This window comes from Aromatoleum evansii (assembly GCF_045689615.1).
In the GTDB taxonomy this organism is placed as follows: Bacteria; Pseudomonadota; Gammaproteobacteria; order Burkholderiales; family Rhodocyclaceae; genus Aromatoleum; species Aromatoleum evansii.
Genome location: NZ_CP141259.1, coordinates 1,252,760 through 1,308,674, shown reverse-complemented (window position 1 = coordinate 1,308,674; position 55,915 = coordinate 1,252,760). Strand labels below are relative to the sequence as shown.

The following is a 55,915-nucleotide window of genomic DNA, read 5'->3' as shown; positions in this document are numbered from 1 at the left end:
CCGCATCGGCCCCCAGCCCACCAGCCGACGCCGCAGCAGCATCGCCGGCGTCCATCGCTGCGGCTCCGGATGCCAGTGAGGTCGCCTCGAGGTTCAGGTCGATTCCTGCTAGATCGAGCGCCGGCGGCGTCGCCGCCGCCTGGTTCGCCCCGCCGTCGAGGTTGAAGTCGAAATCCAGCAGGCTGCTGTCGAAAGACGTCTTTTCGAGATCCTCTGCTGTCCCCGAGCCACCCGCCGCTGGCGCCCCTTCCGGAGAGATCATGGTCTGATCAAGGCTGACTTCGCCAACCGCCGGCGCCGCAGCAACATCCAACTCCGAAGCCAGATCGAATTCGAGCGCCTGGTCCGCGGCAGCAAAATCCATCCCCTGACCGATCACGGTGGCAAGCATCGGATCGGCCACAGGCGTCGCGACCGGCTCATGTTTGGAAACCTGCTCGGCAACGCCCCCTACGTCAAGATCGAAGGAAGGAGCCTCCTCGCGCATTTGCGCAGCCTCGACGGACGGAACGGCATCGATCTGAGGCATCGGCGTCTCTGCAGTCGCGGCGTCACTACCGAAATCGAGCCCGGCATCGAGATCGAAGTCGAGCGCACCCGCATCCACTTCCGGCAAGGCTTCGATACCGGCATCACCCGGCATCTCGGTCGGCACGGGCTCGCGAGTGGGCGAGGCGGGCGTCTCGAACGATGCAGCAGGAGCGGAGCCTGAATCGCCTCCATGGACGCCTGCAGTCGCAAGGCTGGCGACGGCAGCGGCACCTGCGACGAGCCCGGCGGTCGGGATCCCCCCGCCAGCCGTAGCACGATAAAGGGGATTCTCGGGATCGAGGCGGCGTCCCATCTCGGCGGCCTTGTCCCAATCCCCCCCTTCGCCGCCGGTCCGTGAGTAGAGATCAGTCGCAGTGTTTTCGAACGCCTTGAGGTTCTTGCGCTGGGCGTAGATCTCCAGCAGCTTGACGTAGATCGCCATCCTCGAGGCATCGGTCTTCAGGGCGTCGAGCAGGATCTCTTCAGCCTGCGCGTCGCGCCCGTAGGCCATATACACATCGGCTTCGGCGACAGGATCGACGCCCTCATCGGTGTCGATGGCCGACAGCCCGGACTGACTGAAATCGGTATGCAGTACGCTGCTCTCGCCGGTATTGACGCTCTGCCCACCGGTTGCCCCGAAAACCGAATTGGTCGGCGGCGGGAATTCGCTCGCAATGGATTCGACCGCGTGCCCCGCATCCTGCTTGCGGCGCTGACGCGCCTTGATGCCGGCATAGGCCAGAAGCAGCGCGAGAATCCCCCCGCCTCCAGCCAATACGGCCGGATCGCCGAGCAGCCCCTGGACGAAGCCGGGCTCCTCGACCGGCTCGGGCGCGGGCTTCGGTGCAGGCGCCGGCTTGGGAGTCGCCACGGGAGCGGGCGCTTCCTCCTTGGCCGGCGCGGCCTGCTGCGGCTCGGCGGCCAACGGCTGTTGCGAGGGCGCCGCCGGCGCGGCGGCAGGCTCCTGCGCCGGTGCCGAGCTTGCCTGCTGCTGCAACTGCGCCATGCTTTCGCTGCGCAGGTTCAGCAACTCCTGCATCTGTTTGACACTGGCCTCCAGGGCGGCGACTCGCTCGTTCGCCTCCTGCAGCGCCTTGTCGCGCGCAACGAGCTCTTCCTCAAGCGCCTGCAGCCGGGCGAGACGGGCGCTGTCGGCGCCCTTCGCTGCACCTTGCTCGGCTGGTGCACCGGAAACCTTGACCTGATCACCGGCGGCCGGTCGCGCGGGTTCGTCGACCTTCGGCACGATCGTGCCGGCATCGCTGCGCGACGGAGCCGACTCCGGGGCGGCCGGCCGCGCGGCGACGGCTCCGGCGAGCTTCCTGCGATAGGCGGCAAAATCGGCGGACTGCGCCTGAACTTCACGACGCGCCTGGACGGGATCGATCTCGCGAACGCGCGCATCGGACGGAACCGTCACAATCGAACCGGTGCGCAGGCGGTTGATGTTATTTCCTTCAAATGCGTCGGGGTTTTCGCGAAACAGGGCGATCAGCATCTGATCGAGGCTCGCGCCCTCAGGTCGGTTCGCCTCGGCGATGCGGTGCAGCGTATCGCCCTTCTTGATCTCATGACGCTCGCCACCGGCCGTCTGGGCGACCGCCGGCGCTGGGCTCACCGCCGGCGTCTTGCGCTGGGCTGACGTTGCCGGAGCCCCAAGCGGCGCAGCAACCGGAGCTGCCCCACGCCCGACGGCAGGCGCGGCAGGCCCCGCTGGCACGGGGTCGAGCAGGAAGGTGTATTCGCGCACCAACCGACCGGAGGCCCAGTTCAGTTCGATGAGGAGATCGACGAACGGATCGTTGAACGGCCGGTCGCTGGTAATCTTGACAACGGAGCGGCTGCCCCTGCGCTCGACCGCGAAGCGAAGCCCGGAAATTGCAACGGTATATTGAAGGCTGGCCTGACGGAAGGCTTCGGGGGGAGCGACGCGCGCCGAAAGCGACTGCAGCTCCTCATTGCTCGCGTTCAGCTCCACCTCTGCCCTGAGCGGCTGTCCGATACCGCTGAAAACATGGATCGAACCGAGTCCTGCGGCATTGCTGCCAAAGGGGAGCATGGCGATCGCCGTCGCGATCAGGGAGGCCTTGATCGATGTTTTCATCATTGTCTTATCATCCGCACCCTAGTCTGGGTACCAAACTGCGTGGAATATGGACGTCGCGGACGCAGCCGGGCATCCGTCATGCCCCGGCAATCTAACATTTTGTTTAAGTCTTGGCAGCAATTCTTTAATTGCGCAGACTATTTTCCACGGCATGAACGCCGCCATCCTGCCTCGAGGACCGCGGCATAGGACATCGGAAACGGCGGAACGACCGCCGTTTCCTCATGTCATGGCGATCAACGATCGAGAAGGATGCGCAGCATGCGACGCAGCGGTTCGGCGGCCCCCCACAGCAGCTGGTCGCCGACGGTGAAGGCGCCGAGGTACTCCGGCCCCATCGCCATCTTGTGCAGACGCCCGACCGGAACGGCAAGGGTGCCGGTGACGGCCGCCGGGGTCAGTTCGCGCTCGGTAATCTCGCGCTCGTTCGGCACGACCTTCACCCAGTCGTTTGCCTTCGCGATGATGTCGCTAACCTCGTCGAGTGGCACGTCCTTGCGCAGCTTGATCGTGAGCCCCTGCGAGTGGCAGCGCATCGCGCCGATGCGCACGCACAGCCCGTCGATGGGGATGCTGCCGGGGCTGCGGAATGCCGGGCGGCCCAGGATTTTGTTGCACTCGGCGCCACCCTTCCATTCTTCCTTCGACTGTCCGTTATCGACGGGCACGTCGATCCACGGGATCAGGCTGCCCGCCAGTGCGGCGCCGCGGAAGTTTTTCACCGGAAAATCGGCGGAGCGCATGGTCGCAGCGACCTTGCGGTCGATGTCGAGGATCGCCGACGCGGGATCTGCGAGTTCCGCCTTCACGGCGTCGTGCAGGGCGCCCATCTGGGCGAGCAGCTCGCGCATGTTCTGTGCGCCAGCGCCGGAGGCGGCCTGGTAGGTCATCGCCGAGACCCACTCGACGAGGTCGTGCCTGAACAGGCCACCGAGGCCCATCAGCATCAGGGAGACGGTGCAGTTACCGCCAATCCAGTCACGACCGCCCTTCACGAGCGAATCCTTGATCACGTTCATGTTGACCGGATCCAGGATGATCACCGCACTGTCTTCCATGCGCAGCGCGCTCGCGGCGTCAATCCAGTGTCCCTTCCAGCCCGCTGCGCGCAGCTGCGGATAGACGGCCTTGGTGTAGTCGCCGCCCTGGCAGGTAATAACGATGTCCATCTGCTTGAGCATGTCGATGTTCGACGCATCCTGCAGCGGCAGCGCGGCTTCCTTGCCACCGAAGGCAGGCGCCTTGCCGCCCGCGGCGGACGTCGAGAAATACACCGGCTCGATGTGGGCGAAGTCGCCCTCCTCGACCATGCGCTGCATCAGCACGGAACCGACCATGCCACGCCAACCGACCAGACCAACCTTGTTCATTTGCTATACCTCGAATTGCCAAAAATCTCAGAGCGCAGCCAGAACTGCATCGCCCATCTGCTTCGTGCCCACCTTCGTCGTACCCGGCTCATAGATGTCGCCGGTGCGATACCCCTGAGCGAGCACCTTCTTCACGGCCGTCTCGACGCGGGCAGCGGCGGCCTCGTTATTGAACGTATAGCGCAGCATCATCGCCGCCGAAAGGATGGTCGCGAGCGGGTTCGCGACGCCCTTGCCGGCGATGTCGGGGGCGGAGCCGTGCGACGGCTCGTAGAGGCCCTTGTTGTTCGCGTCGAGCGAGGCCGACGGCAACATCCCGATCGAGCCGGTCAGCATCGAGGCCTCATCCGACAGGATGTCCCCGAACATGTTGCCCGTGACCATCACGTCGAACTGCTTGGGTGCACGGACGAGCTGCATCGCGGCGTTGTCGACCAGCATGTGGGTGAGCTCGACATCCGGATATTCCGGCGCGAGTTCGGTCATCACGTCGCGCCACAGCTGCGTCGTTTCCAGCACGTTCATCTTGTCGACCGAGCACAGGCGCTTGTTGCGCTTGCGGGCGGCCTCGAAGGCGACGCGGCCGATGCGACGGATCTCGGACTCGGTGTAGTGCATTGTGTTGAAGCCGTAGCGCTCGCCGTCACGATTCTCGATGCCGCGCGGCTGGCCGAAATAGATATCGCCGGTCAGTTCGCGCACAATCAGGATGTCCAGGCCGGACACGACCTCGGGTTTGAGCGTGGAGGCGTTCGCGAGCTCGGGGTAGAGGATCGCCGGACGCAGGTTGGCAAACAGCCCGAGATCCTTGCGGATCCCCAGCAGGCCACGCTCCGGACGCTGTTCGCGCAGCAGGCCGTCCCACTTCGGACCACCGACCGCGCCAAGCAGCACCGCATCGGCTTCGCGCGCGAGCTTGCGCGTCGCTTCCGGATACGGGTCGCCGGTTGCATCGACCGCGGCGCCGCCCAGCAGTCCCTCTTCGAGTTCGAACTTCAGGTCCAGCGCCTGAATCACGCGAACGGCTTCAGCCATGATTTCCGGACCGATCCCGTCGCCCGGCAGAACGCAAATCTTCATCAACAGTTTTCTCCTGGTGCCCTCGCAGCGCTGCTCAGGCGAAATAATAGGGGTGATCGGCGCGGCGCTTTTCCTCGAAAGCGCGGATCTTGTCGGCGTGGCGCAGCGTCAGGCCGATGTCGTCCCAGCCGTTGAGCAGGCATTCCTTGCGGAACGGATCCACATCGAAGCTGATGCGGGCTCCGTCCGGACGGGTGATCGTCTGCGCCGCCAGATCGACGACCAGGCGATATCCCTCGGCCGCCTCGCATTGACGGAAGAGCTCGTCAACCTGCGCCGACGGTAACACAATGGGCAGCACGCCGTTCTTGAAGCAGTTGTTGAAGAAGATGTCGGCGAAGCTCGTGCCGATCAGCACGCGAAAGCCGTAATCCTCCAGCGCCCACGGCGCATGTTCGCGCGAACTGCCGCAGCCGAAGTTGTCACGGGTGAGCAGGATCTGCGCGCCCTGGTAGCGCGCCTTGTTCAGCACGAAGTCCGGATTCTGCGGACGGCCGCTGCAATCCTGCCCCGGTTCGCCGTGATCGAGGTAACGCCATTCGTCGAAGAGGTTCGGGCCGAAGCCGCTGCGCTTGATCGACTTCAGGAACTGCTTGGGGATGATCGCGTCGGTGTCGACATTCGCACGATCGAGCGGCACGGCCAGCGCGTCGAGTGTGGTAAACGGTTTCATTCTTTCACTACCCTCTGGATGGCTCGGCCATCCCTGTCAATATCGGTCGTCGGCGCATCGTCGCGCCAGCTGCGTTCAGGCCAGTTCGCGGACATCCACGAAGCGTCCGGTGACGGCCGCAGCAGCGGCCATCGCGGGACTGACGAGATGGGTGCGTCCGCCCGCCCCCTGCCGCCCCTCGAAATTGCGGTTCGAGGTCGAGGCGCAGTGCTCGCCGGGCTCGAGACGGTCGGCGTTCATCGCGAGACACATCGAGCATCCCGGCTCACGCCACTCGAAGCCGGCGTCGATGAAGACCTTGTCGAGGCCTTCCGCCTCGGCCTCGCGCTTCACCAGCCCCGATCCGGGAACGACCAGCACACGCTTGACGCTCGCCGCCTTCTTGCGGCCCTTGGCGACCGCGGCGGCTTCGCGCAGGTCTTCGATGCGCGAGTTGGTGCACGAGCCGATGAACACCTGATCCACGGGAATTTCGCTGATCGGCGTGTTCGGGGCGAGCCCCATGTACTTGAGGGCGCGCTCGACGCCTTCGCGCTTGACCGGATCGGCGATCTTCGCCGGATCGGGCACGCGGCCGGCCACCGTCTCGACCATCTCGGGAGAGGTCCCCCAGGTGACCTGCGGCAGGATCTCGGCAGCGTCGAGTTCGACGACGCGATCGAAACGCGCCCCCTCATCTGACTTGAGGGTGCGCCAATACGCCACGGCCTTGTCCCACAGTTCGCCCTTGGGCGCGAAGGGCTTGTCACGCAGGTAGGTGATGGTGTTGTCGTCGACGCCGACCAGGCCCGCACGCGCACCCGCCTCGATCGCCATGTTGCACAGGGTCATGCGCCCTTCCATCGTCAGCGCGCGGATCGCGCTGCCGCCGAACTCGATCGCGTACCCCGTACCGCCGGCCGTGCCGATACGGCCGATCACGGCAAGAGCGATGTCCTTGGCGTACACCCCACGCCCGAGTTGCCCCTCGACCTTCACGAGCATGGTCTTGGACTTCTTCTGCAGCAGGCACTGCGTGGCCATTACGTGCTCGACCTCGGAGGTGCCGATGCCGTGCGCCAGACAGGCGAACGCGCCATGCGTGGAGGTATGCGAGTCGCCACAAACCACCGTCATGCCGGGCAACGTGACGCCGTTTTCCGGTCCGATCACGTGCACGATGCCCTGGCGCGCGTCCTTGAACGGGAAATAGGCCAGCGCGCCGACTTCGCGGATGTTGGCATCCAGTGTCTCGACCTGTTGGCGCGAGACCGGATCCACGATACCCCGCTCCCAGTGATCGGTCGGCGTATTGTGATCGGCGGTCGCGACGATCGAGCTCACGCGCCACGGCTTGCGCCCGGCGAGCTTGAGCCCTTCGAAAGCCTGCGGGCTGGTTACCTCGTGTACCAGGTGGCGGTCGATGTAAATCAGTGCAGTGCCGTCGGCCTCTTCATGGATGACGTGACTGGACCACAACTTTTCGTACAGCGTCTGGGCTTCCATCCGATATATCCCGAGGAAAGACAAGGAAAAGGTTTTGATTATTTCACACGCGCCGCCGACTGGATAGGCAGCGCCCCGCTCAGCGGCGTGCCTGCTCATAGAGCGGCATGACCCGCTGGGCGTACTCGCCGAGATCCCTGCGCCGGCTGTCGTGGCCAGGGTGGGTCGAAAGCCACTGAGGCGGACCGCCGTTCGAGCGCGCCCCCATCTTGTCCCAGAGGCTGATGGCCGCTCGCGGGTCGTAGCCTGCGCGCGCCGCAAGCTCGACGCCGATGCGATCGGCCTCGGTCTCGTGCAGGCGCGAATTCGGCAATTCGAAGGTCACCTTGCCGACCATGCCCATGAGATCCGTACCGAGCTGACCGACTCCCAGGATCGCGCCAGCAACCGAAGCCCCGACACTCGTCACCATGGCCTTGGAAATCTGCTCGCGCGAATGCTCCCGCAGGGCGTGCGCAATCTCATGCCCCATCACCGCGGCAAGCTCGTCATCAGTGAGTTTCAGCTGATCGATGAGCCCCGAGTAGACCGCCATCTTCCCTCCCGCCATGCACCAGGCGTTGAGCTCGTCGGAGCGGATCACGTTGACCTCCCACTGCCATCGCGCAGCATCGCGCCGGAATGCCACGGTCTGCGGGATCAGGCGATTCGAGATCGCGCGCACGCGCGCGAGCTGCGCCGGGTCGCGATTGAGCACGCCTTTCTGGCGCGCCTCGCCGATCAACTGCTGGTACTGCTTGCCGGATGCCTGCTCGACCTCGGCCGCCGATACCATCATCATCTGGTCGCGATCGACGCCCACCGCACCACCCCCGGTCGTCTGCACCGTCTGGCAGCCGGACACGAGCCACGCCACCACCGCAACCCCGACCATCGTCGCAAATCGACTCGTCATCCAATCCCTCCTTCCGCCTTCGATTCCGCTCCGCTGCGCCAGCCCAGCACCAGCCAGACGAGGCCTGCAAGCGCGAACAGCGACCCCAAAGTATAGGTCCACGCCGGCCCCACGGATTCCCACGTATATCCGCTCACGAGCCCCCCGAGCATCCCGCCGGCACCGAACGAAATACTGCCGTAGAGGGCCTGCCCGCGCGACTGCAGCCTGCCGCGGAACCATTGATTCACTGCCGCGATCGCCGCCGAATGGTAAGCCCCGAACGTTGCTCCATGCAGCAGCTGGGCAAACACCAGTACGGCAAACGAGCCCACACCCCAGCCAATCGCTAGGAAACGCGCGACCGCGCACGCAAACGCAAAGATCAGGATCGCGCGCATCGAGTGCCGGCGCAGCAATCGCGGCATGAACATGAAGACAAGGATTTCCGCGATCACGCCAATCGACCACATCCAGCCGACGATCGATTTGTCGTAGCCGTGATCGACGAGGAAAATCGAATAGAACACGTACAACGCGCCGTGCGCGGCCGACATCAGGAAGCAGGCCACCAGGAGCGCCCGCACCTCCGGACGCCGCAGCGTCTCACGCAGGCTCGCGCTTTCCCGATGGGCAAGCGGTCGTGCCGCCTCGGGCAGCGCCGCCGCGCTCAGGGCGATCGCCGCGAGGATCGCCGCGGTAATCCACAACACCGAATCGAGCGGCAGGAAATCGAGCAGATAACCCAACCCGAGCACCGCCGCGATGAACCCGACTGACCCCCACACGCGGATGCTGCCGTAACGCCCTGCCTGGGCGCCCAGATGGGCGAACGTGAGGCTTTCGACCAGAGGCAGGGCAGCGCTCCAGAAAAAAGCCATCAAGGCCATCGCCAGAAACAGGCCTTCGAAACGCGTCGTGAAGAAGAAGACGCTGAAACCGACTAGGCTCGCCCAGGCAGACAAGCGGATGATCGTGAGCCGTCGGCCGAGATGTTCGGCCAGCCAGCCCCACATGCCCGGCGCAAGCACGCGCATAACCTGCATGAGGGACATCAGCAGCGCGATGTCGGTCGCCGTCAGCGCGATAGACTGCAGGTAGAGCGTGAAATAGGGCGAAAAGGCGCCGACGAACGCGAAATAGGAAAAGTAGTAGGCCGACAGCCGCCAGTAGGGAACCACCGCGACGCCTGGCTGCAATTCAGACCCTCATGCCCCGACGACCGGCCACGGCACCGGCACTCGACGCAAAAACCGCCCCGCTCACGCGCGCGGCGGCGGGACGCGCTGCACGCCCTGGGGCGCGAGCCGAGCGATCCGGGGCGTGTCAGTCGTCACATCGCCGCATTGCGCGCGATGGCGCAATGCGTGATCCATCAGCACGATGGCCAGCATCGCCTCGGCAATCGGAGTTGCCCGGATGCCGACACAGGGGTCGTGCCGCCCGTGCGTATTCACGATCACCGGATTGCCCTGCTTGTCGATCGAACGGCGATCGAGCCGAATGCTGGAGGTGGGCTTGACCGCCATGCTCACGATGATGTCCTGGCCGCTGGAAATTCCGCCGAGCACACCGCCCGCGTTATTCGTCAGATAGCCCTCGGGGGTCATCTCGTCCGAATGCTCGGTGCCGTGTTGCGTCACACACTCGAAACCTGCACCGATCTCCACCCCCTTGACCGCGTTGATACCCATCATCGCGTACGCGATGTCGGCGTCGAGCCGGTCATAGACAGGCTCCCCCCAACCCACCGGAACGCCCGTCGCCACCACGTCGATACGCGCGCCGATCGAATCCCCGGACTTGCGCAGCTCGTCCATGTAGGCTTCGAGCTGCGGAACGATTCCCGCGTTGGGCGCGAAGAACGGGTTGCGCGAAACCTCGTCCCAGCTCTCGAACGGGATCGGGATGGGGCCGAGTTGCGACATGAAGCCGCGGATCACGATGCCGTAGCGCTCGTTCAGCCACTTCCGCGCGATCGCGCCAGCCGCCACCCGCACCGCCGTCTCGCGCGCGGAGGAACGACCGCCGCCGCGATGATCGCGAATTCCGTATTTTTGCCAGTACTCGTAGTCGGCATGGCCCGGGCGGAAGGTCTCGGAGATGTTGCCGTAGTCGCGCGAACGCTGGTCCTGATTGCGGATCAGGAGCGCGATCGGGGTGCCGGTCGTCACCCCCTCGAACACCCCCGACAGGATCTCCACCTCATCAGGTTCACGGCGCTGGGTCACGTGGCGCGAAGTGCCCGGCTTGCGCCGATCGAGCTCCACCTGGATCTCCTGCGCAGAAATCGGAAGCCCCGGCGGACACCCATCCACGACGCAGCCGATCGCCGGACCGTGGGACTCACCGAAGGAGGTGACACAAAAGAGTTTGCCTAAGGTGTTGCCGGACATCGCAATCTCGACCAGAACGTGAATCGGAAGGAGCCATGCAGTTTAACACAGCGCCAGATGGCCCCTTCCGGGCGACCGGGCCCGCGCCCAGCCGGAGGTCAATGGAAGAACTTCTCGAGTCGCTCGAATACCTCGTGTTCCGCACCGTGGCGGCGCACTGACAGCACATCGACCAGCTTCTCCACCTGCAGCACCATCTGCTCGAGCCGCTGATCCTCGAACACCAGCAGCCAGATGCGGCTGCGACTGGTATCCGACATCGGCATGCACAGGATGCCCTCGACGTTGAACGCCCTGCGCGCAAACAGATTGCAGATGTGACTCATCACGCCGGGATGGTTGTTGACCTCCAACTCGAGAACCACCTTGGCGAAACCTTGCTGCTGCAAGGGCTCGGCGACTTGTTCGATCATGTTCAACCTCCGATCATTTCAGTGTTGGCGGCGCCCGGCGGCACCATCGGGTAGACGAATTCCTCGCGACTGATCGACGCATGGATCAGGCACGGCCCACGGGTTTGCAGCGCCTGCGCGAGCGCTGCACGCGGGTTCGGCGAACCGTCCAGATCAACTCCGGCAATGCCAAAACCCTCGGCAATCTTCAGGAAATCGGGCTCGCCGCGGTACTTGGAGGCAAACACGCGCTTGCCGTAGAACAGACTCTGCTGCTGGTACACCAGACCGAGCGAGTTGTTGTTCATCAGCACGATCTTGACGTTCAGCCCCTCCTCCGCGAGCGTTGCGAGCTCCTGGATGTTCATCTTGAAGCTCCCGTCGCCGGTGAAGCACACCACGGTACGATCGGGCTCCGCCAGTGCGGCGCCGATCGCGGCCGGAACACCGAAGCCCATCGTCCCGAGGCCGCCCGAAGTCAGCCACTGGCGAGGTCGCCGGAACGGATATGCCTGCGCAACCCACATCTGATGCTGCCCCACGTCCGTCGCGATGACGGCCTCGTCGTCGAGCGCGGCTGCGACCGCATGCACCAGGCCGTAGTGAGTGCGCGGATCGTCACACCCCGGCATCGTCATCGGGAAACGCGACTTCAGGCTGTCCACGTGCGCCAGCCAGCGCTTGCGCAAGCTGTGCTTCACGCGCGGCAGCAAGGCCTCCAGGACGGTCGACACATCGCCATTGATCGCGACGTGGGCCGTCTTGATCTTGTGCAACTCCGCGGGGTCGATGTCGATATGGATGATCCGCGCATTGGGACAGAACTGAGCCGCCTTGCCGATCGCGCGATCATCAAAGCGCGCCCCCACGCAGATCAGCAGGTCCGACTCCTCGAGAATGAAATTCGTATAGCGCGCGGCATGCATACCGAGCATGCCGATGGACAAGGGGTGATCGACCGGCATCGTGCCCAACGCCATCAGCGTCATCGTCGTCGGCAGCCCCGCCTGCTCGGCCAGCGTCACAGCCAGCCGCGAGGCCCCCGAATGCACCACGCCCCCGCCGAGGTACAACACCGGACGCTCGGCCTCGTCGATCATCTTCGCCGCCGACTCGATCGCCGCCATGTCCAGCGTCGGCGCCGGATCCGGCACTGCCGGCTCGGGATAGGCCTCGAAACTCACCAACTGATTCTGCACATCCTTCGGAACGTCGACGAGTACCGGCCCGGGACGACCCGACATCGCGATCCGGAATGCCTGCGGGACAACCTCCAGCAACTCCGCGGCGGAGCGGACGAGGAAGTTGTGCTTGGTGATCGGCACGGTCATGCCGTAGATATCGACTTCCTGGAACGCATCGGTGCCGATCATCGAAAGCGGCACCTGGCCCGTAATCGCGACCATCGGAATCGAATCGAGGCGAGCGTCCGCGATCGCCGTCACCAGGTTCGTGGCACCCGGCCCACTCGACGCGAAACACACCTCGGGACTTCCGGACACCCGCGCCATGCCTTGCGCGATGAAACCCGCCCCCTGCTCGTGACGAGCGAGCACGTGGCGTATGACGTCGCTACCCGACAAGGCGTCGTACAAGGGCAGGATCGCTCCCCCCGGGATTCCTGCAACGGTACGAATACCCTGCCGTTCAAGCAGGCGCACGATCAACTCGGCGCCAGTCATCTGCATCATCTTGCGCTCCTTCGGTTTGGTGTCGGGCATCAAGACCGGCGGCGCAAAAAACAAAACCCCCGCCGGGCTTGCGCGCCGGCGGGGGTTGGAATCTGTTGCTTGCTTCTGTCCTTACCCTCGAGACGCGCGGCCGCCTACGCCTACTACTACGCGTACGGACAGGGCTACTACGAAGAGGGCGCGAACCAGAGTGGTCATCGGGACAAAAAGAAACTGTTAGCGGACGAATCTAAACACACGCGCACATGAAACACAAGCGTCGCCCCTCACGCCTGCCCGTCCCGCAACAGGCGACGGAGGATCTTGCCGACGTTCGTCTTCGGCAACTCGTCGCGAAACTCCACCAGGTGCGGCACCTTGTATGCGGTGAGGTTCGTCCGGCAGTGCGCGACGATATCCTCCTTCGTCAGGGCAGGATCCTTGCGCACCACGAATACCTTCACCGCCTCGCCGGTCCGTTCGTCGGGAACCCCCACCGCCGCCACCTCGAGCACCCCCGGATGGCTCGCGATGACATCCTCGACCTCGTTCGGGAAGACATTGAAGCCCGACACGAGAATCATGTCCTTCTTGCGATCGACGATGCGGACGAACCCACGCTCGTCGATCGTCGCCACATCGCCGGTGCGCAGGAACCCGTCCGCGGTGAACGCATTGGCCGTCTCCTCCGGCCGCTGCCAGTATCCGCGCGTAACCTGCGGGCCGCGCACGCACAGCTCACCAGGCTGACCCAGCGGCACCTCCTCGCCGCTGTCGCCGCGGATGCTGACCTCCGTGGACGAGACCGGCAGGCCGATGGAGTGATTGAACTGCGGCAAATCGAGCGGATTGATCGTCACCGCCGGCGACGTCTCCGTCAGGCCGTATGCCTCCACGAGCGGCCGACCGGTCACGCGCCGCCACTTCTCCGCCACCGCCTGCTGCACGGCCATCCCGCCGCCCAGCGTGATGTGCAGGGACGAAAAATCCAGCTTGCTGAAATCCTCGTTGTTCAAAAGCGCGTTGAACAGCGTGTTCACACCGGTGATCGCGGTAAATCGATACTTCGCCAACTCCTTGACGAACCCCGGAATATCCCGCGGATTGGTGATCAGCACGTTCAACGCGCCGACCCTGAAAAACGTCAGGCAATTCGCCGTCAGGGAGAAGATGTGATATAGCGGCAGGGCCGTAATGATGATCTCACCCTCCTTGCGCAGGTAAGGCTTGATCCACGCATGCGCCTGCTGCAGGTTCGCGACGATGTTGCCGTGCGTCAGGACGGCCCCCTTCGCCACGCCTGTCGTGCCACCGGTGTACTGGAGATAGGCGATGTCGTCGTGACCGATCGCCACCGCCTGCAGCGGATGTCGTCCGCCCGCGGCCAAGGCGCCAGAAAATCGCACGGAACCGGGGATATTCCACGACGGCACCAACTTCTTGACATGGCGCACGACGAAATCGACCAGCATGTTCTTGGGGAAGCCGAGAAGCTCCCCGAGACTGGTCACCACCACATTGCGCACCTTTAAGCGCTGCAGTACATCCTCGAGCGTGCGCGCAAAATTCTCCACGATGACGATCGTGTCCGCCCCCGAATCCCGAAGTTGATGTTCGAGCTCCCGCGCCGTGTAGAGCGGGTTGACGTTCACGACCGTATAGCCGGCACGCAAGGCACCGAACATCGCAATCGGGTACTGCAGGAGATTGGGCATCATCAGCGCCACCCGCGAACCGCGCGGCAGCTTCAACTCGCCCTGCAGGTAACCCGCAAACTGCGCCGACAGCCGGTCCAGCTCCGCGTACGTGATGGTCTTTCCCATATTCACGTAGGCGGGACGATCGGCGAACTGACGCACGCCCTGAGAAAAGACGTCGGCAAGCGACGAAAACTCGTTTACGTCGATTTCCGCCGGGATCCCGGGGGGATAGCTCTTCAGCCAGATCTTTTCCACAGCACTCCTCCAACAGTTGGAATTGGCGCCGGACCAGCGACTTCCGGCGGAGCCCTCCCGAGGCATCACCGGCAACACCATGTCGGCGCGACCGGCTTCCAGCTGCATGCCTCCGTCTCGACGGACGAAGGTCGTCTTGTGCCTTGCCCCTCGCACCTCTCGACGCGAGGATGGAACCGCGGCAGGCCTCGCCTGCCCTGACTCAGGCCTCTTCGCCCGGCTCCTGCGGCCAGTTCCGGATGTAATTCTTGAGCATGCGGTTCTCGAAGCTCTGCTCTTCGAGCACCCCCTTCGCCACATCGTGGAAAGAAACGACCCCGAGCAGCGTCGTGCCGTCCATCACGGGCAGATAGCGCTGACGATGCTCCACCATGAGACGCCGCAGCTCGTCCATCTCCATGTTCGGCGACGCGGCGATCGGACCCGACAACATTGCCTGTTCGATCGTCATTGCCCCCCATTCGGCGCCGCCCTTATGCACCGCCCGCAACACTTCGCGGAAGGTCAGCATGCCGACCATGTGGCCGTGAGAAAAGACCACGAGCGAACCGACGTCCTGCTCGGTCATGATCTCGACCGCCTCGGCAAGGCTCTTGTTGGGCGCTATGGTGTAGAGCACCTTGCCCTTGATCGCAAGAATCTCGCTCACCAGCATGCCAATCCCCTTTCCAAATTCATATCAACTTACCCAAGTGCATCATATTGCATAGCACCGATCAGGAAAAGACCGCGTCCACGCACAATCGCGCCACCGCCCGACGCCTCGCGCGTGCCGGACTCAGCGCTTCAGCTCGCCCAGCTTGTCCTTCCGTGCTGCCCATTCGTCGGCATCCGACAAAGGGTCCTTGCGCTCGACGATCGGCTTCCATTCCTTGGCGAGCTCTGCATTCAGTGCGATGAAATGGCGCTGCCCTTCGGGCACGTCGTCCTCGGCGTAAATCGCCTCGACCGGACATTCGGCCACACAGAGGGTGCAATCGATACATTCGGTCGGATCGATCACGAGAAAATTCGCCCCCTCGCGGAAACAGTCCACGGGGCACACATCCACACAGTCTGTGTACTTGCAGCGGATGCAGGCTTCTGTCACTACGTAGGCCATCGTCTTTGACTCCAGTTGATCAGGCCGGCACGCACCGCCCCGGGCGCGCCTGCTTTTCCGACAATATAGCCGAGACCTTCTCCGTTTTGTCACAGGGACGGGCAAACGCCGACCGCACAAGCGGCAAAAAAGGGCGAAACGCTTGACGGGCGGGACGGCTTGGCATAACTTTTCCCGACACTCTGAAGTGGCGGGCCTCCCCCCGCCATTCTCCCCGAGGGCCGTACCGGCCCGACTCCCAATCCGAAAGACAGCAAGACCTTGATGCGAGGAATCATGAGCGAGCACATCCATTACGTCACCGACGGCAACTTTGAAGCCGAGGTGCTCCAGGCACAAACCCCGGTGCTGGTCGATTACTGGGCCGAATGGTGCGGTCCGTGCAAAATGATCGCGCCGATCCTCGACGACATCGCCAAGGAATATGCGGGCAAGCTCAAGGTCGCGAAACTGAACATCGACGAGAATCAGGAAACCCCGGCCAAGTTCGGTATTCGCGGCATCCCGACGCTGATGCTGTTCAAGGGCGGCAATGTCGAAGCCACCAAAGTCGGCGCCCTGTCCAAGTCGCAACTCACCGCCTTCATTGACAGCAACATCTGACCAGGGCTAAAGTCCAGCCCTGCCTGCGCGGCGCCCCCGCTCAAGAAGCCGGCCTTCCGGCGCCGCAGCAGCATCTTCTCCCGCAGCATCCCCCTCATCGGTTTCATCCATCTGCGCCCCGTCGCGCCCCTTCGCCATGCAATTATCGGAGCTCAAGTCCCTCCACGTCAGCCAGCTGCTGGAGATGGCCATCGAAAACGAAATCGATGGCGCCAACCGCTTGCGCAAGCAGGAACTGGTCTTTGCCCTGCTCAAGAACCGCGCCAAGAAAGGGGAACCCATATACGGTGACGGGGCGCTCGAAGTGCTTCCCGACGGCTTCGGCTTCCTGCGCTCGCCGGACATCTCCTACCTGGCCGGCACCGACGACATCTACGTCTCGCCGTCGCAGATCCGCCGCTTCAACCTGCACACCGGCGACACCATCGAGGGCGAGATCCGCACCCCGAAGGACGGCGAACGCTACTTCGCCCTCGTCAAACTCGACAAGATCAACGGCGAGCCGCCCGAGAACTGCAAGCACAAGATCCTGTTCGAGAACCTCACCCCCCTGCACCCCAACGAGTGCCTGAAGCTTGAGCGCGACATTCGCGGCGAGGAGAACATCACCAGCCGCATCATCGACATGATCGCGCCGATCGGCAAGGGACAGCGGGGTCTGCTGGTGGCGCCGCCGAAGAGCGGCAAGACCGTGATGCTGCAGCACATTGCCCACGCCATCTCGGCCAATCACCCGGACGTCGCCCTCATCGTCCTTCTCATCGACGAACGTCCCGAAGAAGTCACCGAAATGCAGCGCTCGGTCAAAGGCGAGGTGGTGGCGTCCACTTTCGACGAACCCGCTTCGCGCCACGTGCAGGTCGCCGAGATGGTCATCGAAAAGGCCAAACGACTCACGGAACACAAGAAGGACGTCGTCATCCTGCTCGATTCCCTCACGCGGCTCGCGCGGGCGTACAACACCGTGGTACCGGCCTCCGGCAAGGTCCTGACCGGCGGCGTGGATGCCAACGCCCTGCAGAAGCCCAAGCGTTTCTTCGGCGCAGCACGGAATATCGAGGAAGGCGGCTCGCTGACCATCATCGCGACGGCCCTGATCGACACCGGAAGCCGCATGGACGAAGTGATCTATGAGGAATTCAAGGGCACCGGCAACATGGAGTTGCATCTCGATCGCCGCATGGCGGAGAAGCGCGTGTATCCCGCCATCAACGTCAACCGCTCGGGGACTCGCCGCGAGGAGTTGCTGATGAAGGCGGACGTGCTGCAAAAAGTGTGGGTGTTGCGCAAGCTGCTGTACGGCATGGATGACATCGACGCGATGGAATTCCTGATGGACAAGGTCAAGGCGACCAAGAGCAACGCGGAGTTCTTCGACGCGATGCGGCGCGGCTGATCCGGACGCCCCGGACATGGAAACGCCACCTTGTCGGTGGCGTTTTTGTTTTGTGCGCAGCAAAATGAGGCCCGCAAGCCTCGACAGGCTTACTTGTACTCGTAGAATCCCTTGCCGGACTTGCGGCCGAGATAGCCCGCCTCGACCATCTCTACGAGCAGGGGCGCCGGACGGTACTTCGGGTCCTTGAAGCCCTCGAACAGCACCTGCATCACTGCCAATTCGACATCGAGGCCGATCATGTCGGCGAGGGCCAGGGGGCCGATCGGGTGATTGCATCCGAGCTTCATCGCCTCGTCGATCTCGGCGGCCGTCGCAAGCCCTTCTCCAAGCGCAAAGATCGCCTCGTTGATCATCGGGCAAAGCAGTCGATTGACGACAAAACCCGGGCTGTTGCGCACTTGGACGGGCGTCTTGCCGATCGCCTGCGCGACCGCCTCGACCGCGGCATAGGTCGCGTCGGACGTCTGCAGGCCGCGAATCAGCTCGACCAGCGCCATCATTGGCACCGGATTGAAGAAGTGCATGCCGACAACCTTGTCGGCGCGCTTTGTCGACGCAGCGAGCTTGGTAATCGAAATCGAGGAGGTGTTCGACGCCAGAACCGCGTCCGCCTTCACCGTCGCATCAAGCTGCGCGAAGATCTTCAGCTTCAGTTCGAGATTCTCGGTTGCCGCTTCGATCACCAGATCACAATCCGCGAGAGCTCCCACGTCGCTGGCCGTGGCGACGCGCGCAAGCGCCTCCGCCTTCTGTTCGGCGGTCATCTTTTCCTTCTTGATCAGGCGATCGAGGCTCGCCGTCAGGGTGGCCATGCCACGCTGCACCGCCGCCTCGGCAACATCCATCATCACCACGTCGAACCCGGCCACCGCAAAGGCCTGCGTAATGCCGTTACCCATCGTGCCGGCGCCTACGACGCCGATCTTCTTCAGACTCATCGTTTCCCGCTCCCTTGGTAAGCAACGCTCCGGCCCATCTGCGGCCGACACCATACCGATGCGTATGGAACTATAACGCATTGTCGGGACGGGAACCAGCGCGCGGTCGCGACGGCTCGATACCCGACACACCTGGGCCATGGCGAGAAGCGGAGACAGGGAGGAGAAAAGGCAAAAAAAAATGGGAGCCCGAAGGCTCCCATTTCATATGTTGGCGGAGTGGACGGGGCTCGAACCCGCGACCCCCGGCGTGACAGGCCGGTATTCTAACCAACTGAACTACCACTCCGCGCTGACCAGTTGCCGGCAATTTTTCCGGCTGCAATTCGTCTTCTCGACGCCTTGCATTATATGGCGTCCCCACGGGGATTCGAACCCCGGTTATCGCCGTGAAAGGGCGGTGTCCTAGGCCTCTAGACGATGGGGACAACGTCTTTGTGCTTCGTTGGTGGAGGTAAGCGGGATCGAACCGCTGACCTCTTGCATGCCATGCAAGCGCTCTCCCAGCTGAGCTATACCCCCAACAGAGCTGCGCATTCTAGCTTCTGGCGCTACCAACCGCAAGCACTTTAAAACTTACTGCTACTTCACCCGGGCATACTGCCCGAGATGTTGATGGCGGAGTGGACGGGGCTCGAACCCGCGACCCCCGGCGTGACAGGCCGGTATTCTAACCAACTGAACTACCACTCCGCGCTGACCTTTTGCCCGGCTTTACCGACCGGCTTGCGACTCGTCATTATACCTCGACGCCTCGCTGCATATTGGCGTCCCCACGGGGATTCGAACCCCGGTTATCGCCGTGAAAGGGCGGTGTCCTAGGCCTCTAGACGATGGGGACTGCAATTCCTTCGACTGGTGGAGGTAAGCGGGATCGAACCGCTGACCTCTTGCATGCCATGCAAGCGCTCTCCCAGCTGAGCTATACCCCCGACGGCGAAAGAGCGCGCATTATAGGGTGCTCCTCACAGGCTGTAAACCCCGAATTTCGACTTTTTCGCAGCTCAGACGACTTTCCCCGGATTCATCAGTCCATGCGGGTCGAGGGCACGCTTCACCGTGCGCATCAGATCGAGTTCGACCTCGGACTTGTAGCGGGCATTCTCCTCGCGCTTCAACTGGCCGATGCCGTGCTCGGCCGAGATCGATCCATTCAGCGCGGCGACCCGATCATGGACGATGCGATTGACGTCTTGCGTCCGGGCCACGAATTCGGCGTTGTCGACAGCGCCGGGCTTGGAGAGGTTGTAATGCAGGTTTCCATCGCCGAGGTGGCCGAAGGCGACGATACGCACATCGGGCCACAAGGCCATGAGCGCCTGCTGCGTCTGCTGCAGGAAATCGGGGATGGCGCTGACCGGTACGGAAATGTCGTGCTTGATGCTGACCCCCTCGATCTTCTGCGCTTCCGAGATGTTCTCCCGCAACGCCCAGAAGGCACGGGCCTGCGCAATGCTTGCAGCGACTGCGGCATCGACTGCCAGCCCGCTGTCGATCGCCGCGGCGATCGTCCGTTCGAGCATGCCATCCAGAGCCTCGCCATCGAACGCGTCAGCCAGCTCGACGAGGACATGCCAGTCGTGGGCGCCGGCGAGCGGAGCACGCATGGCCGGAATATGCTTTAAAACGAGGTCGAGCGCCGACCGACCGACGAGTTCGAAGGCAGTGGCGCGCTCCCCGCAACGATCACGCAACAGCGATAGCAGATCGACGGCGGCTCGCGCATCGGGCACGGCAACCCAGGCCGTCGCTGTTGCCTGCGGGCGGGGAAAGAGCTTGAGGGCGGCCGCGGTGACAATACCCAGGGTTCCCTCGGCGCCGATGAAAAGTTGCTTGAGGTCGTAGCCGGTGTTGTCCTTGCGCAGAGAGCGCAGCCCGTTCCAGACACGCCCGTCGGGAAGCACCACTTCGACACCGAGCACGAGTTCGCGCATGTTCCCGTAGCGCAGCACCTGGACGCCACCTGCGTTCGTGGAGATATTGCCCCCGACCAGGCAGCTGCCCTCGGACGCGAGCGAGAGCGGAAACAGCCTGTCGCCACCCTCGGCCGCCTGCTGGACCGCCGCGAGCGTGCACCCCGCTTCCGCCACGAGCGCGTTGTTTGCGGCATCGACCGTCCGGATGCGGTTCATGCGCGCCATGCTGACGAGGACGGAGCCGCCATCGGGAAGCGGCGTCGCGCCCCCGCACAGCCCGGTATTGCCGCCCTGCGGCACCATGGAAACGTGCGCGGAAGCACAGATGCGCACGATGTCCGCCGTTTCCTGGGTGCTTCCAGGCCGCACGACGGCCATTGCGCGGCCGGTATAACGGCCGCGCCAGTCCGTGAGGTAGGGTGCCATCGAGGCAGAGTCGTGCATGACATACTGCGCCCCGACCACGTTCGCCAGCGCCGCAACCAGATCGTTCATGCGCCACCTCCGGGAGCCGCTTGTCCAAGCACGTAGCGCAGGGCCGGCAACATGCCCGTGACAGCGGCTTCGCCCTCCGCGATCGCCTCACGTGCGCGATGGAAATCCATCGTGCCGATGTGCGCCAGCCGCGGCGAGATCTGGACATCGGCGGGTTCGCCCGCAAGGCGGCTGCGCGCGATGCGCACCTGCATGATGTTGATGCTGGACGTGAGCACGGTCATCAGGGACGGCAGGGAAGTCACGGCGCCACCTTCCTGGGAGCCGCGTCCATTGCCGTTGGTCGGCAGGCCGAGGCGCGCGAAGAGCCGCTCGGTCCAGCCTTCCGAGGTCTCTTCGACATCTTCCACCGGGGCGGCACGCCACGCCTTGCCGATCATGTCCGAACCGAGGTCGACTGCGATCACGACATCGGCCCCCATCGCGCGACACAAGGATACCGGCACCGGATTCACGAGCCCGCCGTCAACGAGCAGACGCCCGTCGCGCACGATGGGGGTGAACAACCCGGGCAGCGCGATCGAGGCGCGCACCGCCTCCGCGACACTTCCCTCGCGCAGCCAGACCTCGCGCCCGGTTTCGAGTTCGGTCGCGACGCACGCAAACCGGCGATCGAGCTGCGAGAAGTCGCGGTCGACGAAGTTGCGCTCGAAAAACTGAATGAGCTTCTCGCCCTTGATGAGCCCACCGCGCAGGCTCACATCGAGCAGCGAGACGACATCCTGCCACTTGAGCGCCTCTGCCCACTGGGTGAGCTTCCCGAGGTCGCCAGAGGCCATCGCCGCGCCGACGAAGGCACCGATGGAGCAGCCGCAGATGATCTGCGGCTCGATCCCTTCGCGCGCAAGCGCGCGCAGCACTCCGAGGTGCGCCCAACCGCGCGCAGCACCACTGCCAAGCGCCAATCCGATGACGGGGCCGGACCTGCCAGTTTTCTGCGGCGTCGGCTCGAACATCGGCAGCCCTGCCCGTCAGGCGATCGGTTCGGCGTACAGGTCGTGCACGTCGCAGTCGGTGATGCGTACCCGGGCGAACTCGCCAGGCTCCAGCCCCTCGCCATCGGGAATGATGACCAGGCCGTCGATCTCGGGCGCATCGCCCGGAGAGCGCGCGATCGCGCCATCTTCCTCGATGTCGTCGACCAGGACGGTCATCTCGCGGCCGATCCAGCGCTCGAGACGCTGGGTCGAGATGTCTTCCTGGAACTCCATCAGGCGCATGCGCCGCTCCTCGCGAACCTCGTCGGGAACTGCGCCAGGCAGCTGGTTTGCCTCGGCGCCCTCGACCGGGGAATACGCGAACGCACCGACGCGGTCGAGCTGCGCCTCCTCGAGGAACTGCAGCAAGAGCTCGAAGTCCTCGTCGGTCTCGCCGGGGAAGCCGGTGATGAAGGTCGAGCGGATCGTGAGGTCCGGGCAGATGCTGCGCCAGGAGCGAATGCGCTCGAGCACGTTCTCGGCGTTCGCGGGGCGCCGCATGGCCTTGAGGATGCGCGGGCTGGCATGCTGGAACGGGATGTCCAGGTAGGGAAGGATCTTGCCTTCGGCCATCAGCGGGATGAGTTCGTCCACGCTCGGGTAGGGGTAGACGTAGTGCATGCGGACCCACACGCCGAGTTCGCCCAGTGCCTTCGCGAGATCGAACAGGCGGGTCTTGATGGGGCGCCCGTTCCAGAAGCCGGTCCGGTACTTGGTGTCGACTCCGTATGCGCTGGTATCCTGGGAGATGATCAGGAGTTCCTTCACCCCCGCGTCCACCAGCGATTCGGCTTCGCGCATGACTTCGTGGATCGGGCGCGACACGAGATCGCCGCGAAACGACGGAATGATGCAGAAGGTGCAGCGGTGGTTGCAGCCTTCGGAAATCTTGAGGTACGCGTAGTGGTTCGGCGTGAGGCGGATACCCTGCGGCGGCACGAGGTCGGTGAAGGGGTCGTGCGGCTTGGGCAGATGCTGGTGAACCGCCTTCATCACCGCATCGGTGGCATGCGGACCGGTCACGGCGAGCACCTGGGGATGTGCCGCCATCACGACATCGTCCTTGGCACCCAGGCAACCGGTCACGATGACCTTGCCGTTCTCGGCCAGCGCCTCGCCGATGGCATCGAGGGACTCCTCGACGGCGGCGTCGATAAAGCCGCAGGTATTGACAACCACTAGGTCGGCGTCGTCATAGCTGCCGGAGATTTCGTACCCCTCGCCCCGCAGGCGCGTGAGGATATGCTCGGAATCGACGGTCGCCTTGGGGCAGCCGAGGGAGACGAAACCGACTCGCGGTACGCCTGGGGTCTTGTTCTGGGTCATGCTCTGAAGGGGGGATGCCGGCCGGGATCCCGAATGGCCCCGGCCTGGATGTTATTTCTGGCTCGAACGGCTGCCCTTGGGGGCTGGCGCTTCGGGTTTCGCTTCCTTGGCGGCCTGCGTGGCAGCCTGTTCTTCCTTGGCAGCGGGAGCGTAGTTCGGGAACGGGAAGCCGGTGAAGATGCTGCGCGTCTGGTTCTCGATCTGCTCCTGCATTTGCGAGAACATCTTCTTGCTCTGATCGACGTAAGTACCCATCACGCTCTGCAGCGCGGGGCCCTGGAAGTTGAGAAACTGGGCCCACAGATCCTGGCTGATCGGGCTGTTCTCGCCGTAGATCGCCTGCGCCTGCTCCTGCAGCTTCGCCTGCATCTCGGTGAAGGCCTTGATGTTGTTCTCGAGGTACTTGCCCATCATCCCCTGCGTGGCGTTGCCGTAGAAGCGGATCATGTGCGCGAGCAGGTCGCTGGTGAACATGGGGGCACCGCCCGCCTCTTCCTCGAGGATGATCTGGAGGAGAATGCTGCGCGTGAGGTCTTCGCCGGTCTTGGCATCGACAACCTGAAATTCCTCCCGCCCCAATACGAGCTCCTTCACATCGGCCAGCGTGATGTAGGAACTGGTCCTCGTATCGTACAGACGGCGATTGGGATACTTCTTGATAAGTCGCGACTGCTCAGCCATCAATACCTCTCCTCGTCGGCGGTGAATTCCGCTCTCCACGTTCCGTAAAATTATACCGCGGTGCAGAAATAAAAACCCCGCCGTTCGGCGGGGTCTCGCAGCCATCCGCAGTCGCGGAATGCCGCATCAGCACATATGCAGGCCGCCGTTGATGTTGATGGTGGCACCGGTGACGTAGCCGGCGAGCTCGGACGCGAGGTAGGAGCACAGAGCGCCGATTTCCTCGGGCTTGCCGAGACGCTTCATCGGCACGGTGTCGATGATGCCCTGGCGGATGTCCTCGCGGATGGCCATGACCATCTCGGTGCCGATGTAGCCCGGAGCGATCGCATTGACGGTCACGCCCTTGGTGGCCAGTTCGGCGGCGAGCGCCTTGGTGAAGCCCAGCACGCCGGCCTTGGCCGTGGAGTAGTTAGTCTGGCCTGCCTGCCCCTTGACGCCATTCACCGAGGAGATGTTGATGATCCGCCCCCAGCCGCGCTCGGCCATCTTCGGCGAGACGTGATGCGTGACGTTGAACAGGCTGTTGAGGTTGGTATTGATCACCGCGTCCCACTGGCCCTTCTCCATCTTGGGGAAGAACTTGTCGCGAGTGATGCCCGCGTTGTTCACCAGGACCTCGATCACGCCGACTTCGGCTTCGATCTTGGCGACCATTGCCTTGCAGGATTCGTAATCGGACACGTCACCTTCGGCGGGGATGAACTCGAAGCCGAGTTCCTTCTGCTTGGCGAGCCACTCGTCCTTCTGCGGAAAACCCGGCAGACAGTTGGCGACAACCTTCAGGCCATCCTTGGCGAGGGCTTGGCAGATCGCAGTGCCCAAACCGCCCATGGCGCCGGTTACGAGTGCGACTTTCTGAGTCATGGTGCAATCCTCTTGCAGATTGGTGATGGGAAGCGGTGCGGCTGCGCCACAAGCGTCCGCATGCGCCTCCTCTGACAACCGTGCGGCAGTGCATTACCGCAAAGCCGGTAAATTATAGGGACTTTTCGGAAAGCTTGCTGCACTGCAAAAGGAAAATGAAACGGCGCGCTCCTTTCGGAAACGCGCCGTCGCCGGACCGGATGTGGTCCCGGTCAGAACATGTGCTGTCCGCCGTTGATGGAGATGTTGGCGCCGGTCACGAACGCGGCCTCCTCAGACGCGAGATAGGCCACCAGGCCGGCAATTTCCTCGGGCTTGCCCAGACGCGACACGGGAATCTGCGGCAGGATCTTGGATTCAAGGATTTCCTGCGGGATTGCCGTCACCATCTTGGTGCCGATGTATCCCGGCGAGATGGTATTGACGGTGACTCCGCTTCGCGCGACTTCCAGTGCGAGCGCCTTGGTGAAGCCATGCATCCCCGCCTTCGCTGCGGAGTAGTTGGTCTGGCCGAATGCACCTTTCTGGCCATTGACCGACGATACGTTGATGACGCGCCCCCACTTGCGCTCGACCATGCCGTCCATGACCTGCTTGGTCATGTTGAACACGCTGTCGAGGTTGGTGGAGACGACGGCATCCCAGTCGGCCTTGGTCATCTTCTTGAAGGTCATGTCGCGGGTGATCCCGGCGTTATTCACCAGTACATCCACGGGCCCCACTTCCCGGGTGACGGTCTCGACGCAGCTCTTGCACGAATCGAAGTCCGACACGTCGCAGGGATAAGCCTTGAAGCCGTAGCCCATGTTGTTCATGGTCTGCAGCCATTCAGCGGCCTTGGTGTTGCCCGGGGAATGTGTCGTCACGACCTTGTAGCCCAGCGCGGCGAGCTTGATGCACACCGCTTCGCCCAGGCCACCCATGCCACCGGTCACTAGTGCGACTCTTGCCATAAACTTCCTCCTCTCCCGTTGATCGATTCACAAGGGGTTTCCAGACACTTCCGGCAGCGCCCCCGTGTCCGCTGCCGCTGGATAATTCCGGTTCCGCGCCAGCGTGTACGCGTCAGGCCTTTTCCTTCACGTAACACCCGGGTGCGGGTTCGATCGGTGCGTACTTGGCATTGCCGAGGCGGCCTCGTGCAGCAACCTGTTTGCCTCCATATGGCCTGAGCCATTCGATCCAGTTCAACCACCAGCTGCCCTTCTGCTCGACCGCACCGTCCAGCCATTCGTCCGGGTCGGCTGCGCCGGAGGCGTTCACCCAGTAGCTGCGACGGTTCTTCGACGCCGGATTGATCGCCCCGGCGATGTGACCGCTCGCGCCCAGCACGAAGGTCGTCTCGCCGCCCAGCAATCCGCGCGAAAGATAGGCACCCTTCCACGGAACAATATGGTCCTCGCGCGTAGCGAGCAGATATGCCGGCGCGTCGACCTTGCCGAGATCGACCTTTGCACCGAGCATTTTGAGCTTGCCCGGCATCCGCAGGTTATTTTCCAGATACATGTTACGCAAATACCACGTCAGGAACGGCCCGGGCAGATTCGTGCTGTCGGAATTCCAGTACAGCAGGTCGAATGCCTGCGGTTTGTTGCCTTTCAGGTAGTTGCCGACAACGTACTGCCAGATGAGGTCGTTGGCACGCAGCGCGGAAAACACATTCGCGAGTTCCTGCCCGGGTAACAGCCCCCCTTTCCCAATTGCGGCTTCGCGGGCAGTCACACTGGCCTCATCGACCAGACAGCCAAGCTCGCCCGCATCCGCGAAATCGAGCAAGGTCGTCATCAGCGTCAGGCTCGCCACAGGATCTTCGCCACGCGCACGCGCCACGCCGAGAGCCGACGTCAATATCGTGCCACCAACGCAGAAGCCGAGCACGTTCGGTTTCTTCACGCGCGTGACGGTACGCACGACTTCGAGCGCTTTGAGCGGGCCCTTCTCGAGGTAATCATCCCAGGTCGCGGTGGACTCCGCTGCCTTGGGGTTCTTCCACGAGACGAGGAAAACGGTGAAGCCCTGCTCCACAGCGAAACGCACCAGCGAGTTGTCCGGCTGCAGATCGAGGACGTAGAACTTGTTGATGCAGGGCGGCACGATCAGCAGCGGCGCCTGGGCGACCTTGTCGGTGAGCGGCGCGTACTGGATGAGCTGCATCAGCTCGTTCTGGTAGATAACCGCCCCTGGCGACACGGCGATGTTGCGCCCGACCTCGAAAGCCTCGTCATCAGTCATCGACACGCGACCCTTCTCGAGATCGGCGATCAGGTTCTTGATCCCGCGCGTGATGCTTTCACCTTCGGTGTCTAGGGCGGTCTTGATGAATTCGGGATTCGTGGCAGCGAAATTCGACGGCGCGAGCGCATCGACGTATTGCCGGGTCAGAAACTGAAGGCGTGACTTGGCCCGACCGTCAGCCATCGGCAACTCGTCGGAAACCTGGTTGAGAAAGCTCGCGTTCAGCAGGTAGGCCTGGCGGATGTAGTCAAAGACGGGGCTCTCGCTCCATTCGGGCGCCGTAAACCGCCGATCCCCCGGCTCGGGCGCAATGACGGGGACAGCCTTCTCGCCTGGCTTCAGCTGCAGCATCGACGACCACAGCGCAACGTGGCGCGCGGCGAAGTCCTGCTGCAGGCGCGCAATCGCTTCGTTCTCCGGCAGGCTGATGCCCGGCGCGGCCTCTCCGCTGCTGTCCTGCATGACCGCATGCTGGCGCGCGATAGCCTGAAAAAAGTTCTGGGCCATCGCCTGGCCGAACTGCAGCATGCCCTCGATCGCGGGATTGCCCTGTTTGTTGTCGGATTCGGACATCAGCCCCTCCTGAGGCGCAGGTTCGGACACATGCGGAATTCGCTGGTCAACTTGATTCTCCCCGGACCGCTCGCGGTCCGCGGCGCCGCACCCGCACTGCCGCGGGTAAAATCGGCGCCATGTACATTATCGCAATCGCCTGGCTGTACGTCGTGCTGATCGCGGCGATCTCGGACACGACGGTCGTCGGCGGCGTGCTCACCTTTGTATTCTGGGGACTCGGTCCCCTGGCCTTGTTCCTGTGGCTGGCCGGGACGCCGGCTCGCCGCCGCGCGGCCGCCCGCCGCGAAAACCCGGATGAGACACCGACGAACGATAGAACCGAATCGGATATCGATCAATAGCCGGAAAGGCTGCCCGTCAATCGGAGAGCCACACGAGCGAGGCCAGGCGCCCCGTCACGCCGTCGCGCCGATAGGAAAACCAGCGCAAGGGGTCGGAAAATGTGCAGACATCGCCCCCGTAGACCCGATCGACCCCTATCGCTCGCAGGCGCTGGCGTGCGAGCTCGAAAAGGTCCGCATACCATTTGCCGGGCAGCTCTGCCGGCTGGAACGCACGCGCGGCACCAGCGTCGGCAGTAACGAAGCGCTCTCGCACCTCGCTGCCGACCTCAAAGGCATCCGCGCCGATGGCCGGGCCCATCCAGGCAATGATCCGAGCAGGCGGTACGTTCATGCGTGCGACCGTCGCATCGAGAATGCCCGACGCGAGCCCGCGCCATCCCGCATGGGCTGCGGCCACGACCGCCCCCTCGTCATCGCAGAACAGTACCGGCAGGCAGTCCGCGGTCATCACGACGCACACGGCGCCTGCAGCGCGCGCGATCGACGCGTCGGCACGCGGCGGAACGGGGTCGCCCCCCACTGCTGCCGCATCGCACACTTCAATGCCATGCACCTGATCCAGCCAACACGGTTCGGACGGCACCACAGCGCGCAGGATGGCCCGATTGCGGGCGACGGCCAGCGGCGAATCGCCAACGTGGCCACCGAGATTCATGCTCGCCCACGGCCCCTCGCTGACACCACCGTGCCGTGTCGTGACGAGGGCGCGCACGCGCTCCGGAGCAGGCCAGTCGGGCTCGAACCAGTCGGGACTCATGCGGGCGTCTCCGCGCGGATGGATGCAAGCAGGCTCTCGAAATCTTCGGGCAATGGCGACTCCCACACCATTTCCTCGCCAGTAGCCGGGTGAAGGAGCCCCAGGCGGAAGGCGTGCAGCGCCTGCCGCGGGAAGGCGTCCAGGGTCGCGCAGCCGCTGCGCCGTCGCCCGTAGGTCGCATCGCCCACCAGCGGATGGCCGATGTGCGCCATGTGGACGCGGATCTGATGCGTGCGACCGGTTTCGAGCCGGCACTCGACGAGTGTCGCGCGGACGAAGTGCTCGCGCACGGAATAGCGCGTGACGGCCGCGCGACCGCCCGAATGGACGGCCATCTTCGTGCGCTGCGAGGGGTGCCGGCCGATGGAGGCATCGACTACGCCGGGGCCGGTGACCATCCCGTGCACCAGCGCGAGATAGTGTCGTTTGACGCTACGCGCCTGGAGTTGCCGCACCAGGTCCGTCTGCGCCTCGAGGGTGCGGGCGACCACCATCAGTCCGCTGGTGTCCTTGTCGAGGCGGTGCACGATGCCGGCGCGCGGGATGTTGGCGAGTTCCGGGGCGTGGTGCAGCAGGGCATTGAGAAGCGTCCCGCTCCAGTTGCCGCTACCGGGATGCACGACGAGACCGACCGGCTTGTCGATAACAAGGATGTGGGCATCCTCGTAGGCGATGTCGAGCGGGATGTCCTCGGGCGCCTCGGCAACCTCTTCGGGCACCGGCGCCGCATCGACTTCCAGGGCTTCGCCGCCCCAGACCTTGAACTTTGCATCATGGAGGCTGCCGTTGAGGTTGACACGCCCGGACTTGAGCCAGGCCTGCAGGCGACTGCGCGAGTGGGCGGGGAAAAGGCGCGCAAGGGCCTGGTCGAGCCGCAGGCCGGCACAGTCGGCAGGTATCGTCAGCCGGTGGTGCGAAGCAGCCTCTCCCAGTGGGCTATAATCGTCCGGTTCATTCACGCGAGTTTTTTCGATGGCCAGGTTCACCCTTGGAAGTTTAGCGGTTATCGGTGCATTGCTGCTCGGCGGATGCGGCCTGTTGCCGGAACAGATCGACGAGACGGCGGGCTGGAATGCCCAGAAGCTGTACTCCGAAGCGAAGAACTACATGGCCGAGGGTTCCTACGAGCAGGCCATCAAGCTCTTCGAAAAGCTCGAGGCGCGCTTCCCTTACGGCCGCTACGCGCAACAGGCTCAGATCGAGGTCGCTTACGCGCATTACAAGTCGTACGAGCCGGCGCTTGCCATCGCTGCGGCAGACCGCTTCATCAAGCTGCACCCCAACCATCCCAACGCGGATTACATGTACTACCTGAAGGGCCTCGCGACCTTCAACGAAGACCTCGGCCTGCTCGCAGGCCTGTCGAACCAGGATCTCTCCGAGCGTGACCCGAAGGCTGCCCAGGAGTCCTTCGACACCTTCGGCCAGCTCGTGAGCCGTTTTCCGGGCAGCCGCTACGCCGAAGACGCACGACAGCGCATGCAGTACCTGGTGAACTCGCTCGCCCAGCACGAGGTGCATGTCGCCCGCTATTACTACAAGCGCGGCGCCTACGTGGCCACCATCAACCGGGCACAGGCCACGATCAAGACCTACCCGAACGCCCCGGCGACGGAAGAGGCGCTGTTCATGCTGGTCAAGAGCTACGACGCGCTGGGCATGAGCGACCTGCGTGACGACGCCGAGCGGGTGATGCGCAAGAACTTCCCCAACAGCGTGTATTACGCGGGCGGCCCGAAGGACGGCCGTCCGTGGTGGCAGCTCTGGTAATCGAAAGTCACCACACCTTCTGCCGGACGGGCGCAAGTCCCGTCCGGTAACGCCCCCTTGCTACTTGCGACCGTAGGTATCCTCGAAGCGGACGATATCGTCTTCGCCGAGATAGCTCCCCGACTGGACCTCGATCATCTCGAGCATCAGCTTTCCGGGATTTTCTAGACGATGGGTAACGCCCAGCGGAATGTAGGTCGACTGGTTTTCGGTGAGCAGGAAGGTTTCCTCGCCGCGGGTGACCTTCGCTGTGCCGCTCACGACGATCCAGTGTTCGGCACGGTGGTGGTGCATCTGAAGACTGAGCGCTGCCCCGGGCTTGACCTGGATGTGCTTGACCTGGAAGCGCTGACCGTTGTCGATCGAATCGTAGCAACCCCACGGCCTGTGAATCTTCCGATGGGCATAGACCTGGCTGCGCTCGTCTGCCTTGAGGCGGGCGACAATCTTCTTGACGTCCTGCGTGCGGTCCTTGTGCGCGACCATGACCGCATCGGGAGTTTCGACGACGACGAGCCCATCCACACCGACGCAGGCGACCATGCGGCTGGTGGCATGAACAAGGCTGTCCGTGGTGTCCTCGAACACGACATCGCCGCGTGCGGCATTGCCGGTGCCGTCCTTCTCGGCAAGCGCCCATAGCGCATCCCAGGCGCCGACGTCGGACCAACCGACGGACATCGGCACGACACGCGGCGCGATGCCCAGTTCGGGCGTGCCGGCAAGCTTCTCCATGACCGCATAGTCGATCGAATCGGACGGGCACGCCTCAAACGCGCCGCGCCCGATCCGCACGAAATCGATATCCCGGACGGCCGCATCCAGGCTCGCCTCGCAGGCGGCCAGCATGGCCGGACTGAAGTGGCCGATCGCCTTCAGCCATGCGCTCGCGCGCACCATGAAGAGGCCGCTGTTCCACAGATAGGCACCGCTCGCAACATACTCGGCTGCCGTTTCCGCGTCCGGCTTCTCGACGAAGGCGGCGATCTCGCACACGCCCGGACTACACTCGCCGCCGAAGCAGATGTACCCGTACCCCGTTTCCGCACGTTCGGGGACGATCCCGAAGGTGACCATGGCCCCCTCCTTCGCCGCCTCCAGCCCGACCGCCACGGCACGGTGGAAGGCCTCGCGGTCACGGACGACGTGGTCCGCGGGCATCACGAGGAGCACTCCGTCATCGCCCTCACGCACGACCGAAAGGGCGGCCAGCGTCAGCGCGGGCGCGGTGTTGCGACCGATCGGCTCGAGCAGGATGTGACAGGTCGGCCGGCCGATCGCGCGCATCTGTTCGGCAGTGATGAAACGATACTCCTCGTTGCACACGACAATCGGCTCGGCGGCGACGGGGAGGCTCCCCGAAAATCCGTCGAGCCGGGTCGCGGTCTGCTGCAGCATGGTGTCGTCGCCGATCAGCGCCAATAATTGCTTCGGATACTGCTCGCGCGAAAGCGGCCACAATCGCGTGCCGGAGCCGCCGGAGAGGATTACGAGGTTAAGCTTCATTCGAGACTACCATGGAAGTTCAGGGGCACTGATCGCCTGCAAACGGAGCCCCGCTCCGATGCGCGACAGGAATGACCTCAGGATACGTCAAAACGTAAACTTCGGCCGTAACGCTTCGCAAGAATGGCCGACGAACTCGCGGGGAATGCCATGCGTATGCAATTCGATCGCCCCCGCAGCGCATTCCGCGCAAGCGGAGTACCATTCGCATGTTCGCCCAGAAGCCTGTCAGCAATGTTCCTCAAGCCCGCCGTCGCCTCCGGCACCCTGATTGCCACCCTGCTTTCGCTGCCCGCAGCAGCCGACGCCTCATTCGAACGCTGCATGGGCGATCTGCGCTCGGAAGCGCAGAAACATGGCGTCACGCAGGAGACCTTCGATGCACTGACGCGCGCGCTCGAGCCCGATCGTTCCGTCCTCGGCCTCCTCGATTACCAACCGGAGTTCCGCACGCCGATCTGGGATTATCTGGCTGGACTCGTGGACGAGGAACGCGTCGCCGATGGCCGCGCGATGATGGAGCAATGGGCCGCAACCTTGCAGCAGGTCGAAACACAATACGGCGTCGACCAGGCCACCATCGTGGCGGTATGGGGAGTGGAAAGCAACTTCGGACGCAACTTCGGCAAACGGCCACTGCTGACCTCGCTCTCCACCCTGTCGTGCTTCGGTCGGCGGCAGAGTTTCTTCCGGGGCGAATTCTTCACCACGCTGAAGATCATCGAGAACGGCGATGTCGACGCCGCGCGCCTGACCGGCTCCTGGGCGGGCGCCTTCGGCCATACCCAGTTCATGCCCTCCACCTTCGCCCGCGTCGCCGTCGACTTCGATGGCGACGGGCGACGGGATCTCGTCGACAGCATTCCCGACGCCCTCGCCTCGACGGCGAACTTCCTGGTCAAGGCCGGCTGGGTCAGCGGACAGCCGTGGGGCCATGAGATAACGCTGCCGGGCGACTTCGATTTTTCGCTTGCAGGCAGGCACAACAAGCGTTCGATCGCGGAATGGGTGCGGCTCGGGGTCCGGCGCATCGACGGCGTTCCGCTGGAAGCATCGACCACCGCCGCAGCCGTCCTCCTGCCCGCCGGCGAAGGCGGGCCCGCCTTCCTCGTGCAACGGAATTTCGACGCGCTGTATTCCTACAACACGGCTGAAACCTATGCGCTTGCGATCGCCCACCTGTCGGACCGCCTGCGCGGCGGCGGCGCCTTCGTCAGACCCTGGCCGACCGACGATCCGGGCCTGTCACGAGCCGAACGCCGCGAGGTGCAGGCACTGCTGGTGCGTCTCGGTTATGCGGTCGGGGAGATCGACGGCCTGATCGGCAAGACCAGCCGCGAAGCCATCCAGGACGTCCAGAGAGCCAACGGACTGGAACCGGACGGGCGCGCCGGCCGCTACATGCTGGACGTGCTGCGTCGGCTCGCGGGGACGGCAGAGGGCGAAGAAAGCTGACACCAAGCCGGCGTTGCCCGCCATGGACACGGACCTCGCAGCGACACTGAAACGATGCGCGGCAGCCATTGCGGACGCCGAGGCTCTGCTCGTCACGGCCGGCGCCGGCATGGGCGTCGACTCTGGCCTGCCCGACTTTCGCGGCAACGAAGGCTTCTGGAAGGCATATCCGGCGCTCGCGCGCAGCGGCACATCGTTCACCGAAATCGCCTCGCCCGCGGCATTTCGTGCGGACGCCGCGCGCGCGTGGGGATTCTACGGACACCGGCTGCAGCTGTATCGCGACACCGTCCCGCATGACGGCTTCCGCCTCCTGCACGCCTTTGCGGACGACATGCCCCGCGGCGCGTTCGTCCTCACGAGCAATGTCGACGGCCAGTTCCAGAAGGCCGGGTTCGAGCCCGCGCGCGTCGCGGAGATCCATGGATCGATCCATCACCTGCAATGCCTGCAGCCGTGCCGAGATACGATCTGGGAAGCCGCCGGATTCACACCCCTGGTGGACGAGTCAGCATGCCGCCTCCACTCGGAGCCGCCCCGCTGCCCCCACTGCGGCGGGATAGCACGCCCGAACATCTTGATGTTCGACGACTGGGACTGGATAGACACCCGCAGCGCGGCACAACGCGAAGCACTGGCGGCGTGGCTCGAACGCGTCAAACACCTCGTCGTCATCGAGATCGGCGCCGGCGTCGACATCCCGACGATCCGCCGCTTCAGCGAGCGCACCGGGGGAAACCTGGTGCGGATCAATCCCCGGGCCCCTGACATTCCCGGCCACAAAGGCCTTTCCGTGCCCTTGGGAGGCCTCGCTGCGCTGCGCGAGATCCACAGACACTGGAAGTTGCTGCGCGGCTGAACGTGACAGCCCGGCGCAACCGCCCATGTAGCAGCGCGCCGGCGTGATTTGCGCCGCCCCCCGCATCATTCCTCATGCCCTCACCCAGTGGGCGCCGGGCGACCTGTTCGTGATGCGCAACGTCGGCAACATGGTCCCCCTCACCGCCGCGGACAGGAGTGCAGTTCTGCCGGAGCCGGCATCGAATACGCCGCAGCGGTTCTCGGCGTCTCCGAAATCATCGTCTGCGGTCACTCGCACTGAGGCGCGTGCACCGCCCTGTACCCGGCCGAGACTCCGGAAGAACTGACGCCAACACGCAAATGGCTCGCACAGGGCGGCCGGGTGCGCGATCTCATCCTGGCGCGACGGGCACCTGGGTTATCCTCGGATCGCCCCCGTTTCGACGGCCACGCGGAAAGTGAAGATGTCATGCGCGCCACCGAAAAGGCGATGGTCGTCCGGCACCTCGCAAACCTGATGACTTATCCAGCGGTTGGGCGTCGCATCGCCGATGGCAGCCTCACTCTTCACGGCTGGTACTACGTCTGACGGTTTCGGTTCCGGTGCCGGTCGTCCTCGCCCGGATGCTCGCCGACCTGCTCGATCGCCATCCCCACCTGCAAGAGTGGGGGGGCCGAACGCAACAAATGCGACAAACTCCAACGCGCCGGGGTCACCCGCCGGCGCATCGAATTCGTAGGCAACCGCGTCGTGAATGTTCCCGAGGTCTTTCAGCGCATCCAGACCGCCGCCGATTGAGCGAACATCCGAACTTCGGCGCTGTAACATCTCCTGCACAGGGGCCGCCAACTGCGTCCCCTTTCTTCCCTTCCCTACGGAGTTCCTTCGGCTCGGGAAGCCCGCAGCATGGATGTCTATACTAGAAATAGGTCGCCACCGGACGCGACCCGATACCAAGCAATAGATGTTCGGGAGGAGGAGTCCATCATGTCCGCCATCAACTACAACCCCGGCTCTGGTGCGCCGCCCGAGCTTTCCACCGAGGACCGTCGCACGCACGCGGTCGAACGTGAAGCCGCACCGAAACGGCGGCTCAACGACACCTGGTTCAACAAGGTACGGTGGCCGGCATTTCTCGTCTTCTGGTTCGTAATGGGACTCGTAGCGTTTGCGTACCTGTTCCAGGCGCTGTAACAGTAGTAGGGAAGCAATCCTGCACCGCTCGCGAGGCCGCAATTGAATGCAGAGGCGGTAAAATGCAAAAAGGCCCGTCTTTCGACAGGCCTTTTTACTTTCAAACTTGGCGCGCCCGGCAGGATTCGAACCCACGACCCCCTGGTTCGTAGCCAGGTACTCTATCCAACTGAGCTACGGGCGCTAAAGAAAAAAATTATAGCGTATTCTATAAATCAGTCAAGCTCGCAACGCGGGAGGAACTTCGCCCAAGCAGCGCCCGCAAATGAAATGGGCATCCGAAGATGCCCATTTCAATCAAACCTGGCGCGCCCGGCAGGATTCGAACCCACGACCCCCTGGTTCGTAGCCAGGTACTCTATCCAACTGAGCTACGGGCGCATTTGCTTGCACGATCCCATCGGGGACCTTGCAACGACTGGCGGAGAGGGTGGGATTCGAACCCACGGTAGGCTCGCACCTACGCCTGATTTCGAGTCAGGTACATTCGACCACTCTGCCACCTCTCCGACTCCCGCAAGGGCTAGCCTTGCGGGAGGCCGAATTATACGCAGAAAATTCCGCGCGGCAACAACAACGCAAAAATTTTTTTATGCGCGCGCTCGTCCAGGTCAGGCCGACACCTTCGCCCCCACTTCCTGAAACTCCTCGTACGCCCGCACCGCCTCCGCTGCATACATCAGGGTCGGCCCGCCGCCCATGTAGGTGCAGATCGCGAGGGTCTCCATCAACTGCTCACGGCTTACGCCGAGGCGGATCAACGCCTTGACGTGAAAGCCGATGCAGGCATCACAACGTGAGGCCACTCCGATCGCCAATGCGATCAGTTCCTTGTTCAGCGCGGAAAGCGCGCCATCGCGCAGCGCGCCGCGAGCCAATTGGCTGAATCCGCTCATTGCCTCGGGGGTTTCCGCCCGCAAGGTGTCGAGCGCCTTGGACACATCGCGCGTGATCTGGACGAAGGACTTCCCGGCCATGATGCTCTCCTGTTATTTCATCGTTTTCTAATATACCAGGATCGAACTACGCAGAAAAGCAGCGTTTCCGGAGCAAAATTTAGGACATCGGAATTTTGTCGGCATTGCCGAATCTGGCGCACTCCATCAGAATCATGCGGTTATGTCTAACGGTATGACTGCTTGCGCACCCTACTGATCATCGCCACTGCATTCCTTGTCGCCGGATGCGAGCCTGGCACAAGGCCAAAACTGGCCGACCTTCATTCACTTGCCGACTACCGGAGCGCAGGCGAACTGCGCGTCGCCACCCGAGTCGGCCCGGCGTCCTATCGCAGCGATGCCGAGGGGAAAGCCTCCGGGTTCGACCATGACCTCCTGCAAAAGCTGGGCGAGCGTCTGGGCGTTCCGGTCCGCTTCGTCCTGTTTCCCGACGCAACGCGAGCACTCGAGGCCGTCATCCGGGGACAGGTACATCTGGCCGCCGCGGGCGTCGGCCGCAATGACAGACTGCCGCTCAACTGGACCAGTCCGCTACGCGAGATCGACTACGTGCTCGTCGGCCGCTCCGACAATCCGGAATTGACGGAAGAAAAAGCCCTGGCCAGACGAATCGTGTCGGTGCGGCATGGTTCGTTGACCGCCGACTACCTGACCCAGGTTCGCAAACGGGTTCCGGACATGAACCTTCATTTCCCGTCGAACCCGGCCGATGAGCACCTGCTCAACGAACTCGCCCAAGGCCACCTGGATCTGGTTGCCACGGACCGCGTTCAATTCGCGCTGGCGGCGCAAACCTTGCCGAATCTGGCCATCATGTACGACCTGCCCGTGAGTTCGACAGTAGGCTGGGCGCTCCCCCCCGATGCGAAAGGCGGCCTGGCTGCCGAAGTCGAGGACTTCCTCGCCACCATCCGGAGCGACGACACGCTCGCTCGACTGTCCGACCGCTACTTCGGCCATATCCGCCGGCTCGACGATACAGCCGTCACCACCTTCCTCGCACGCATTCAGGCCAGGCTGCCGCGCTACCGCCTCCATTTCCTGGAAGCCCAGGCAAGGACGGGCATCGACTGGCGTTTTCTCGCCGCGCTTGCATATCAGGAATCGCACTGGGATCCGCTCGCCACCTCGTGGTCGGGCGTGCGGGGAATGATGATGCTGACTTCGGAAACGGCGGACCGATTGGGCGTGCGCGATCGTCTTGATGCGCGCGAAAGCATACTGGGCGGGGCGCGCTATTTCGCCATGCTGAAGGAACAACTGCCCGATGCGGTTCCGGAACCCGACCGATCGTGGATGGCGGCGGCAGCCTACAACCTGGGAATGGGGCACATGAACGGCGCCCGGACCATTGCGCAGCGGATGGGCAAGAACAACACCAGCTGGCTGGACATGAAGGCCGTGCTTCCCCTCATGTCGCGCCCCGAATACGCCAGCCGCCTAAAGGCCGGTGCGGCCAGGGGAGGCGAAGCCGTGATCATGGCGGAAAACATCCGCAACTACCACGACATATTGCTGCGCCTCGAAGGCGCCTACGTCCCTCCCCTTCAGCCCACGGGGCTGACGCTCGGGGCGGCCCCGAAAACGCCGCCCCCGGGCGACGGTTAGCCTCGCGGCTCGAGCACCTCGACACCGCCCATGTAGGGCACGAGTGCCTTCGGGACGACCACCGAACCATCTGCCTGCTGGTAGTTTTCCAGCACTGCCACCAGCGTACGGCCGACAGCGAGACCTGAACCATTGAGGGTATGCACGAGCTCGTTCTTGCCCTGCGCATTCTTGAACCGCGCCTGCATGCGACGCGCCTGGAAGGCCTCGAAGCAGGAGCACGACGAGATCTCGCGATAGGTGTTCTGCGCCGGCAGCCACACTTCGAGGTCGTAGGTCTTCGCCGACGAAAAGCCCATGTCGCCCGTGCATAGGACGATCTTGCGATAAGGCAGCTCCAGCTTGCGCAAGATGGCCTCCGCGTGGCCTGTCATTTCCTCCAGCGCCGCCCAGGAGTTATCCGGATGCTCGACCCGGACGAGTTCGACCTTGTCGAACTGGTGCTGCCGGATCATGCCGCGCGTATCGCGCCCGTAGCTGCCCGCCTCCGAGCGGAAACAGGGGGTGTGACTGACAAACTTGAGCGGCAAGGCGTCGCCTGCGAGCAGTTCGCCGCGAACGATGTTGGTGACCGGCACTTCGGCGGTCGGAATCAGGTAGAAGCGTCCGTCGTCCCACGGCACCGCGAACAGGTCGGCCTCGAACTTCGGCAGCTGGCCCGTCCCGAACATGCTTTCCGCATTGACGAGATACGGGACATACACTTCCGTGTAGCCGTGTTCGCGCGTATGCACGTCGAGCATCATCTGCGCCAGCGCGCGGTGCATGCGGGCCACTCCCCCGCGCATCACCGCAAAGCGCGAGCCCGTGATCTTCACCGCCGTCTCGAAATCCAGCCCCCCCAGTCCACTGCCGACGTCGACGTGGTCGCTGACCTTGAAGTCAAATTCGCGCGGAGTCCCCCAGCGGCTCACTTCGACGTTTGCAGCCTCGTCCGTGCCGACCGGCACACTCGCGTGCGGCAGGTTCGGCAAACCGGCAACCAGCGCCTCGATGCGCGCCAGCAGCGCGGAGAGAGCCAGTTCGTTGGCCTTGAGTTCGTCGCCGATACCGGTGACCTGGGCCATCACCGCCCCGGCGTCCTCCCCCTTGCCCTTCAGGATGCCGATCTGCTTCGAGAGCGAATTGCGCTGCGCCTGAAGCTCCTGCGTACGGGTCTGCAGATTCTTGCGCTCGTTCTCGAGCGCCTGGAATTCCGCGGGGTCGAAACTCATGCCGCGCGCGGCCAATGCGCTGGTAACGACGTCGATCTGATTGCGTAGCAGTTGAATGTCAAGCATGGCTTTTCCGAAAGTCTTTCAATTCAATGAATAGGCGATGAATACTGCGACGGCACTTCGTGTTCCGCCGCCAACCCGTTCTGTTCCATGACATTTTAGGGCAAAATCGCCCCAATGCCGCATTGCACAATTATATTAGTAAAATCAACTATTTATCGACACATTTCGAGCAAACTCATTCTTGAATTCGGCGCCTCGTGGCTTATAGTGAATATTCGAAGGGAACGCCGCGCAGACGGTGCACCCCATATTTGAGGAGATGCCTATGCTGTCGATTCGTGACTGCCTTGATTACTGCGATTTGACCGACGACGAAGTTGCACTGATTGCCGAGCACGAGGGAATTCCAGACGGAGCCGCCGCACAGATCGTCTGCGGCATGGTCCAGACGACCGAGGGCGTTCTCGTACTTACTGGCTATATGCAGGACCTGATCGACCGGGCTACCGAACGCGGCGACCTCGCGCAGGCCGAACGCGCGAAGAGCGTCCAGGCGCGCTTCATGGCCGACCATCCCCTGCCTCACTGAGGACGCGGGAACACTTTATTCCGCTTTGCCGCGCGCGCCGGACCTTGGAACCGGCGTCGCAGCTGCCGCGTCGAGTTCGCGCAAGTGCTCCAGCTTGGCAGCAATGCGGGCTTCCATTCCGTAAGGCGTGGGACGATACCAGCCGGGCGGCGTCATGCCTTCCGGAAGGTAGGTTTCGCCCGCGGCATAGGCTTCCGGCTCATCATGGGCATAGCGGTAGGTCTTGCCGTAACCCAGTTCCTTCATCAGCCGCGTCGGCGCATTGCGCAGATGCAGCGGCACCGGGCGCGACACGTCGCTTGCCACGTGCTGCCGCGCAGCGTTGTAGGCTTTGTAGACGGCGTTCGACTTCGCGGCACAGGCGAGGAAGATCGTCGCCTGCGCGAGCGCCAGTTCGCCTTCGGGCGATCCGAGCCGCTCGTAGGTCGTGCAGGCATTCAGGGTGATTTCCAGCGCACGCGGATCGGCCAGACCGATATCCTCGACGGCCATGCGCACGAGCCGGCGGCCAAGGTATAGCGCGTCCGCACCGCCGTCGAGCATCCGGCACAGCCAGTACAGCGCGGCGTCCGGGTTGGAACCGCGCACCGACTTGTGCAGGGCCGAGATCTGATCGTAGAAAGCCTCGCCGCCCTTGTCGAAGCGCCTGAGCTTGCTCGACAAGGCCTCGTCGACGAATTCCGGCGTCACCGGATTGACGCCGGCGGTCTCGGCGGCGACCTGCACCTGCTCGATCAGGTTCATCAGCCGTCGGGCGTCCCCGTCGGCGAAGCCGATCATGCGTTCGCGCGCCGTCTCGTCGAAAACGAGTTGCGGGCATGCCATCGCCCGCCCCCGCTCGAACAATCCGCCCATCGCTTCGTTGTCCAGCGGCTCCAGCACGTACACCGCTGCACGCGACAGCAGCGCCGAGTTCACCTCGAAGGAGGGATTTTCCGTCGTCGCGCCGATGAAGGTCACCAGCCCCTGCTCGACATAGGGCAGGAAGGCATCCTGCTGCGCCTTGTTGAAGCGATGCACTTCGTCAACGAAGAGGATCGTGTGACGGCCCCGCGCCTTCGCGGCCTGCGCCTGACTGACCGCCTCGCGGATGTCCTTGACGCCGGAGAACACCGCCGACAGGGCGACGAACTCCGCATCGAAGACCTGCGCCATCAGGCGCGCGAGCGTGGTCTTGCCGACACCTGGCGGCCCCCACAGGATCATCGAATGCGGCTTGCCGGACTCGAAGGCGAGCCTTAGCGGCTTGCCCGGACCGACCAGATGGCGCTGGCCGGCGATCTCGTCGAGCCGTTTCGGTCGCATCCGCTCGGCGAGCGGCACGCGCGGCGGCTCCACCGAATCGAAGAGATCAGCCATCGCCGGCGCGAGCCTCAGTCGCCGATGACGTCGGCGCCGGGCGGCGGCACGAAACGGAACTGCGCGGCATCAGCACGTGCGCCGGCAACCAGCGAACGGAACTCGATCAGGGTCGTCTGGCCGAAGTTATCCTTCAGCTCCATGCGCTTGAGCACGCCGCCCGCGAAGCCCATGCGCATCGATTCGAAGCTGCTGTCGGCCTGGCGGGGTTTCGCGTGCACCCATTCCAGCCCGTCCGCGGCTCCGGCCTCGGCGAGCTCGAAATTGCGCTCGATTGCGTCATCCCCGGCGAGGATCGCAGCGGGCGTGCTGCCCAGCGCATCGCCGAGACGCTTCACCGTGACCTGGTTCAGATCGCGGTCCCAGGACCACAGCTTGTCGCCGTCGCTCACCAGCACCTGCGCGTACGGCTTGTCGTAGGTCCAGCGGAACTTGCCCGGGCGCGCGAAAATGAAACTGCCGCTGGCGCGCTGGGGTTTGCGTCCCGATGCGGCGAACACGGTCTGCTCGAATTCCCCCTGCGCGGTGCGTGCGCCATCGATGAACTGGCGCAACTGCGCAATTCCGCCGGCGGACGCGACAGCCGACGCACAAATCAGCATCAACGCCGCGCCGAGACGCAGCCCCGACCTGATGACACCTCCGCTACGACTCACTCGCCCTCCTTGGCCGGCACGATCACTTCACGGTTGCCGTTCGTTCCCATCGCCGACACCAACCCGGCACGCTCCATCTGCTCGATCAGGCGCGCCGCACGGTTGTAGCCGATGCGCAGATGGCGCTGCACCAGCGAAATCGACGGCCGACGCGTTTTGATGACCACTTCGACTGCCTGATCGTACAAGGGATCCGCCTCGCCATCCCCCTCGCCGCCCCCGCCCGCGCCGAGAGCCGCATCAAGATCGTCGTCGGGCGAGGACAGGATCCCCTCCACGTAATCCGGCGGGCCGTTGCTGCGCTTGAGATGATCGACGACCTTGTGCACCTCCTCGTCGGCGACGAAGGCGCCGTGCACGCGCACGGGCAGGCCCGTGCCCGGGGCCAGGTACAGCATGTCGCCCATGCCCAGCAGCGTTTCCGCTCCCATCTGGTCGAGGATGGTGCGCGAATCGATCTTGCTCGAAACCTGGAAGGCGATGCGCGTCGGCACGTTGGCCTTGATCAGGCCGGTGATGACGTCGACCGAAGGACGCTGCGTCGCCAGGATCAGGTGGATGCCCGCCGCGCGCGCCTTCTGCGCGAGCCGTGCGATGAGCTCCTCGACCTTCTTGCCGACCACCATCATCATGTCGGCGAGCTCGTCGACGATCACGACGATATGCGGCAGTTGCTCAAGCGGCTCCGGATTGTCCGGATTGATCGCGAACGGGTTGGTGAGCGGCTTCTCGACCTTTTCCGCCTCGATGACGGCCTTGTTGAAACCGGCGAGGTTGCGCACGCCGACCGCCGCCATCAGCTTGTAGCGCTTGTCCATCTCGACCACGCACCAGTTGAGCGCGTTGGCGGCGTGCTTCATGTCCGTGACGACCGGAGCGAGCAGATGCGGGATGCCCTCGTAGATCGACAGCTCCAGCATCTTCGGGTCGACCATGATCATCCGGACCTTCTCCGGCCCGGCCTTGTACAGCAGCGACAGGATCATGGCATTGATCCCGACCGACTTGCCCGAACCGGTGGTACCGGCGACCAGCAGGTGCGGCATCTTGGCGAGGTCGGCGACGACCGGCTGTCCGCCGATGTCCTTGCCCAGCGCCACGGTCAGCGGCGAATGCATGTCGTGATACGCCTTCGAGCCGAGGATCTCGGACAGGCGCACGGTCTGGCGCTTCACGTTGGGGAGCTCGAGTGCCATGCAGGACTTGCCCGGCACCGTCTCGACGACGCGGATCGACACCAGCGACAGCGCGCGCGCAAGGTCCTTGCCGAGGTTCACGACCTGGCTGCCCTTCACGCCCGTCGCCGGCTCGATCTCGTAGCGCGTGACCACCGGCCCCGGGTAAGCGGCCAGTACCTTGACCTCCACACCGAAGTCACCAAGCTTGGTCTCGATCAGGCGCGACGTGAATTCCAGCGACTCGGCCGAGGGCGGCTCCACGTCGCCCGAGGGCTGGTCGAGCAGGCTCAGCGGCGGGATCGCCCCCGCCGATGTCGGCAAGTCGGCAAACAGGGACTGCTGCCGCTCCTGGCGGAGTTCCTTCTCGACGCGCTCGGACTTGGGCACCTCGACGACCGCGGGCTCAATGCGCAGCTGCGGCGCAGGGGTAGCCACCGTCTTGCGACGCTTCGTCTCGACGACCGCCTCGCGCTTCTGGGCGACCTGCTGGCCGGCCTTGCGGTCCTGCCATCCGTGCCATGCGGCCTGGGTGCCTTGCCATGCCTGCTCCAGCGCCAGTCCGACACGCTCGATTACCGACAGCCAGGAAATGCCCGAAAACAGGCTCAGGCCGGAGGCAAACAGCGCCAGCAGCAGCAGCGTGCCGCCCGTGAAACCGAGATAGCGCTGCACCAACTGGCCCATCTCGACGCCGACAAGACCGCCCGGCGCCAACGGCACACTCGCGCCGTGCGAGTAGAAGCGTAGCGACTCGAGCGCGCTGCTCGACAGCAGGACGACGAAGAAGCCCGTCAGGACGAAAAAGAAGGATCGGCGGTCCAGCCGCAGGTCATGGCGCAGGCGCCGGAAACCCCACACCAGCGCGTACCCCAGGAACACCACCCACCACCACGCGGAAAGGCCGAACAGGTAGTAGAGCAGATCGGCAAGCCAGGCGCCGAAGCGCCCGCCCGGATTGCTCACGCGCGCAACTTCCGCGGCGTGCGACCAACCGGGATCGGACTTGCTGTAGCCGAGCAGGACCAGCCCGACATACAAGGACATCACGCCGAGGATCAGCCAGCGCGCTTCCTGCAGCAGGAGGGAAATCCGTTCCGGCAGAGGCTGGGAACGGGAAGACTGACGGGACGACATCGGCGCGGGAACGAGGGCCCTGGAAAATCGACAATTCGCGATTATATGCGATCAGCCACCCCGGCCGACGCGAAGCTGTTGCGAAGCGATACAGCCGCGCCCGCGCACCGGCCCTCAGACGTCGTTGAGGCGGTCGCGCAGCACGATGCCGTGATCGGTTTCCTCGATGAGCCCCTGCGCACCGAGATCCTTCATCACGCGGCTCACCATCTCGCGCGAGGCGCCGATCATCTTCGCGATGTCCTGCTTGGTGATCTTGCGCACGACGACTACCCTGCCATCGACGTCTTCCGACATCTCCAGCAGCAGCCGCGCGACCCGCCCGTACACGTCCATCAGCGCGAGCGACTCGATCTTGCGATCGGCATTGCGCAGCCGGTCGGCCAGGTTGCACATGATGCGCCAGGCTACCTCGAAGTTCTCCTGCATGATGCGCCGGAAGTCGTGCTTGGCGATCAGCACCAGGTCGGCCGGCGTCACCGCGACGACCGACGCCGACCGCGGCTGCTCGCCGAACATGCCCATCTCGCCGAAGAGCTCGCCCTGACCGAGGATGCTGAGGATCACCTCGCGCCCGTCCTCGTCGCTGACGATCACCTTGAGGCTGCCGGTGAGCACGAAATACACGAAGTCGCTGCGGTCGCCGGCGTGCAGCACGCCCTGGCCGCGCGGGATGCGCCGCATCACGGCCGAATGCGCCACCGCCAGCAAGGTCTCGTCGGACAGCCCCTGGAACAGCGGAAACGTCCTGAGTGCGGCTGTGGAAACTGCAGTAGCCTGTGTCATGGAACCTCCGGAAGCAGCAGTGCAATGAGGGTCGACGCAAGTCCGAGCGATGCGTCAAATGTTCATCGCATTATAGTGCCGACAAATACCGCCCGAATCCATACCCGGATTTGCTCGACCATCGAGATTGCGCGAACGATTGCCGGAACCTATCACGACCATTGGATCGGTCGCCCATGCCCCTCGGCTATAATTTGCGGATTGCCAACCAGAAAGAAGACATCGCCATGACGACCAAGCACGCCCGCCTGCTCATCCTCGGTTCCGGCCCGGCCGGCTACACCGCTGCCGTCTATGCTGCACGCGCGAACCTGAACCCGGTCCTCATCACTGGGCTGGCACAGGGCGGTCAGCTGATGACCACTACCGAGGTCGACAACTGGCCGGCCGATGCGGACGGCGTCATGGGGCCGGATCTGATGGCGCGCTTCCAGAAGCACGCCGAGCGCTTCAACACGGAAATGATCTTCGATCACATCCACACCGTGAAGCTCGGCGAGAAGCCGTTCCGGCTCGTCGGCGACGCCGGCGAATACACCTGCGACGCGCTGATCATTTCGACGGGCGCCACGGCCAAGTATCTTGGCCTGCCCTCGGAGGAGAAGTTCGCGGGCCGCGGCGTGTCCGCCTGCGCAACCTGCGACGGCTTCTTCTACAAGAACCAGGAAGTTGCGGTCATCGGCGGCGGCAACACGGCCGTGGAGGAGGCCCTGTACCTCGCGAACATCGCGAACAAGGTCACGGTGGTCCACCGCCGCGAGAAGTTCCGCGCCGAGAAGATCCTAATCGACAAGATGATGGAGAAGGTCGCCGCAGGCAAGATCGAACTGGTGCTGAACTCGACGCTTGATGAAGTGCTCGGCGACAATACCGGCGTGACGGGCATGCGCGTGAAGGACATCAACACCGGCGCGACGAAGGACGTCGCACTGAAGGGGGTGTTCATCGCGATCGGCCACAAGCCGAATACCGACATCTTCGAAGGCCAGCTCGAGATGGAAGGCGGCTACATCGTCACCAAGGGCGGTCGCGGCGGCGACGCGACGGCGACCAGCGTGCGCGGCGTGTTCGCCGCCGGCGACGTGCAGGACCACATCTACCGTCAGGCCGTCACCTCGGCTGGCACCGGCTGCATGGCGGCCCTCGACGCCGAACGCTACCTCGACGCCCTCGGCGGCTAATCCCGTGCCACGCCCACCCCGCCCGGCCTCGTCCCGCCCGGCAGAACCGAGCGGGCGATCGGCCAGCCCGTTCGAGGGGCTGGCCTCCCTGCGGGGCGGGCTGCGCGAGGAGCGGGTGTTCGGTCGCCGTATCGAGCGCCCCGCCATCGCCAGCGATACGGGCAAGACTCCGGCCGCCGATACGGACGCGGCCGACGCCGGCCTGCTCCGTGCAGCGCTTCAGGGCGTGACGCCGCTGCCGCAATCGGCGCGCAGGGCCGAGCTGGAAACGCCGAAACCTGCCCCGGTTCGCCGGCCGCAAATTCCGGAGGCCGATGACGACTCGCCTGCAGCGGCACCGCGGCGAAGGACACCCCGTGACGACGGCGAGCTCTTCCGCTTCGCGATGGAAGACGTCATCCCGCTCGATCACGGCAACCGTGCCGAGGTCGGCATCGATCACCGCCACGCGCGACATCGCGCCGCCCACTCTCCCTCTGCGCCGGACCTTGGCGAGCGCGATTTTCTTCTGCTGCCTGCGGACGCAGACAGCGCAAATCCGGCCGATCTCTTCCGCTACGCAGTGCGCGGAGCCAGACCCGTGGACACGCGCAATCGCGCCGAGGTCGAAGCGCCCCGGCCCCAGCCCCACCCGCTGAAGCACGTCGAGGACGAGCGCGAAGCGCTGCGAGAGTCGATGGAAGCACCGATGACGCTGGAAGACCGGCTGGAAACCGGCGAGGAAGCGGCGTTCCTGCGGCCGGGACTGCCGCGCCGCGTCCTCACCGACCTGCGCCGCGGCCGCTGGGTGCTGCAGGCCCAGCTGGACCTGCATGGCTGCAATCGCGACGAGGCACGGGAAGAACTCGCACATTTTCTTGCCGCGAGCCTGCAGCAGGGCCGGCGCTGCGTGCGCGTGATCCACGGCAAGGGCCACGGCTCGCCGGGCAAGCAGTCCATCCTGAAACACCTGTCACGCGGCTGGCTCGCGCAACGCGAGGAGATCCTGGCGTTCTGCCAGGCAGGCCCCCACGACGGCGGCTCGGGGGCCCTGCTGGTGCTGCTCAGGGCAGGCAACGTGGCCCGCCCCTGATACGGGCGCCGCTCAGATCGCGGCTTCGTTGGTCTCGCCCGTGCGGATGCGCACGACCTGCTCGACGGGCATCACGAAGATCTTGCCGTCGCCGATCTTGCCCGTATGGGCGGCCTTGATGATCGCCTCGACCGCCTGATCGACCAGATCGTCGCCGATGACGATCTCGACCTTGATCTTCGGCAGGAAGTCCACGACGTACTCAGCGCCACGATACAGCTCGGTATGCCCCTTCTGGCGGCCGAAGCCCTTCACTTCGGACACCGTCAGGCCGGCAATGCCGACTTCCGAGAGCGCCTCGCGGACTTCGTCGAGCTTGAACGGCTTGATGATGGCTTCAATCTTCTTCATTGGGATCTCCTCGGCGGGATGGCGCCACGCGGCCCACCGCCCGCGGCATGGTCAATATTCGTCCTGATAGCGCGATGTTATCGGATAACGCCAGTCTCTGCCGAATCCTCTCTTGGTTACGCGGATTCCGACCGGCGCCTGACGGCGCTTGTACTCGTTGCGCTTGAGCATCGCCACCGTGCGGCGCACATCGGCTTCCGGATAGCCCGCGGCGATGATGTCCCGCGGCGACTCGTCGCGCTCCATGTACGCTTCGATGATCGCATCGAGCACCTCATACGGCGGCAGCGAATCCTGGTCCTTCTGGTCGAGCTTGAGCTCCGCCGAAGGCGGCCGCGTGATGATGTTTTCCGGGATCACCGGGCTGACGGTGTTGCGCCAGCGCGCAAGCCTGAACACGAAGGTCTTGTAGAGATCCTTGAGCACCGCGAAGCCGCCCGCCATGTCACCGTACAGCGTCGCGTAGCCGGTCGCCATCTCGCTCTTGTTGCCGGTCGTGAGCACGATCGCGCCGGTCTTGTTCGACAGCGCCATGAGGATCATGCCGCGGATGCGGCTCTGCAGGTTCTCCTCGGTGGTGTCCGCCGCCAAGCCGCGGAACTGGTCCGCAAGCATGCCTGCGAAGGTCTCCATCGCCGGCTCGATCGGAATTTCGTCATAACGGACACCAAGGTTCGCCACCAGTTCGCGCGAGTCGTCGAGGCTCATCTGTGCGGTGTAGGGCGATTGCATCATCACCGCCCGCACCTTGTCGGCGCCGAGGGCATCGACCGCGATGCACAGCGTCAGGGCCGAATCGATACCGCCGGAGAGTCCGATCAGGGCGCCCGGAAAACCGTTCTTGCCCAGATAGTCACGCACGCCCACCTTGAGCGCCTCATACACCTCGGCTTCGATCGGACGCGCATCGATCTGCTCGCCATCCGCCCAGCGATCGCCCTGCAGGCGAACGATGTCGAGGCGCTCGTCGAACGCGGACGTCTGCCAGGCGAGCGATCCGTCCGGATTGAGCGCAAACGAGGCGCCATCGAACACCAGTTCGTCCTGTCCGCCCACCATGTTGCAGTAAACCACCGGCAAACCGGTGCCGCCCACCCGCTCGCGCAACACCTCATAACGGCGCTGCAACTTGTTCATGTGGTAGGGAGAGGCGTTGAGACCGAGCAGCACCTGCGCCCCCTCGGCGCGGGCGAGCTCAGCCGGACCGGGCTCCCACAGGTCCGCGCAGATATTCACGCCAAGCTTCACACCCTTCAGTTCGAAAACGCACGCCGCCCGTCCGTGGTCGAAATAGCGCTCCTCGTCGAACACCTCGTAGTTCGGCAGGTGATGCTTGTGATACGTGGTCAGGATCCGTCCGTCGCGAATCACCGAGGCCGCGTTGTAGCGCTTGGCCTGACGTGCCTCCGGATGGCCGAGCACGAGCGTCATGCCCTGCGTATGCTCGGCGATGCGCGCCACTTCGCGCGCGCAGGCGCGGTAGAAGTCAGGGCGGAGCAGCAGGTCCTCGGGCGGGTAGCCCGACAACGCGAGCTCTGGGGTCAGGACGAGGTCGGCGCCGAGCGTGCGGGCCTGTTCGACGGCGCGGATGATCCGGTCGGCGTTCGCCTTCAGGTCGCCCACCGTGCAATTCAGTTGGGCAACGGCGATGGAGAGCGATTGAGCATGCAGTTTCATGGGCGCAACTATACCGCGTCGGCCTGCGTCCCGGCAGCCGGCCACCTGCGCGAACGGCCCGCCTTACCCGGGAAACCTTCTGTTACGCTTGACTGCCGACAGCCGGCACGACGCCCGACAGCGGGGAACTAGAATGCAATCATCAAGTACCCCAACGGATCATTCGATGCCAGTCCGGTTCGCGCTCCTCGCTTCGCTTCTCGCCCTCGCCGCATGTTCGAGCACGCCGCCTGCGCCCTCCGCAGGCGCGGGAACGGAGCCCGGCGTCCTCGACACCCCGGCGAGCACGGATAATCAACAGCTGGAATTCCAGCTTGCGAGCGGCACATATCGCTGCGACATGGGGCGGCGCGTCGACGTGCAGCGTACGGCCGGCAATGCCAGCCAGGTTCACATCGGCTGGAGCGGAAAACGCTACCAGCTCGCGCGCAATCCGTCGCACTCGGGGCTGCCGCGCTTCGAGGACGAACGCAGCGGCCTGGTATGGATCGACCTGCCGTGGAAGAGCATCCTGCTCGACCGCGACACGAACAAGCCGCTCGCCAGCGACTGCAAGCTCGGCTAGCGCTTTCACCTTCCCCTGAAAAGCAGATGGCCCGCGCTCTGGCGGGCCATCCTCATCCTGCAGACGGTGACGTGATTACTTGCCGGCAGCGTTGTTCAGGCCGTCGAGGATTTCCTTCTTGGCATCTTCGACCGAACCCCAGCCCAGCACCTTGACCCACTTGCCCGGCTCGAGATCCTTGTAGTGCTCGAAGAAGTGCACGGTCTGCTTCATCAGCAGTTCGGGCAGGTCGTCGGTGGTCTGCACCTTGTCGTACAGCGGGGTCAGCTTGGAGACGGGAACCGCGACGACCTTCGCGTCCTGGCCCGACTCATCTTCCATCTTCAGCACGCCGACGGGACGGCAGCGGATCACCACGCCCGGCAGCAGCGGGAAGGGCGTCACGACCAGCACGTCGACCGGGTCGCCGTCACCGGCGATCGTGTGCGGAACGTAGCCGTAGTTGATCGGGTAGCGCATCGAGGTGCCCATGAAGCGGTCGACGAACACCGCGCCGCTATCCTTGTCCACCTCGAACTTGATCGGATCGGCCTGAGCCGGAATCTCGATGATGACGTTGATATCGTTCGGCACGTCCTTGCCGGCCTTCACCTGATCGAAACCCATACTTCCCTCCCGTGAAAATTTTGTGGGGCGAATTATATGTGGAAATAACCCCTGTCGTCGGCAGCTTGAAACATTCGGCGACCAGCCGGGGAAGCAGGGCGCCCCGGGCATTCCGCCCGGCACGCTATAATCGCGCGCCCTGATTGCACGAACACGCCTGCTCCGGATGCCCGCACCGCCTCCCACGGCCTCGCCACCATCGCGCCGCCCGAAGCAAGGGCTGCGAGCGGTCCATTGGGGCTGGCTGGCCGCGGTCGCCGGCGCGCACGCGGCCGGACTGGCCGCACTCTCCGGGCTGGGAGGCGAGCCCCAGCGGGAACCGCAGCTGGCCGAAGCCGCGGCCATCAGCGTCCGCCTGCTTGCCGCAGACGCGCAGCCCCGATCCGGGACGTACCTCGCCTCGCCCGATCCGCACGCTGCGCCCGTCACGCATCTCTCGGTTCCGGCCCGGAAATTAGCCGCTCCGCCCCCCGCAAAGCCCCACGGACGCCGGGCGGACTCTGCCGCCTCCCCCCCACCCTCCGCGGAGCTGACCGCCGCTTCCGCCGGACGTGCCGAGCCTGACACGCACTCGCCACAGCTGCAGGCAGAGCCGGAGCCCGGCGGAGACCCGCACACCCCCACGACCCGCAACACATCGGCGCCCGCCGGGATCACGGACGCTGCGCCGGCCCGGAGCGCGACGGCAGCCGGTGCGTCGTTCCATGCGCCGAGGTACGACGCCGCCTATCTCGAAAACCCCGCGCCCCAGTATCCGAAGCTGTCGCGGCGGCGCGGCGAACAGGGAAAGGTCACGCTGCGCGTGCGCGTGCGCCCCGACGGGCGCGCCGAAGCGGTGGAAGTCGCGCACAGCAGCGGGCATCCGAGGCTGGACGACGCCGCCCGGGAGACCGTGCAGTCATGGCGATTCGTGCCGGCTCGCCAAGGCGAAACAGCCATCGAAAGCTCGCTCCTGGTGCCCATCGTCTTCAAACTGGACGACTGAGCCCCGCAGTGCCTCGTCAGGCGGGACTGCCGAAGCCGGCATCCTCGACCGCCGCGCGCATCGCCTCGACCGACACTTTTGCCGGATCGTACTGGATCACGGCCTGGGCCGCTTCGAGCGACACCTGGGCATCGCTCACGCCCGGCAGCGCCTTGAGGACCGTCGTCACGTTGCGCACGCAGCCGCCGCAGCTCATGTCCTCGACCTTGATCGTCACTTCCGCCATATCAGTTTCTCCCGAGAAATCGGCTCATCGGTCCGGCGCCCAACGCCGCAGCAGCAGCGAATTGGTGACTACCGAAACCGAACTCATCGCCATCGCCGCAGCGGCAATCACCGGATTGAGGAGACCCAGCGCCGCCAGCGGGATGCCCAGCACGTTGTAGATGAAGGCAAAGAACAGATTCTGCCGGATCTTGGACAGCGTCGCGCGCGACAACTCGATCGCATCCGCCACCCCGTGCAGGCTGTTCCTCACCAGCGTGATGTCCGCAGCCTCGACCGCGACGTCGGCGCCGACACCGATTGCAAACGATACGTCGGCGGCCGCTAATGCGGGGGCGTCGTTGATGCCGTCGCCCGCCATGCCGACCCGTCCGTGGCCGGCGAGGGCCTTCACCGCAGCGGCCTTATCTCCCGGCAGCACGCCCGCGCGCCAGTCCTCGATGCCCGTCTGCGCCGCAATCGCGGCGGCCGTGGCCGGGTGATCGCCGGTCAGCATCACCACCCGCAGACCGCGCGCCTTGAGGCGCGCGACCGCCGCGGCCGAATCGGCGCGGACGCGGTCCGCCACGCCGATGACACCCGCGAACACGCCATCGACGGCCACGGCCACGAGGGTCTTGCCCCCCGCCGCCATCCGCTCGCAAACCGCGGCATCCACCGAGGCCTGCCGCTCGTCGAGGAAACCCGGCGTGCCGATGAGCACCTCACGCCCCTCGACGCGCCCCGCAAGTCCCTTGCCCCCTACAGCCACCACCTCTTCCGCCGAAGCACGCTGCGCCCCGGATTCGCGCGCGGCACGGACGATCGCCGCGGCGATCGGGTGGGCGCTCGTCGCCTCCAGTGCGCCCGCGATCGCAAGCAAGTCCTCGCGACTCCACCCGGCGGCGGGAATCACGTCGCTCACCTCCGGCGCCCCCTCCGTCAGCGTGCCGGTCTTGTCCACCGCGAGCACCCTGATCCTTTCCGCCAGCTCGAGCGCCTCGGCATTTTTCACCAGCATGCCCGCACGGGCCCCTTGCCCCGTTCCGACCATGATCGCGGTGGGGGTCGCCAGCCCGAGCGCACAGGGACATGCGATCACCAACACCGCAACGGCGCTGATCAATGCCTGGGCGAAGTCCCCCGCCAGCCACCACCAGCCGACGAAAGTAAGCGCCGCTATCGCCACGACGACAGGGACGAAAACGGCCGCGATGCGGTCCGCGAGCCGCTGCACGGGCGCCTTCGAGCCCTGCGCCTGCTCGACCATGCGAATGATTCCCGCCAGCAGCGTATGCGCCCCGACACCGGTCGCCCGGCAGCGCAAGACCCCCTGTCCATTCAGGGTGGCCGCAAACACCTTGTCGCCCGGGCGCTTGTCGACCGGCATGCTTTCCCCCGTCAGCATTGCCTCGTTGATCGCCGACTCACCCGACTCGACCTCGCCATCCACCGGGATCGCATCGCCGGGGCGCACCACGAAGCGGTCTTCGGGCTGCAGGGTCTCCACGGGAACGGAAACGATCTCGCCGTCGCGCTCGACGAACGCGAGCTTGGGCTGCAGGCGCAGCAAGGCATCGAGCGCCGCCGTCGTGCGCGCCTTGGCACGCGCCTCGAGCAACTTGCCGAGCAGGATCAGCGTGATGATCGTCGCCGACGCCTCGAAATACACGTGCAGGTCGTGACGACCGAGCAGCGTCACCGCCGTGCTGTAGATCCACGCCATCGACGTTCCGAGCACCACCAGCACATCCATGTTGGCCCCGCCCCCGCGCAGGGCGGACCACGCGCCGCGGTAGAAGCGCGCGCCGATCCAGAACTGCACCGGTGTGGCGAGCAGCAGCTGCAGCCAGCGGGGAACGAGTTCGTGCGCGCCCGCCCATTGCCCGCCGAACATCAGGGGCATCTGTGCCAGCAGCGGCAAGGTGAGCAGCGCGGCGATCCAGAAGCGCCGCATGTCCGACTTCCACGCCTGCGCCTGCTGCAGGCGCTGCTGCTCGCGCGCGGCGATGCCCGTTTCCACCCCTTCGAAGCCCGCGCGACGCACGGCCTCGCGAATGGCCTCGGGAACGACAAGCCCCGGCTGGAAGCGCAGCGTCGCGCGTTCGGTCGCGAAATTCACCGCCGCATCGACGCCCGGCAGCCGGTTGAGCACCTTTTCCAACCGAGTCGCGCACGCTGCACAGGTCATGCCCGTGATGGCGAGTTCCATCGTCGCCTGCGGCACATCGAATCCGGCCTTGCGGATCGCCGCGATCACCTGCTCGGGTCCGCTGGCCGGATCGCTGAAACTCACGCGCGCCTTTTCCGCGGCGAGATTGACCGAGGCGTCCACCCCCGGCAGACGTTTCAGCACCTTTTCGATCCGCGCCGCACACGCGGCGCAGGTCATTCCGGACACCGGCAACTCCAGTGTCGGGCTCTTCATTGTCGTTTCGGGAGCACTCATCTGCACCACTCCATTCGCCAGGTTCCGGATCCTCCCCGGATCCGCACGGCCCGTTCGGCGCTTGCGGAACGGAACGTCTGGTGGCAGTCTAAACCCTGTACCGAAGTACGGAGTCAACCCCCATGAACACCCCCATCAGTACCCTCACCATCGGTGCGCTGGCGAAATCCGCCGGAGTCGGCGTCGAAACCGTGCGCTATTACCAGCGTCGCGGCCTGCTCGCGGCGAACGGCGCCCACCGGGGCGCGTTCCGCGTCTACGGAATGGACGAAGTCGCTCGCCTGCGCTTCATCCGCCGTGCCCAAGCGCTCGGCTTCAGCCTCGACGAGGTCTCGGAGCTGCTCGCGCTGGACGAAGAAACAGACCGCGAACGGGCACGCGCGTTCGCCCAGGCGAAGATCGCGGATGTCGAGTCGCGCATCCGCCAGCTGGAGGAGATGCGCAGCGCGCTGCAGGGGCTCGTGTCCTGTTGCGAGCATACGGAGGCGCCCGCCCCCTGCCCGATCCTCCACGCCCTCGCGAACGCCGCCGAGCCCCCTGCACGCGAGTGAAGGCTCGCGCCCGGCCACCACACCAACGGCCTGGCTGAGCCCTCACACCTCGCACACGACGCCGCGCCAGAGCGCGCCGCCGAGGCTGGGGGCATGGAACAGCCCGAACACGCCGAAACCGAGGACGAGCATTCCGGCGACGAAACGGACGCGGCGGTTGCGCGTGATGTCGCGGAAGCGCTTGAACACCATCCCCGCAAGCATCAGGTTGGGCAGCGTACCGAGCCCGAAGGCCAGCATCAGCCCCGCCCCGCGCCCTGCCGAGCCGGTCACCAGGGCAGTCGTCAGCACGCTATAGACGAGGCCGCAGGGCAGGAATCCCCACAGCAGCCCTAGCGGCAAGGCCTGGCCGACCGAACGGGCGGGGATGAAGCGTGCAGTGAAAGGTTGCACGCGTTTCCACAGCACGAGGCCCGCGCGTTCGACGGGCGCGAGCAGGCGTGTGAAGCCGGTCAAGTACAAGCCCAGGGCGACGAGCATCAGGTTCGCGAGCACGTACAGGCCCATCTGCACCGGCAGGATGTCCGAGAACAGCATGCCCACCGTGCCGAGGGCACCGAGGGCACCGCCCAGCGCGGTGTAGGTGGCAATCCGGCCGAGGTTGTAGGCGAGGTGCACCTGCCACTGGCGACCGGCCCGGCCGGGCATGTTCACGGTGAGCGCACCGACGATGCCGCCACACATGCTGACGCAGTGCGTGCCTCCCAGAAGGCCGATCAGGAAGGCTGCGATGTAACCGGTTTCAGGCATGGCGACGATGGGAAAGACAGAAGAAGCCCGCGGCCGCAGCCCAAAAAGAAACGGGCGCCCGAGGACGCCCGCACTGTATCACCTTCTCCTGCCCTGCACAGCCCGCGCCCGCGGGCTGTGCGCTCGGTTCAGATGACCTTCGAATAGCGCGCGCGCTCGCGGTCTGCGCGCAGGTAGCGGTCGAACACCATTGCGATACCCCGCACCAGAAGACGCCCCGGGGGCAGCACGCTGATCCACTTGTCGCTGACCTTCAGCAGCCCGGCCTCCTCCATCGCCTTGAGATCCTCGAGCTCGTCGGCGAAATATTCGTCGAACTTGATCAAGTGCGCGATCTCTATCGAGTCGATCGACAGCTCGAAATGGCACATCAGCGCCTGGATGATCGAGCGGCGCAGCAGGTCGTCGGCAGTAAGCTCGATGCCGCGCAGGACGGGGAGTTCGTCGCGATCGAGGGCATCGTAGTACTCGTCGAGCGTCTTCACGTTCTGCGAATACACCGGACCGATCTTGCCGATCGCCGAGACGCCGAAGGCCAGCAGGTCGCACTCGGCCT

53 protein-coding genes and 9 tRNA genes (2 of these 62 cut by a window edge) are annotated in these 55,915 nt (G+C 64.5%); 16 read left to right on the top strand and 46 right to left on the bottom strand.

Annotated elements, in window-relative coordinates:
* The 13 genes from U5817_RS05980 to fdxA all read right to left on the bottom strand — a co-directional run.
* A protein-coding gene (locus tag U5817_RS05980; RefSeq protein WP_407280019.1) for a FimV/HubP family polar landmark protein crosses the window boundary here: on the bottom strand, positions 1–2,641 show its 5' portion. It extends 158 nt beyond the left edge of the window; only the first 2,641 of its 2,799 coding nucleotides appear in the window; the start codon lies at positions 2,639–2,641; the stop codon falls past the left edge of the window.
* Between the two features lie 236 nt (positions 2,642–2,877).
* The gene (asd, locus tag U5817_RS05975; RefSeq protein ID WP_407280018.1) at positions 2,878–4,011 is read right to left on the bottom strand and encodes an aspartate-semialdehyde dehydrogenase; all 1,134 of its coding nucleotides are present in this window, start codon (positions 4,009–4,011) and stop codon (positions 2,878–2,880) included.
* 27 nt (positions 4,012–4,038) lie between these two features.
* Positions 4,039–5,091, bottom strand: a complete 1,053-nt coding sequence (leuB, locus tag U5817_RS05970) for a 3-isopropylmalate dehydrogenase (protein WP_407280017.1) — start codon at positions 5,089–5,091, stop codon at positions 4,039–4,041.
* Positions 5,092–5,125: 34 nt separating this feature from the next.
* On the bottom strand, positions 5,126–5,764 hold the full coding sequence (gene leuD / locus U5817_RS05965) for a 3-isopropylmalate dehydratase small subunit (protein WP_169125119.1): 639 nt from the start codon (positions 5,762–5,764) through the stop codon (positions 5,126–5,128).
* A gap of 75 nt (positions 5,765–5,839) precedes the next feature.
* On the bottom strand, positions 5,840–7,249 hold the full coding sequence (leuC, locus tag U5817_RS05960) for a 3-isopropylmalate dehydratase large subunit (protein ID WP_407280016.1): 1,410 nt from the start codon (positions 7,247–7,249) through the stop codon (positions 5,840–5,842).
* 79 nt (positions 7,250–7,328) lie between these two features.
* Positions 7,329–8,144, bottom strand: a complete 816-nt coding sequence (locus U5817_RS05955; RefSeq protein WP_407280015.1) for a M48 family metallopeptidase — start codon at positions 8,142–8,144, stop codon at positions 7,329–7,331.
* A complete protein-coding gene (locus U5817_RS05950) occupies positions 8,141–9,304 on the bottom strand; it encodes an MFS transporter (protein WP_407280014.1) in 1,164 nt (387 codons plus the stop codon). Before U5817_RS05950 ends, U5817_RS05955 begins: the two co-directional genes overlap by 4 nt.
* An 81-nt stretch (positions 9,305–9,385) precedes the next feature.
* Positions 9,386–10,519, bottom strand: a complete 1,134-nt coding sequence (gene aroC, locus U5817_RS05945) for a chorismate synthase (protein WP_407280013.1) — start codon at positions 10,517–10,519, stop codon at positions 9,386–9,388.
* Positions 10,520–10,617: 98 nt separating this feature from the next.
* The gene (gene ilvN / locus U5817_RS05940) at positions 10,618–10,932 is read right to left on the bottom strand and encodes an acetolactate synthase small subunit (protein WP_407280012.1); all 315 of its coding nucleotides are present in this window, start codon (positions 10,930–10,932) and stop codon (positions 10,618–10,620) included.
* 2 nt (positions 10,933–10,934) lie between these two features.
* Complete coding sequence (gene ilvB, locus U5817_RS05935; RefSeq protein WP_407280011.1) at positions 10,935–12,602, bottom strand: acetolactate synthase large subunit; 1,668 nt, start codon at positions 12,600–12,602, stop codon at positions 10,935–10,937.
* Between the two features lie 266 nt (positions 12,603–12,868).
* Positions 12,869–14,536 (bottom strand): long-chain-fatty-acid--CoA ligase, encoded by a 1,668-nt coding sequence (locus tag U5817_RS05930; RefSeq protein WP_407281026.1) that lies wholly within the window; start codon positions 14,534–14,536, stop codon positions 12,869–12,871.
* Between the two features lie 202 nt (positions 14,537–14,738).
* Positions 14,739–15,191, bottom strand: coding sequence for a CBS domain-containing protein (locus U5817_RS05925; protein WP_169125113.1), 453 nt, complete (start codon positions 15,189–15,191; stop codon positions 14,739–14,741).
* Positions 15,192–15,314: 123 nt separating this feature from the next.
* On the bottom strand, positions 15,315–15,638 hold the full coding sequence (gene fdxA, locus U5817_RS05920) for a ferredoxin FdxA (protein ID WP_407280010.1): 324 nt from the start codon (positions 15,636–15,638) through the stop codon (positions 15,315–15,317).
* Between the two features lie 276 nt (positions 15,639–15,914).
* Here fdxA and trxA point away from each other — a divergent pair, with 276 nt between their 5' ends.
* Positions 15,915–16,241: a thioredoxin TrxA gene (gene trxA / locus U5817_RS05915; protein WP_169125111.1), complete on the top strand. Its 327-nt coding sequence runs from the start codon at positions 15,915–15,917 to the stop codon at positions 16,239–16,241.
* Positions 16,242–16,377: 136 nt separating this feature from the next.
* The gene (rho, locus tag U5817_RS05910; protein WP_169125110.1) at positions 16,378–17,637 is read left to right on the top strand and encodes a transcription termination factor Rho; all 1,260 of its coding nucleotides are present in this window, start codon (positions 16,378–16,380) and stop codon (positions 17,635–17,637) included.
* 89 nt (positions 17,638–17,726) lie between these two features.
* On the opposite strand, the gene U5817_RS05905 is transcribed toward rho, so the two are convergent.
* From U5817_RS05905 to phaC, 14 genes are all read right to left on the bottom strand, one after another.
* Entirely contained in the window at positions 17,727–18,578 is an 852-nt protein-coding gene (locus U5817_RS05905; RefSeq protein ID WP_407280009.1) for a 3-hydroxybutyryl-CoA dehydrogenase, read from the bottom strand.
* Between the two features lie 212 nt (positions 18,579–18,790).
* Positions 18,791–18,867: transfer RNA gene (locus U5817_RS05900), tRNA-Asp, on the bottom strand.
* A 63-nt stretch (positions 18,868–18,930) separates the two neighbouring features.
* Positions 18,931–19,006: transfer RNA gene (locus tag U5817_RS05895), tRNA-Glu, on the bottom strand.
* Between the two features lie 18 nt (positions 19,007–19,024).
* A tRNA-Ala gene (locus tag U5817_RS05890) sits at positions 19,025–19,100 on the bottom strand.
* Positions 19,101–19,194: 94 nt separating this feature from the next.
* A tRNA-Asp gene (locus U5817_RS05885) sits at positions 19,195–19,271 on the bottom strand.
* Between the two features lie 72 nt (positions 19,272–19,343).
* A tRNA-Glu gene (locus U5817_RS05880) sits at positions 19,344–19,419 on the bottom strand.
* Between the two features lie 15 nt (positions 19,420–19,434).
* Positions 19,435–19,510: transfer RNA gene (locus U5817_RS05875), tRNA-Ala, on the bottom strand.
* A gap of 72 nt (positions 19,511–19,582) precedes the next feature.
* A complete protein-coding gene (locus U5817_RS05870) occupies positions 19,583–20,989 on the bottom strand; it encodes an FAD-binding oxidoreductase (RefSeq protein ID WP_407280008.1) in 1,407 nt (468 codons plus the stop codon).
* Complete coding sequence (rssA, locus tag U5817_RS05865) at positions 20,986–21,945, bottom strand: patatin-like phospholipase RssA (protein WP_169125107.1); 960 nt, start codon at positions 21,943–21,945, stop codon at positions 20,986–20,988. The genes U5817_RS05870 and rssA overlap by 4 nt, the downstream gene beginning before the upstream one ends.
* 15 nt (positions 21,946–21,960) lie before the next feature.
* On the bottom strand, positions 21,961–23,292 hold the full coding sequence (rimO, locus tag U5817_RS05860) for a 30S ribosomal protein S12 methylthiotransferase RimO (RefSeq protein ID WP_407280007.1): 1,332 nt from the start codon (positions 23,290–23,292) through the stop codon (positions 21,961–21,963).
* Between the two features lie 51 nt (positions 23,293–23,343).
* Positions 23,344–23,973 carry a polyhydroxyalkanoate synthesis repressor PhaR gene (gene phaR, locus U5817_RS05855; protein ID WP_169125105.1) on the bottom strand — a complete coding sequence of 210 codons (630 nt, stop codon included), beginning with the start codon at positions 23,971–23,973 and terminating at the stop codon, positions 23,344–23,346.
* Positions 23,974–24,099: 126 nt separating this feature from the next.
* The gene (locus tag U5817_RS05850; RefSeq protein ID WP_169206141.1) at positions 24,100–24,840 is read right to left on the bottom strand and encodes a beta-ketoacyl-ACP reductase; all 741 of its coding nucleotides are present in this window, start codon (positions 24,838–24,840) and stop codon (positions 24,100–24,102) included.
* Positions 24,841–25,052: 212 nt separating this feature from the next.
* Positions 25,053–25,793, bottom strand: a complete 741-nt coding sequence (phbB, locus tag U5817_RS05845; RefSeq protein WP_407280006.1) for an acetoacetyl-CoA reductase — start codon at positions 25,791–25,793, stop codon at positions 25,053–25,055.
* 112 nt (positions 25,794–25,905) lie between these two features.
* Entirely contained in the window at positions 25,906–27,648 is a 1,743-nt protein-coding gene (gene phaC / locus U5817_RS05840; RefSeq protein WP_407280005.1) for a class I poly(R)-hydroxyalkanoic acid synthase, read from the bottom strand.
* 119 nt (positions 27,649–27,767) lie between these two features.
* Here phaC and U5817_RS05835 point away from each other — a divergent pair, with 119 nt between their 5' ends.
* Complete coding sequence (locus tag U5817_RS05835; protein WP_407280004.1) at positions 27,768–27,992, top strand: hypothetical protein; 225 nt, start codon at positions 27,768–27,770, stop codon at positions 27,990–27,992.
* A 16-nt stretch (positions 27,993–28,008) separates the two neighbouring features.
* On the opposite strand, the gene pgeF is transcribed toward U5817_RS05835, so the two are convergent.
* Complete coding sequence (gene pgeF / locus U5817_RS05830) at positions 28,009–28,752, bottom strand: peptidoglycan editing factor PgeF (RefSeq protein ID WP_407280003.1); 744 nt, start codon at positions 28,750–28,752, stop codon at positions 28,009–28,011.
* Positions 28,749–29,711, bottom strand: a complete 963-nt coding sequence (gene rluD, locus U5817_RS05825; protein ID WP_407280002.1) for a 23S rRNA pseudouridine(1911/1915/1917) synthase RluD — start codon at positions 29,709–29,711, stop codon at positions 28,749–28,751. The genes pgeF and rluD overlap by 4 nt, the downstream gene beginning before the upstream one ends.
* 13 nt (positions 29,712–29,724) lie before the next feature.
* Here rluD and U5817_RS05820 point away from each other — a divergent pair, with 13 nt between their 5' ends.
* Positions 29,725–30,522, top strand: coding sequence for an outer membrane protein assembly factor BamD (locus tag U5817_RS05820; protein WP_169125098.1), 798 nt, complete (start codon positions 29,725–29,727; stop codon positions 30,520–30,522).
* Positions 30,523–30,582: 60 nt separating this feature from the next.
* On the opposite strand, the gene U5817_RS05815 is transcribed toward U5817_RS05820, so the two are convergent.
* Entirely contained in the window at positions 30,583–32,028 is a 1,446-nt protein-coding gene (locus U5817_RS05815) for a mannose-1-phosphate guanylyltransferase/mannose-6-phosphate isomerase (RefSeq protein ID WP_407280001.1), read from the bottom strand.
* A gap of 234 nt (positions 32,029–32,262) precedes the next feature.
* Between U5817_RS05815 and U5817_RS05810 the strand changes: the two genes are divergently transcribed.
* The 5 genes from U5817_RS05810 (at position 32,263) to U5817_RS05790 (ending at position 35,479) form a co-directional block, all read left to right on the top strand.
* Positions 32,263–33,483 carry a lytic murein transglycosylase gene (locus U5817_RS05810; RefSeq protein WP_407280000.1) on the top strand — a complete coding sequence of 407 codons (1,221 nt, stop codon included), beginning with the start codon at positions 32,263–32,265 and terminating at the stop codon, positions 33,481–33,483.
* Between the two features lie 22 nt (positions 33,484–33,505).
* A complete protein-coding gene (locus U5817_RS05805) occupies positions 33,506–34,342 on the top strand; it encodes an SIR2 family NAD-dependent protein deacylase (protein WP_407279999.1) in 837 nt (278 codons plus the stop codon).
* A gap of 43 nt (positions 34,343–34,385) precedes the next feature.
* Positions 34,386–34,631: a carbonic anhydrase gene (locus U5817_RS05800; protein WP_369333961.1), complete on the top strand. Its 246-nt coding sequence runs from the start codon at positions 34,386–34,388 to the stop codon at positions 34,629–34,631.
* On the top strand, positions 34,601–34,873 hold the full coding sequence (locus U5817_RS05795; RefSeq protein ID WP_169125194.1) for a carbonic anhydrase: 273 nt from the start codon (positions 34,601–34,603) through the stop codon (positions 34,871–34,873). The genes U5817_RS05800 and U5817_RS05795 overlap by 31 nt, the downstream gene beginning before the upstream one ends.
* Before the next feature lie 399 nt (positions 34,874–35,272).
* Positions 35,273–35,479 (top strand): hypothetical protein, encoded by a 207-nt coding sequence (locus U5817_RS05790; protein WP_169125093.1) that lies wholly within the window; start codon positions 35,273–35,275, stop codon positions 35,477–35,479.
* A gap of 107 nt (positions 35,480–35,586) precedes the next feature.
* On the opposite strand, the gene U5817_RS05785 is transcribed toward U5817_RS05790, so the two are convergent.
* The 4 genes from U5817_RS05785 to U5817_RS05770 form a co-directional block, all read right to left on the bottom strand.
* A tRNA-Arg gene (locus U5817_RS05785) sits at positions 35,587–35,663 on the bottom strand.
* 120 nt (positions 35,664–35,783) lie between these two features.
* Positions 35,784–35,860: transfer RNA gene (locus tag U5817_RS05780), tRNA-Arg, on the bottom strand.
* A gap of 38 nt (positions 35,861–35,898) precedes the next feature.
* A tRNA-Ser gene (locus tag U5817_RS05775) sits at positions 35,899–35,988 on the bottom strand.
* A 102-nt stretch (positions 35,989–36,090) separates the two neighbouring features.
* Complete coding sequence (locus U5817_RS05770) at positions 36,091–36,456, bottom strand: carboxymuconolactone decarboxylase family protein (RefSeq protein WP_169125092.1); 366 nt, start codon at positions 36,454–36,456, stop codon at positions 36,091–36,093.
* A 162-nt stretch (positions 36,457–36,618) separates the two neighbouring features.
* Here U5817_RS05770 and mltF point away from each other — a divergent pair, with 162 nt between their 5' ends.
* The gene (gene mltF / locus U5817_RS05765; RefSeq protein WP_169125091.1) at positions 36,619–38,046 is read left to right on the top strand and encodes a membrane-bound lytic murein transglycosylase MltF; all 1,428 of its coding nucleotides are present in this window, start codon (positions 36,619–36,621) and stop codon (positions 38,044–38,046) included.
* Here the strand turns inward: mltF and serS are convergent.
* A complete protein-coding gene (gene serS, locus U5817_RS05760) occupies positions 38,043–39,326 on the bottom strand; it encodes a serine--tRNA ligase (RefSeq protein ID WP_169125090.1) in 1,284 nt (427 codons plus the stop codon). The genes mltF and serS overlap by 4 nt on opposite strands.
* A 265-nt stretch (positions 39,327–39,591) precedes the next feature.
* Here serS and U5817_RS05755 point away from each other — a divergent pair, with 265 nt between their 5' ends.
* Entirely contained in the window at positions 39,592–39,855 is a 264-nt protein-coding gene (locus U5817_RS05755) for a hypothetical protein (RefSeq protein WP_076601214.1), read from the top strand.
* A gap of 15 nt (positions 39,856–39,870) precedes the next feature.
* On the opposite strand, the gene U5817_RS05750 is transcribed toward U5817_RS05755, so the two are convergent.
* The 4 genes from U5817_RS05750 to U5817_RS05735 form a co-directional block, all read right to left on the bottom strand.
* The gene (locus U5817_RS05750) at positions 39,871–41,214 is read right to left on the bottom strand and encodes a replication-associated recombination protein A (RefSeq protein ID WP_169125089.1); all 1,344 of its coding nucleotides are present in this window, start codon (positions 41,212–41,214) and stop codon (positions 39,871–39,873) included.
* Positions 41,215–41,228: 14 nt separating this feature from the next.
* A complete protein-coding gene (gene lolA, locus U5817_RS05745; RefSeq protein WP_169125193.1) occupies positions 41,229–41,816 on the bottom strand; it encodes an outer membrane lipoprotein chaperone LolA in 588 nt (195 codons plus the stop codon).
* Between the two features lie 50 nt (positions 41,817–41,866).
* A complete protein-coding gene (locus tag U5817_RS05740; protein ID WP_407279998.1) occupies positions 41,867–44,182 on the bottom strand; it encodes a DNA translocase FtsK in 2,316 nt (771 codons plus the stop codon).
* A gap of 114 nt (positions 44,183–44,296) precedes the next feature.
* Positions 44,297–44,968, bottom strand: coding sequence for a Crp/Fnr family transcriptional regulator (locus tag U5817_RS05735; RefSeq protein WP_407279997.1), 672 nt, complete (start codon positions 44,966–44,968; stop codon positions 44,297–44,299).
* A 227-nt stretch (positions 44,969–45,195) separates the two neighbouring features.
* On the opposite strand from U5817_RS05735, the gene trxB reads away from it, so the two are divergent.
* Together trxB and U5817_RS05725 are read left to right on the top strand one after the other, a co-directional pair.
* On the top strand, positions 45,196–46,149 hold the full coding sequence (gene trxB / locus U5817_RS05730) for a thioredoxin-disulfide reductase (protein ID WP_407279996.1): 954 nt from the start codon (positions 45,196–45,198) through the stop codon (positions 46,147–46,149).
* Between the two features lie 4 nt (positions 46,150–46,153).
* The gene (locus tag U5817_RS05725; RefSeq protein ID WP_407279995.1) at positions 46,154–47,221 is read left to right on the top strand and encodes a Smr/MutS family protein; all 1,068 of its coding nucleotides are present in this window, start codon (positions 46,154–46,156) and stop codon (positions 47,219–47,221) included.
* 12 nt (positions 47,222–47,233) lie between these two features.
* Here U5817_RS05725 and U5817_RS05720 read toward each other — a convergent pair whose 3' ends face one another.
* Together U5817_RS05720 and U5817_RS05715 are read right to left on the bottom strand one after the other, a co-directional pair.
* The gene (locus U5817_RS05720; protein WP_169125084.1) at positions 47,234–47,572 is read right to left on the bottom strand and encodes a P-II family nitrogen regulator; all 339 of its coding nucleotides are present in this window, start codon (positions 47,570–47,572) and stop codon (positions 47,234–47,236) included.
* Positions 47,573–47,623: 51 nt separating this feature from the next.
* Positions 47,624–49,249: an NAD+ synthase gene (locus U5817_RS05715; protein ID WP_407279994.1), complete on the bottom strand. Its 1,626-nt coding sequence runs from the start codon at positions 49,247–49,249 to the stop codon at positions 47,624–47,626.
* A 166-nt stretch (positions 49,250–49,415) separates the two neighbouring features.
* On the opposite strand from U5817_RS05715, the gene U5817_RS05710 reads away from it, so the two are divergent.
* Entirely contained in the window at positions 49,416–49,814 is a 399-nt protein-coding gene (locus U5817_RS05710; protein WP_169125082.1) for an MliC family protein, read from the top strand.
* Positions 49,815–49,889: 75 nt separating this feature from the next.
* Here the strand turns inward: U5817_RS05710 and ppa are convergent, their stop codons facing one another.
* A complete protein-coding gene (gene ppa, locus U5817_RS05705; protein WP_169125081.1) occupies positions 49,890–50,420 on the bottom strand; it encodes an inorganic diphosphatase in 531 nt (176 codons plus the stop codon).
* 166 nt (positions 50,421–50,586) lie between these two features.
* On the opposite strand from ppa, the gene U5817_RS05700 reads away from it, so the two are divergent.
* Positions 50,587–51,405, top strand: a complete 819-nt coding sequence (locus tag U5817_RS05700; RefSeq protein ID WP_407279992.1) for a TonB family protein — start codon at positions 50,587–50,589, stop codon at positions 51,403–51,405.
* A 16-nt stretch (positions 51,406–51,421) separates the two neighbouring features.
* On the opposite strand, the gene U5817_RS05695 is transcribed toward U5817_RS05700, so the two are convergent.
* Both U5817_RS05695 and U5817_RS05690 read right to left on the bottom strand, forming a co-directional pair.
* Positions 51,422–51,631 (bottom strand): heavy-metal-associated domain-containing protein, encoded by a 210-nt coding sequence (locus tag U5817_RS05695; RefSeq protein ID WP_169125079.1) that lies wholly within the window; start codon positions 51,629–51,631, stop codon positions 51,422–51,424.
* 24 nt (positions 51,632–51,655) lie between these two features.
* On the bottom strand, positions 51,656–54,058 hold the full coding sequence (locus U5817_RS05690) for a heavy metal translocating P-type ATPase (RefSeq protein ID WP_407279991.1): 2,403 nt from the start codon (positions 54,056–54,058) through the stop codon (positions 51,656–51,658).
* 122 nt (positions 54,059–54,180) lie between these two features.
* Here U5817_RS05690 and U5817_RS05685 point away from each other — a divergent pair, with 122 nt between their 5' ends.
* Entirely contained in the window at positions 54,181–54,609 is a 429-nt protein-coding gene (locus tag U5817_RS05685) for a MerR family transcriptional regulator (protein WP_407279990.1), read from the top strand.
* Positions 54,610–54,651: 42 nt separating this feature from the next.
* Here U5817_RS05685 and U5817_RS05680 read toward each other — a convergent pair whose 3' ends face one another.
* Both U5817_RS05680 and hemN read right to left on the bottom strand, forming a co-directional pair.
* Positions 54,652–55,359, bottom strand: a complete 708-nt coding sequence (locus tag U5817_RS05680; RefSeq protein ID WP_407279989.1) for a sulfite exporter TauE/SafE family protein — start codon at positions 55,357–55,359, stop codon at positions 54,652–54,654.
* 128 nt (positions 55,360–55,487) lie between these two features.
* A protein-coding gene (hemN, locus tag U5817_RS05675; protein WP_169125076.1) for an oxygen-independent coproporphyrinogen III oxidase crosses the window boundary here: on the bottom strand, positions 55,488–55,915 show its end. Its footprint extends 964 nt past the window's final position; 428 of the gene's 1,392 nt are visible here — the last part of the coding sequence; its start codon lies beyond the right edge, outside the window; its stop codon occupies positions 55,488–55,490.

Excerpts from the sequence above, each read along its gene's own strand:
- asd (WP_407280018.1), bottom strand. The coding sequence starts at position 4,011 with ATGAACAAGGTTGGTCTGGTCGGTTGGCGTGGCATGGTCGGTTCCGTG.
- leuB (WP_407280017.1), bottom strand. The coding sequence starts at position 5,091 with ATGAAGATTTGCGTTCTGCCGGGCGACGGGATCGGTCCGGAAATCATG.
- leuD (WP_169125119.1), bottom strand. The coding sequence starts at position 5,764 with ATGAAACCGTTTACCACACTCGACGCGCTGGCCGTGCCGCTCGATCGT.
- leuC (WP_407280016.1), bottom strand. The coding sequence starts at position 7,249 with ATGGAAGCCCAGACGCTGTACGAAAAGTTGTGGTCCAGTCACGTCATC.
- U5817_RS05955 (WP_407280015.1), bottom strand. The coding sequence starts at position 8,144 with ATGACGAGTCGATTTGCGACGATGGTCGGGGTTGCGGTGGTGGCGTGG.
- aroC (WP_407280013.1), bottom strand. The coding sequence starts at position 10,519 with ATGTCCGGCAACACCTTAGGCAAACTCTTTTGTGTCACCTCCTTCGGT.
- ilvN (WP_407280012.1), bottom strand. The coding sequence starts at position 10,932 with ATGATCGAACAAGTCGCCGAGCCCTTGCAGCAGCAAGGTTTCGCCAAG.
- ilvB (WP_407280011.1), bottom strand. The coding sequence starts at position 12,602 with ATGATGCAGATGACTGGCGCCGAGTTGATCGTGCGCCTGCTTGAACGG.
- U5817_RS05925 (WP_169125113.1), bottom strand. The coding sequence starts at position 15,191 with ATGCTGGTGAGCGAGATTCTTGCGATCAAGGGCAAGGTGCTCTACACC.
- fdxA (WP_407280010.1), bottom strand. The coding sequence starts at position 15,638 with ATGGCCTACGTAGTGACAGAAGCCTGCATCCGCTGCAAGTACACAGAC.
- trxA (WP_169125111.1), top strand. The coding sequence starts at position 15,915 with ATGAGCGAGCACATCCATTACGTCACCGACGGCAACTTTGAAGCCGAG.
- rho (WP_169125110.1), top strand. The coding sequence starts at position 16,378 with ATGCAATTATCGGAGCTCAAGTCCCTCCACGTCAGCCAGCTGCTGGAG.
- U5817_RS05905 (WP_407280009.1), bottom strand. The coding sequence starts at position 18,578 with ATGAGTCTGAAGAAGATCGGCGTCGTAGGCGCCGGCACGATGGGTAAC.
- U5817_RS05870 (WP_407280008.1), bottom strand. The coding sequence starts at position 20,989 with ATGAACGATCTGGTTGCGGCGCTGGCGAACGTGGTCGGGGCGCAGTAT.
- rssA (WP_169125107.1), bottom strand. The coding sequence starts at position 21,945 with ATGTTCGAGCCGACGCCGCAGAAAACTGGCAGGTCCGGCCCCGTCATC.
- rimO (WP_407280007.1), bottom strand. The coding sequence starts at position 23,292 with ATGACCCAGAACAAGACCCCAGGCGTACCGCGAGTCGGTTTCGTCTCC.
- phaR (WP_169125105.1), bottom strand. The coding sequence starts at position 23,973 with ATGGCTGAGCAGTCGCGACTTATCAAGAAGTATCCCAATCGCCGTCTG.
- U5817_RS05850 (WP_169206141.1), bottom strand. The coding sequence starts at position 24,840 with ATGACTCAGAAAGTCGCACTCGTAACCGGCGCCATGGGCGGTTTGGGC.
- phbB (WP_407280006.1), bottom strand. The coding sequence starts at position 25,793 with ATGGCAAGAGTCGCACTAGTGACCGGTGGCATGGGTGGCCTGGGCGAA.
- phaC (WP_407280005.1), bottom strand. The coding sequence starts at position 27,648 with ATGTCCGAATCCGACAACAAACAGGGCAATCCCGCGATCGAGGGCATG.
- U5817_RS05835 (WP_407280004.1), top strand. The coding sequence starts at position 27,768 with ATGTACATTATCGCAATCGCCTGGCTGTACGTCGTGCTGATCGCGGCG.
- pgeF (WP_407280003.1), bottom strand. The coding sequence starts at position 28,752 with ATGAGTCCCGACTGGTTCGAGCCCGACTGGCCTGCTCCGGAGCGCGTG.
- U5817_RS05820 (WP_169125098.1), top strand. The coding sequence starts at position 29,725 with ATGGCCAGGTTCACCCTTGGAAGTTTAGCGGTTATCGGTGCATTGCTG.
- U5817_RS05815 (WP_407280001.1), bottom strand. The coding sequence starts at position 32,028 with ATGAAGCTTAACCTCGTAATCCTCTCCGGCGGCTCCGGCACGCGATTG.
- U5817_RS05810 (WP_407280000.1), top strand. The coding sequence starts at position 32,263 with ATGTTCCTCAAGCCCGCCGTCGCCTCCGGCACCCTGATTGCCACCCTG.
- U5817_RS05805 (WP_407279999.1), top strand. The coding sequence starts at position 33,506 with ATGGACACGGACCTCGCAGCGACACTGAAACGATGCGCGGCAGCCATT.
- U5817_RS05790 (WP_169125093.1), top strand. The coding sequence starts at position 35,273 with ATGTCCGCCATCAACTACAACCCCGGCTCTGGTGCGCCGCCCGAGCTT.
- U5817_RS05770 (WP_169125092.1), bottom strand. The coding sequence starts at position 36,456 with ATGGCCGGGAAGTCCTTCGTCCAGATCACGCGCGATGTGTCCAAGGCG.
- serS (WP_169125090.1), bottom strand. The coding sequence starts at position 39,326 with ATGCTTGACATTCAACTGCTACGCAATCAGATCGACGTCGTTACCAGC.
- U5817_RS05755 (WP_076601214.1), top strand. The coding sequence starts at position 39,592 with ATGCTGTCGATTCGTGACTGCCTTGATTACTGCGATTTGACCGACGAC.
- U5817_RS05750 (WP_169125089.1), bottom strand. The coding sequence starts at position 41,214 with ATGGCTGATCTCTTCGATTCGGTGGAGCCGCCGCGCGTGCCGCTCGCC.
- lolA (WP_169125193.1), bottom strand. The coding sequence starts at position 41,816 with ATGCTGATTTGTGCGTCGGCTGTCGCGTCCGCCGGCGGAATTGCGCAG.
- U5817_RS05740 (WP_407279998.1), bottom strand. The coding sequence starts at position 44,182 with ATGTCGTCCCGTCAGTCTTCCCGTTCCCAGCCTCTGCCGGAACGGATT.
- U5817_RS05735 (WP_407279997.1), bottom strand. The coding sequence starts at position 44,968 with ATGACACAGGCTACTGCAGTTTCCACAGCCGCACTCAGGACGTTTCCG.
- trxB (WP_407279996.1), top strand. The coding sequence starts at position 45,196 with ATGACGACCAAGCACGCCCGCCTGCTCATCCTCGGTTCCGGCCCGGCC.
- U5817_RS05720 (WP_169125084.1), bottom strand. The coding sequence starts at position 47,572 with ATGAAGAAGATTGAAGCCATCATCAAGCCGTTCAAGCTCGACGAAGTC.
- U5817_RS05715 (WP_407279994.1), bottom strand. The coding sequence starts at position 49,249 with ATGAAACTGCATGCTCAATCGCTCTCCATCGCCGTTGCCCAACTGAAT.
- U5817_RS05710 (WP_169125082.1), top strand. The coding sequence starts at position 49,416 with ATGCCAGTCCGGTTCGCGCTCCTCGCTTCGCTTCTCGCCCTCGCCGCA.
- ppa (WP_169125081.1), bottom strand. The coding sequence starts at position 50,420 with ATGGGTTTCGATCAGGTGAAGGCCGGCAAGGACGTGCCGAACGATATC.
- U5817_RS05700 (WP_407279992.1), top strand. The coding sequence starts at position 50,587 with ATGCCCGCACCGCCTCCCACGGCCTCGCCACCATCGCGCCGCCCGAAG.
- U5817_RS05695 (WP_169125079.1), bottom strand. The coding sequence starts at position 51,631 with ATGGCGGAAGTGACGATCAAGGTCGAGGACATGAGCTGCGGCGGCTGC.
- U5817_RS05690 (WP_407279991.1), bottom strand. The coding sequence starts at position 54,058 with ATGAGTGCTCCCGAAACGACAATGAAGAGCCCGACACTGGAGTTGCCG.
- U5817_RS05685 (WP_407279990.1), top strand. The coding sequence starts at position 54,181 with ATGAACACCCCCATCAGTACCCTCACCATCGGTGCGCTGGCGAAATCC.
- U5817_RS05680 (WP_407279989.1), bottom strand. The coding sequence starts at position 55,359 with ATGCCTGAAACCGGTTACATCGCAGCCTTCCTGATCGGCCTTCTGGGA.